Source organism: Micromonospora sp. NPDC005710 (assembly GCF_040630995.1).
In the GTDB taxonomy this organism is placed as follows: domain Bacteria; phylum Actinomycetota; class Actinomycetes; order Mycobacteriales; family Micromonosporaceae; genus Micromonospora.
Genome location: NZ_JBEXYP010000032.1, coordinates 1 through 50,895, shown reverse-complemented (window position 1 = coordinate 50,895; position 50,895 = coordinate 1). Strand labels below are relative to the sequence as shown.

General features: G+C 71.8%; 43 protein-coding genes, 1 tRNA gene and 2 pseudogenes. 20 read left to right on the top strand and 26 right to left on the bottom strand.

What is annotated here, in order from left to right; genetic code table 11:
* Nucleotides 1-450: 450 nt before the first annotated feature.
* The 3 genes from ABZ406_RS28975 to ABZ406_RS28965 all read right to left on the bottom strand — a co-directional run bounded on the left by ABZ406_RS28975 (nt 451) and on the right by ABZ406_RS28965 (nt 2,146).
* The gene (locus tag ABZ406_RS28975) at nt 451-1,455 is read right to left on the bottom strand and encodes a site-specific integrase (protein WP_357768344.1); all 1,005 of its coding nucleotides are present in this window, start codon (nt 1,453-1,455) and stop codon (nt 451-453) included.
* Nucleotides 1,456-1,466: 11 nt separating this feature from the next.
* On the bottom strand, nt 1,467-1,805 hold the full coding sequence (locus tag ABZ406_RS28970; RefSeq protein ID WP_238647385.1) for an AbrB/MazE/SpoVT family DNA-binding domain-containing protein: 339 nt from the start codon (nt 1,803-1,805) through the stop codon (nt 1,467-1,469).
* 254 nt (nt 1,806-2,059) lie between these two features.
* Nucleotides 2,060-2,146 (bottom strand) — tRNA-Leu (locus tag ABZ406_RS28965).
* Between the two features lie 247 nt (nt 2,147-2,393).
* Between ABZ406_RS28965 and ABZ406_RS28960 the strand changes: the two are divergent.
* The 6 genes and pseudogenes from ABZ406_RS28960 to ABZ406_RS28935 all read left to right on the top strand — a co-directional run.
* A pseudogene (locus ABZ406_RS28960) lies at nt 2,394-2,792 on the top strand (tetratricopeptide repeat protein); the annotation flags it as partial.
* Between the two features lie 1,435 nt (nt 2,793-4,227).
* Nucleotides 4,228-4,976, top strand: a pseudogene (locus ABZ406_RS28955) (fibronectin type III domain-containing protein); the annotation flags it as partial.
* 193 nt (nt 4,977-5,169) lie between these two features.
* A complete protein-coding gene (locus ABZ406_RS28950; protein WP_357768340.1) occupies nt 5,170-7,797 on the top strand; it encodes a fibronectin type III domain-containing protein in 2,628 nt (875 codons plus the stop codon).
* A 27-nt stretch (nt 7,798-7,824) separates the two neighbouring features.
* Nucleotides 7,825-8,820, top strand: a complete 996-nt coding sequence (locus tag ABZ406_RS28945) for a MoxR family ATPase (RefSeq protein ID WP_357768337.1) — start codon at nt 7,825-7,827, stop codon at nt 8,818-8,820.
* A gap of 14 nt (nt 8,821-8,834) precedes the next feature.
* The gene (locus tag ABZ406_RS28940; RefSeq protein WP_357768334.1) at nt 8,835-10,007 is read left to right on the top strand and encodes a DUF58 domain-containing protein; all 1,173 of its coding nucleotides are present in this window, start codon (nt 8,835-8,837) and stop codon (nt 10,005-10,007) included.
* The gene (locus ABZ406_RS28935) at nt 10,001-12,286 is read left to right on the top strand and encodes a transglutaminaseTgpA domain-containing protein (RefSeq protein ID WP_357768331.1); all 2,286 of its coding nucleotides are present in this window, start codon (nt 10,001-10,003) and stop codon (nt 12,284-12,286) included. Before ABZ406_RS28940 ends, ABZ406_RS28935 begins: the two co-directional genes overlap by 7 nt.
* Nucleotides 12,287-12,405: 119 nt before the next feature.
* Here ABZ406_RS28935 and ABZ406_RS28930 read toward each other — a convergent pair whose 3' ends face one another.
* On the bottom strand, nt 12,406-13,197 hold the full coding sequence (locus ABZ406_RS28930; RefSeq protein WP_357768327.1) for an SDR family oxidoreductase: 792 nt from the start codon (nt 13,195-13,197) through the stop codon (nt 12,406-12,408).
* The gene (locus tag ABZ406_RS28925; protein WP_357768353.1) at nt 13,194-14,177 is read right to left on the bottom strand and encodes an LLM class F420-dependent oxidoreductase; all 984 of its coding nucleotides are present in this window, start codon (nt 14,175-14,177) and stop codon (nt 13,194-13,196) included. Before ABZ406_RS28925 ends, ABZ406_RS28930 begins: the two co-directional genes overlap by 4 nt.
* A gap of 154 nt (nt 14,178-14,331) precedes the next feature.
* Here ABZ406_RS28925 and ABZ406_RS28920 point away from each other — a divergent pair, with 154 nt between their 5' ends.
* A complete protein-coding gene (locus ABZ406_RS28920) occupies nt 14,332-15,552 on the top strand; it encodes a low temperature requirement protein A (protein ID WP_357768324.1) in 1,221 nt (406 codons plus the stop codon).
* A gap of 39 nt (nt 15,553-15,591) precedes the next feature.
* A complete protein-coding gene (locus tag ABZ406_RS28915; protein ID WP_357768321.1) occupies nt 15,592-16,455 on the top strand; it encodes a DUF1028 domain-containing protein in 864 nt (287 codons plus the stop codon).
* A gap of 36 nt (nt 16,456-16,491) precedes the next feature.
* Here ABZ406_RS28915 and ABZ406_RS28910 read toward each other — a convergent pair whose 3' ends face one another.
* Entirely contained in the window at nt 16,492-17,379 is an 888-nt protein-coding gene (locus ABZ406_RS28910) for a phosphatase PAP2 family protein (protein ID WP_357768318.1), read from the bottom strand.
* Between the two features lie 83 nt (nt 17,380-17,462).
* Between ABZ406_RS28910 and ABZ406_RS28905 the strand changes: the two genes are divergently transcribed.
* Complete coding sequence (locus ABZ406_RS28905) at nt 17,463-18,218, top strand: DUF3159 domain-containing protein (protein ID WP_357768315.1); 756 nt, start codon at nt 17,463-17,465, stop codon at nt 18,216-18,218.
* Between the two features lie 329 nt (nt 18,219-18,547).
* Here the strand turns inward: ABZ406_RS28905 and ABZ406_RS28900 are convergent, their stop codons facing one another.
* A complete protein-coding gene (locus ABZ406_RS28900; RefSeq protein WP_357768312.1) occupies nt 18,548-21,454 on the bottom strand; it encodes a glycoside hydrolase family 48 protein in 2,907 nt (968 codons plus the stop codon).
* Nucleotides 21,455-22,295: 841 nt separating this feature from the next.
* Between ABZ406_RS28900 and ABZ406_RS28895 the strand changes: the two genes are divergently transcribed.
* The gene (locus tag ABZ406_RS28895; RefSeq protein ID WP_357768309.1) at nt 22,296-23,639 is read left to right on the top strand and encodes a GH1 family beta-glucosidase; all 1,344 of its coding nucleotides are present in this window, start codon (nt 22,296-22,298) and stop codon (nt 23,637-23,639) included.
* Nucleotides 23,640-23,719: 80 nt separating this feature from the next.
* On the opposite strand, the gene ABZ406_RS28890 is transcribed toward ABZ406_RS28895, so the two are convergent.
* The 3 genes from ABZ406_RS28890 to ABZ406_RS28880 all read right to left on the bottom strand — a co-directional run bounded on the left by ABZ406_RS28890 (nt 23,720) and on the right by ABZ406_RS28880 (nt 28,188).
* Entirely contained in the window at nt 23,720-24,133 is a 414-nt protein-coding gene (locus tag ABZ406_RS28890) for a roadblock/LC7 domain-containing protein (protein WP_196925059.1), read from the bottom strand.
* 5 nt (nt 24,134-24,138) lie between these two features.
* A complete protein-coding gene (locus ABZ406_RS28885; RefSeq protein ID WP_357768306.1) occupies nt 24,139-26,676 on the bottom strand; it encodes a nitrate- and nitrite sensing domain-containing protein in 2,538 nt (845 codons plus the stop codon).
* Nucleotides 26,677-26,775: 99 nt separating this feature from the next.
* The gene (locus ABZ406_RS28880) at nt 26,776-28,188 is read right to left on the bottom strand and encodes an FGGY family carbohydrate kinase (RefSeq protein ID WP_357768303.1); all 1,413 of its coding nucleotides are present in this window, start codon (nt 28,186-28,188) and stop codon (nt 26,776-26,778) included.
* Between the two features lie 205 nt (nt 28,189-28,393).
* On the opposite strand from ABZ406_RS28880, the gene ABZ406_RS28875 reads away from it, so the two are divergent.
* A complete protein-coding gene (locus tag ABZ406_RS28875; protein ID WP_357768300.1) occupies nt 28,394-30,316 on the top strand; it encodes an anthranilate synthase family protein in 1,923 nt (640 codons plus the stop codon).
* A gap of 87 nt (nt 30,317-30,403) precedes the next feature.
* Here the strand turns inward: ABZ406_RS28875 and wrbA are convergent, their stop codons facing one another.
* The 4 genes from wrbA to ABZ406_RS28855 form a co-directional block, all read right to left on the bottom strand.
* Nucleotides 30,404-31,021 carry an NAD(P)H:quinone oxidoreductase gene (gene wrbA / locus ABZ406_RS28870; RefSeq protein WP_357768297.1) on the bottom strand — a complete coding sequence of 206 codons (618 nt, stop codon included), beginning with the start codon at nt 31,019-31,021 and terminating at the stop codon, nt 30,404-30,406.
* Nucleotides 31,022-31,302: 281 nt separating this feature from the next.
* A complete protein-coding gene (locus ABZ406_RS28865) occupies nt 31,303-31,671 on the bottom strand; it encodes a DUF3037 domain-containing protein (protein ID WP_091404117.1) in 369 nt (122 codons plus the stop codon).
* Nucleotides 31,668-32,426, bottom strand: coding sequence for a HipA family kinase (locus ABZ406_RS28860; RefSeq protein ID WP_357768293.1), 759 nt, complete (start codon nt 32,424-32,426; stop codon nt 31,668-31,670). Before ABZ406_RS28860 ends, ABZ406_RS28865 begins: the two co-directional genes overlap by 4 nt.
* Nucleotides 32,427-32,468: 42 nt before the next feature.
* On the bottom strand, nt 32,469-32,861 hold the full coding sequence (locus ABZ406_RS28855) for a hypothetical protein (protein ID WP_357768290.1): 393 nt from the start codon (nt 32,859-32,861) through the stop codon (nt 32,469-32,471).
* Nucleotides 32,862-32,997: 136 nt separating this feature from the next.
* Between ABZ406_RS28855 and ABZ406_RS28850 the strand changes: the two genes are divergently transcribed.
* Nucleotides 32,998-34,107, top strand: coding sequence for a winged helix DNA-binding domain-containing protein (locus ABZ406_RS28850; RefSeq protein ID WP_357768287.1), 1,110 nt, complete (start codon nt 32,998-33,000; stop codon nt 34,105-34,107).
* Between the two features lie 13 nt (nt 34,108-34,120).
* On the opposite strand, the gene malQ is transcribed toward ABZ406_RS28850, so the two are convergent.
* The 6 genes from malQ to ABZ406_RS28820 all read right to left on the bottom strand — a co-directional run bounded on the left by malQ (nt 34,121) and on the right by ABZ406_RS28820 (nt 41,238).
* A complete protein-coding gene (gene malQ / locus ABZ406_RS28845; RefSeq protein ID WP_357768283.1) occupies nt 34,121-36,181 on the bottom strand; it encodes a 4-alpha-glucanotransferase in 2,061 nt (686 codons plus the stop codon).
* A gap of 240 nt (nt 36,182-36,421) precedes the next feature.
* A complete protein-coding gene (gene ugpC, locus ABZ406_RS28840; RefSeq protein WP_357768280.1) occupies nt 36,422-37,630 on the bottom strand; it encodes a sn-glycerol-3-phosphate ABC transporter ATP-binding protein UgpC in 1,209 nt (402 codons plus the stop codon).
* 9 nt (nt 37,631-37,639) lie between these two features.
* Nucleotides 37,640-38,476 carry a carbohydrate ABC transporter permease gene (locus ABZ406_RS28835; protein ID WP_357768277.1) on the bottom strand — a complete coding sequence of 279 codons (837 nt, stop codon included), beginning with the start codon at nt 38,474-38,476 and terminating at the stop codon, nt 37,640-37,642.
* Nucleotide 38,477: 1 nt separating this feature from the next.
* Complete coding sequence (locus tag ABZ406_RS28830) at nt 38,478-39,476, bottom strand: sugar ABC transporter permease (protein ID WP_357768274.1); 999 nt, start codon at nt 39,474-39,476, stop codon at nt 38,478-38,480.
* The gene (locus ABZ406_RS28825; RefSeq protein ID WP_357768271.1) at nt 39,473-40,759 is read right to left on the bottom strand and encodes an ABC transporter substrate-binding protein; all 1,287 of its coding nucleotides are present in this window, start codon (nt 40,757-40,759) and stop codon (nt 39,473-39,475) included. The genes ABZ406_RS28830 and ABZ406_RS28825 overlap by 4 nt, the downstream gene beginning before the upstream one ends.
* A gap of 224 nt (nt 40,760-40,983) precedes the next feature.
* Entirely contained in the window at nt 40,984-41,238 is a 255-nt protein-coding gene (locus tag ABZ406_RS28820) for a flavin reductase (protein WP_357768350.1), read from the bottom strand.
* 279 nt (nt 41,239-41,517) lie between these two features.
* Between ABZ406_RS28820 and ABZ406_RS28815 the strand changes: the two genes are divergently transcribed.
* The 5 genes from ABZ406_RS28815 to ABZ406_RS28795 all read left to right on the top strand — a co-directional run bounded on the left by ABZ406_RS28815 (nt 41,518) and on the right by ABZ406_RS28795 (nt 44,274).
* Entirely contained in the window at nt 41,518-42,318 is an 801-nt protein-coding gene (locus ABZ406_RS28815) for a helix-turn-helix transcriptional regulator (protein ID WP_357768268.1), read from the top strand.
* The gene (locus ABZ406_RS28810; RefSeq protein ID WP_357768347.1) at nt 42,312-42,494 is read left to right on the top strand and encodes a DUF397 domain-containing protein; all 183 of its coding nucleotides are present in this window, start codon (nt 42,312-42,314) and stop codon (nt 42,492-42,494) included. Before ABZ406_RS28815 ends, ABZ406_RS28810 begins: the two co-directional genes overlap by 7 nt.
* A gap of 138 nt (nt 42,495-42,632) precedes the next feature.
* Nucleotides 42,633-43,334 carry a VOC family protein gene (locus ABZ406_RS28805; RefSeq protein ID WP_357768265.1) on the top strand — a complete coding sequence of 234 codons (702 nt, stop codon included), beginning with the start codon at nt 42,633-42,635 and terminating at the stop codon, nt 43,332-43,334.
* 185 nt (nt 43,335-43,519) lie between these two features.
* Nucleotides 43,520-43,951: a hypothetical protein gene (locus ABZ406_RS28800; protein WP_357768262.1), complete on the top strand. Its 432-nt coding sequence runs from the start codon at nt 43,520-43,522 to the stop codon at nt 43,949-43,951.
* A gap of 47 nt (nt 43,952-43,998) precedes the next feature.
* Nucleotides 43,999-44,274, top strand: a complete 276-nt coding sequence (locus tag ABZ406_RS28795) for a hypothetical protein (RefSeq protein WP_357768259.1) — start codon at nt 43,999-44,001, stop codon at nt 44,272-44,274.
* A gap of 13 nt (nt 44,275-44,287) precedes the next feature.
* Here the strand turns inward: ABZ406_RS28795 and ABZ406_RS28790 are convergent, their stop codons facing one another.
* Together ABZ406_RS28790 and ABZ406_RS28785 are read right to left on the bottom strand one after the other, a co-directional pair.
* Nucleotides 44,288-45,067 (bottom strand): L,D-transpeptidase family protein, encoded by a 780-nt coding sequence (locus ABZ406_RS28790; protein ID WP_357768256.1) that lies wholly within the window; start codon nt 45,065-45,067, stop codon nt 44,288-44,290.
* A 403-nt stretch (nt 45,068-45,470) separates the two neighbouring features.
* Nucleotides 45,471-46,181 (bottom strand): HAD family hydrolase, encoded by a 711-nt coding sequence (locus ABZ406_RS28785; protein ID WP_357768253.1) that lies wholly within the window; start codon nt 46,179-46,181, stop codon nt 45,471-45,473.
* A 174-nt stretch (nt 46,182-46,355) separates the two neighbouring features.
* Here ABZ406_RS28785 and ABZ406_RS28780 point away from each other — a divergent pair, with 174 nt between their 5' ends.
* Nucleotides 46,356-46,994: a hypothetical protein gene (locus tag ABZ406_RS28780; RefSeq protein ID WP_357768250.1), complete on the top strand. Its 639-nt coding sequence runs from the start codon at nt 46,356-46,358 to the stop codon at nt 46,992-46,994.
* Between the two features lie 24 nt (nt 46,995-47,018).
* Here the strand turns inward: ABZ406_RS28780 and ABZ406_RS28775 are convergent, their stop codons facing one another.
* Together ABZ406_RS28775 and ABZ406_RS28770 are read right to left on the bottom strand one after the other, a co-directional pair.
* Nucleotides 47,019-47,597, bottom strand: a complete 579-nt coding sequence (locus ABZ406_RS28775; protein WP_357768247.1) for a TetR/AcrR family transcriptional regulator — start codon at nt 47,595-47,597, stop codon at nt 47,019-47,021.
* Nucleotides 47,598-47,677: 80 nt separating this feature from the next.
* On the bottom strand, nt 47,678-48,571 hold the full coding sequence (locus ABZ406_RS28770) for an RNA polymerase sigma-70 factor (protein ID WP_357768244.1): 894 nt from the start codon (nt 48,569-48,571) through the stop codon (nt 47,678-47,680).
* Between the two features lie 182 nt (nt 48,572-48,753).
* Between ABZ406_RS28770 and ABZ406_RS28765 the strand changes: the two genes are divergently transcribed.
* Nucleotides 48,754-49,137 (top strand): DoxX family protein, encoded by a 384-nt coding sequence (locus ABZ406_RS28765; RefSeq protein ID WP_357768241.1) that lies wholly within the window; start codon nt 48,754-48,756, stop codon nt 49,135-49,137.
* A 53-nt stretch (nt 49,138-49,190) separates the two neighbouring features.
* Complete coding sequence (locus tag ABZ406_RS28760) at nt 49,191-49,580, top strand: hypothetical protein (protein WP_357768238.1); 390 nt, start codon at nt 49,191-49,193, stop codon at nt 49,578-49,580.
* A gap of 174 nt (nt 49,581-49,754) precedes the next feature.
* Here ABZ406_RS28760 and ABZ406_RS28755 read toward each other — a convergent pair whose 3' ends face one another.
* Entirely contained in the window at nt 49,755-49,913 is a 159-nt protein-coding gene (locus tag ABZ406_RS28755; RefSeq protein WP_357768234.1) for a hypothetical protein, read from the bottom strand.
* 189 nt (nt 49,914-50,102) lie between these two features.
* Nucleotides 50,103-50,570 carry a hypothetical protein gene (locus ABZ406_RS28750; RefSeq protein WP_357768231.1) on the bottom strand — a complete coding sequence of 156 codons (468 nt, stop codon included), beginning with the start codon at nt 50,568-50,570 and terminating at the stop codon, nt 50,103-50,105.
* Nucleotides 50,571-50,895: the final 325 nt, after the last annotated feature.

The following is a 50,895-nucleotide window of genomic DNA, read 5'->3' as shown; positions in this document are numbered from 1 at the left end:
GCACGCATCCGCAGCGAACGCCAACACCGCTGGGGACAGCCGACCACGAAAGCCGCCTAACCAACCCCGCGAACGTTTGTGGTCACGGCACTAGCTGTCTACGAGTCAGTTCGACCGGTCGATGAGAGCAGCCAATCCTCGGGTTACTTCGACACAAGCAGGCACCGGCTTGGCCTGTGGTCATTCCTGCGTCGGCTGCTCAATCAGGCGTTCCCAGCGATCGGTGCCCTGCTCGTGCATCTCAGCGGCGACGAGCAGGCGAGGGCCGTCGAGACCAAGCGGGCCACGTCCGGCTGCCAGGGGAGATCCGTGCCCAAGTGCTACTACGAACGGTATGGATGCTCTCGGACGCTCGCCTTCGAGACGGACCGCTTGATCAGAACGGATACACCACGCATTAGAGGGGTGGGCCTGGGCGTAGCGACCAGGCCTACCCGTTGTCGTCCCCCATCAGGCCAGAGGATGGGGCTCCTTCGTCAGGGCTGCCAGAGCGGCGGCGACCTCCTGAAGACTCGCCCGGACGTACGTACTGGTGGTGCCAACATCGCTACCGCTGTCGGTGTGCCCGGCGTAGGCGCGAGCCACGGCGTAGCCGAAGTTCCGCTCGACCCATGTCAACGTCGTGTGCCGCAACCAATGCGTACTGATCTGCTGCACGTAGACCCACGGCAAGTGCTCGCCGATGCGCACCCACAGGTGGTCGTAGCGCCGGTAGGTGATCGGCTGCCCATTCCGGTAACGCAGCAGCTGTCCCGTCCCCGTCGCCTGACGTTCCTCGGCATGCTGCTGCAGATGCCTCATCAGCGTCGGTGACACCGGCTGCCACCGCACCGTGTCACCCTTCTCCCGCAGCAAGATGAGGCACTGGTCCGGGTCCAGGTCGACGGGCCGCAGCGCCAGCGCACCGCCCCGGCGGCACGCCGTCTCGGTGTGCAGCCGCAGCAGCAGGCTGTCCAGCGCCGGGTCATCGCCCGTGCTGGCAGCAACGGCGTTGATCTCCGCCAACCGCTTGTCGGCCACCGCTCGTCTGGTGCTGGGCAGGCGCCGCGGCTTGGCCACCTTGAGGGCGGGGTTGTCCGCCGCGGTGACGTACCCGTCGGCAACGGCCCGCTTGTATAGACACCGCAGCGCGGAAATCAAATGCTCCGCCGCGCTACGCCCGCCTCGCGCGTTGCGTCGGGCCACCACATGCGTCTTGGTGTACTCAGCGAGATGCTCAATCTCCGACGGAGTCGGCTCATCGAGCCGCCGCTGCCCCCACTGCTCCAGGACCCGCTTCCAGTACGAGCCGTACGCCCGCCGGGTACCGTCGCTAACCGCCGCCGCTACCACCGGCACGTACTCCGCGAACGTTGGTGCGGGCGGACGATCGGGGGCCGCTTCGACAAGGTCGGCCGGCGAGATCCCCATCCGCGCCAGCAACAGCCGCGCGGCATCCAGCTCAGCCCTGCCCACGGTCGTGTCACTCATGCCTGACCACCGCCCAGCAGAGCTGCATGAACCGCCACGACCATCGCGTCCAAGGCGGCAGGAGGGTGCACCACGAGCAGACCGTCAGCAGGGTTTGCCGCGAGCAGCACCCGGTCGCCGGCGGCGAGCCCGCACCAGTGTCGGACAGCCGCCGGCAAGTGGAGGTGGCCTTGGCCGGTGACGGTGAAGACGCCCTGCCGGTCCAGCCGGACGACAATGACACCGGAGGCCTCGCGGATGTGCAGCCGCGTGCCCGGCCCCCATCCGAGGGCCCGGATGACCGCACGGTCGGCGATCCGGCCACTGCTGTCGATGGCAGCCAGGCCGTACAACATCGTGCCGGTACGTGACGTGGGTAGCACCGGCAGGGGGAATGGCGGACGACGAGTGGCTCCACCACGCGGCCGGTGCGGGCTCTGCTCACGGTCCGACAGCCTCACGGGAGGGATGACGGGAGCCACGGAACGATCAGCCACGACAACCGCCCCCGATCGAGACAGGCTCGGTCGAGGGTGTCGCTGAGGTCAGATTTGCGTGGTCAAGCGCGCTTGACCACCAGTACGCGATACACAGCATGGATGCTGCAATTTGGTGTCCGAGGGGGGACTTGAACCCCCACACCCTATACGGGTACTAGCACCTCAAGCTAGCGCGTCTGCCATTCCGCCACCCGGACCTACACGTTGAGCCTACCTCGCCGGCCAGATGATCTTCCATCTGGTAATCGGCGCGGCGGGCCGCACGGGGAGTTACTGTACACGCCGCTCGTGGATCATGCACATCGCCTTCCGGCGCCTCTCCGCCGACGCTTCCGCCGCTGCTCAGGCCGCCTCGAACGGCCTCCCCGACACACTCGGGGTGTGTACGGGTAGCGTCCGGCGGCCCTCTCCCGGCAGCATTACCACGTGGTCCATCCCTCCCCCTTGGCAGCCGCCCAGCACCGAGCCCTCGCCCTGCGCGCCGCGGGCGACCTCAGCGCCGCCCGGCAACTGCTCGCGGAGGCCGTCGAATCCACTCCCCCGCCGTACGGTGACGACCATCCCGAGGTGCTGCACACCGCGCATCTGCTGGCGCGCCTGCACCGGGAGGGGGACGACCCGCTGGCTGCCCGCCGGGTGTTGGAGGAGGCGTTCGCGGCGGGCGAGCGGCGCTGGGAGCACTCCGACCCGCTGATGCTCGCGCTCGCCTTCGAATTGGCCGAGGTGGCGGAGGAGTTGGGCAACCGGCACGAGGCCCGCCGCAACTACACCCGCGTCGCCACCGCCGGGCCCGCCGCACTCGGGGAGAACCACCCGGCGGTACGCGCCGCCCGCGACTACCTGGGCCCACCCGCGTCGACGCCGGGCGGGCAGCACCCCGCGCCGGTCCCCGGTCCGGCCCCGGTGACCGAGCCGGGTGCCCGGTCGGCGCTCACCGGCCCGACCCTGTCGCTGGCCACCCTCGCCGCGATGCGGCCGTCCGCCGGTGGCCCGCCGCCGACCGTCTCACCCTGGGCACCGCCGCAACCGCCGGCCACACCCCCACCAAACCCCTCGGCGGTACGCACACCAGCCGCACCCACACCCTTCGGCACCGCCACCACGGCACCTGTTCCCGCCCCTCGGGCGGCGCCCGTTGGGCCGGCAGCTTCCTCGATTGCGCAGGCACCGGCCGGCCCGCCGACGGCAGCGCCTACGCCCGCAACGTTGCCGCGAGCCGACGCGACACGACCGGCGAATGCCATGTCACTCGGCTCACGCGCCAGCGGACAACCCCTCACGAAGGCGCAACCGCCGCTTCGGCGCCCCCACCAGCAACCGCCCGAGCCTGCGATGCCACCCCGCCAACGCACCGCCGAGCAACTACCCGGACCAACTCGGCCGAGCCTCGGCCCGCAACCGCCCGGGTCCTTGACGCCGCCCCGGCAACGCCTCGACGAGCAGCCGTCCCGGCCACCTGTCGGCCCGATGCCCCAGCCGAGCGCTGAGCACCCACCGACGACACCGGCCGGGCAGCCATCACCGCACCCTGAGCCGTCCGGCCCACCCGTGGCACCCCGCCAGCGGGTAGGCGACCAGATCCCACCGCCGGTGGTCGACGCGCCCCCCTCGGCGTCGGGCGTCCCGTCGGCGGCACCTCGCTGGGACAACCCCACGATCCAGGTACGGCAGATCGAGCCGCTACTCGCCGCGGAGGCCGCCCGAGCCGCTGCGCCACGAACAGCGCCGAGTGAATCGCACAACGTGTCCGGCGTCGAGGCGGCATCATCAGGAACGCCCTCCCCGATCGTCGACCACCACGCACCGGGGTACCCGATGAGCGGGCCGCCGGCCCAACCCGTCAGCGCACCGCTGGTGACGCCGCACCCGATCTCCGCGCCCCCCAGCGAGCCGTACCCGGTCTCCGGCCCGCCGGCCCAGCCGTACCCGATCTCCGCACCACCCGGCTACAGCCCACCCGTCTCCGGACCGCCCGCCCACGGCCAGCCCGTCTCGGCCCCGCCCGGCTACGGCCACCCTGTCTCCGCACTACCCGAGCACACCTACCCGGTGTCCGCACCGCCCGGTTTCGGGCCCCCCGTCTCCGGGCCGCCTGTCTCCGGGCCGCCTGTCTCCGGGCCGCCCTACGGACCACCTGTTTCCGCGCCTCCGGTGAGCGCGCCACCCGTGCCGCCGTGGGGGTTGACCACACCGCCCTGGAGCAGCAGCGAACCGTCACAGCCCCTGTCAACTCCCGGCGCCGACTCCCTCACCCACGTCACGACACCTCCGCCCAACCCGGCGGCCGTGACCGTCGGGCAGGCCACGCCCATCGGCCAGGCCACGCCCGTCGCGCAAACCACGACGGGCACCGGTGCGGGCGGTGATTCCGGGTTGGGCATCCTCGACACCCCGGTGGTGCCCACTCACCAGGCGCCGCCGGTCCCGCATTACCACCACCAGCCATCCCAGACGCCGTACTCCCAGGACCAGCATCAGACGCCGTACCCGGGTCAGCAGTACCAGCCGGTACCTGACGCGTACCGGCCGGCGTACGCCGATGGTGGTGGGTCGACGGGCCGCAACCGGGCGGCGGTGATCGGTGCGGTCGTGGCGGCCGGGGTGGCCGTCGTGGCGGTGGCGGGTCTGGGCGCGGTGGTGCTGACCCGCGACTCTCCGCCGCCGGCTGGGACCGCGCCGACGGCTGCGGTGCCGGCACCGTCGGCGACCGGGGCGGCGCCGGGCGACCTGACGTTGCGGGACGATTCGACGACGATCACGTTGACCTGGACGGACCCGACCGGTGGTGCGGTGCCGTTCATGGTCGCGGCCGGCCGGGCCGGGCAGGCGTTGGGTGTGATGGCCACCGTGGACCCGGGCCGGACCAGCTACACGGTCAACGGGCTGAACTCCAGAGTGGATCACTGTTTCACCGTGTTGGCTGTCTACTCCACTGACAGCTTTGCGACTTCCGGGCAGGTTTGCACCGCGCGGGAGCGCAGGGCCACGTCGAGCGGGGAGCCCTCGGGTCGGCAGTCGCCGCGCTGAATCGAGCGGGATCCGGGCGGCGCCGAGCCGACAGAGGGCTGAGCTGGACGTCCACAACGCACACGCTCGGTATCCACAGGGGTGACGGTGCGGGTTCCCCCGTCACCAGCAGCGCCATATGATGGCACCCGGCTCAGGGGAGTGGTCGCCGCGAGGCGCGCCACCTGCCACGACTCAGGGGAGGCGGCCGGCTGTGGCCAGCATCGACGACGCCGTACCGACCGAGGCCCCCGGCTCCCGGTCCCGGCTGCGCGGCGGGCTGGTGACCGTCGGCACGGTGGCCGCGCTGCTGGCCGCCATGGGGCTGACGGTCCTCGGGTTGGGCGCGGCGGACAACGCGGTGGCCAACTACGACGCGAGTTCCTGGCTGTGGAGCACGGCGCGCAGTGAGCTGGCCCGGGTCAACGGGGTCACCGCCCGGGTGGACACCCGCACCGAGATCCCCGGTGCCCGGCAGCACCCGATGCAGATCACCCAGACCGACCGGTTGCTGATCCTGCGGGACCTGCAGACCGGGCAGGTCAGCTCCCTGGATCTGGCCACCCTGCAGCTCAGCGCGACCACCCGGACCACCCCCGGCCTGGGCGTCAGTGTGGCCCTGCACGAGGACGCGGCGTTCGTCGTCGACGCCGTGCAGGGCATCGTCCGGCAGCTCGACCCGCGATCGTTGACCCCGGTGGGCGAGCCGGTGCGGTACCCGCCGGGCATCACCGGCGGCACCTTCGACGGTAAGGGTCGACTCTGGATCGCGGTGCCCAGTCAGGGCACCGTCTCGGCGATCACCGCGGCCAAGCTGCCGTCCGTGCCGGCGTCGGCCGCGCCTGCGGGTGCCGGGCTCAGCCCGCAGCGGGTCGAGTCGTACGACGTCGCCGAGGCCAGCCACGAGCTGGTGGTCTCAACCCTGGATGACGGGGTGGCGGTGCTCGACCGGACGGCCGGGAAGCTGGTGCGGGTGCAGCGCGGTGAGGTGCACCCGACGCCGTTGACGCTGTCCGGTCCGGCGGCGCTGCCGGCGCGCACCAGCGGCGCTCGGGTGCCGGTCACGGTGACCGCCGACCGGCGGGTGCTGCTGGTGGGTGACGGTGGGCAGGAGAGCGGGTTCACAGTGCCGGGTGAGGGGGATCGGCTCAGTCCGGCGGTGGCCTGGGCGGACCGGTTCTACTGCGCCGACGAGGCCACCGGCACCATCTACTCCTTCGACGCGGCGGGTCAGCTCGTGGAGACCATCAGTGGGCGGGCCAACGGGCCGCTGGAGCTGGAGGTCCGGGAGAATCACCTGTTCATCAACTCCCCGGACTCGGCGACCGCCCGCGTGGTGGACGACAAGCACCAGGTGCGCGAGGTCGACAAGTACGCCAACGACGTGCTCGGCGGTGACCCGCCGCCGGTGCCCCCGCCGCCGCCTCCGCCGAAGAAGCCCCGGGTGGGTAAGCCGAGCGCGCCGCGCAGCGTCACCGCCGCCGCCGGCAACGCCCAGGCGCGGGTGACCTGGCGGCCGGCCGCCGCCAACGGCGCCGAGATCATCAAGTACGTGGTGGAGGGCGCCGGCCAGCGTGTGCAGGTGGGCGCCAACCAGCGGGCGGTGGAGATCAAGGGTCTGACCAACGGCGAGACGTACCGGTTCGCGGTGCACGCCGTCAACGCCAAGGGGGACGGTCCGCCGCGCAACAGCAACCCGGTGACCCCGACGGCGGCGGTGCCCGACCCGCCGGCGAGCGTCACCGCGCGGGAACGGCCCGACGGCACGGTCCTCGTGAAGTGGCCGGCGGCGAACGGGCAGGGCAACACCATCGCCAGGTACGCGGTGACGGCCAGTTCGGCGGGGACGAACGCGCCGGCCGGCGAGTCGACCAGGACGGAGCTGGTGGTGCCCGCCGGTGAGCTGGAGTTCGGCACCCAGTACGCGTTCACGGTGGTGGCGGTCAACAGCAAGGGCGCCGGGTCGGCGGCGTCCCCGGTCAGCAACACCGTGGTGCCCTTCGCGGCGCCCGGTCGACCGTTCGACCTGCGCGCCGGCACCGTCGCCAACCAGCCAGGCGCGGTGACGGTGCAGTGGGCGCCGGCCGGGGCCAACGGTCGGCCGGTGACGAAGTACCTGGTGGACGTTGGTGGGCGGGTCAGCGAGGTGACCGACACCCGTACGACAGTCACCGGGCTGGGCAACGGTCAGAACGTCGCGGTGAAGGTGAAGGCGGTCAACGAGGCGGGGCCGGGCCCGGAGGCCACCGCCACCGCCCGGACGGTGGCCGAGCCACGGGTCACGGTGACCGGTTCGTCGTCGACGGCCACCGGGGCGACTGTCGCCTTCACTGTGGACGCCGGTAACGGCAAGGCCACCTGCACGCTGAGCACTGCCGGTGAGGCGGCGAAGGCTGGGGCGTGTTCCAGCATCACGATGACGGGCCTGACGCCGGGCACCGCGTACACGTTCACTGTGACGGCGAGCAACGCCGCCGGTAAGGGCACCGCGACGCGGGCTCAGAAGACGCTGCCGCTGTACGGGGTCGCGACCTGCCGCAACGGCGCGTCCGGGCCCGAGTCGACCTACTGTGACCGGGACCGCGAGGGCCGCAACGGCAACGAGATCTTCTCGGTCACCCGGCAGGACAACGACAAGCAGGTGGGTTGGGCGAAGCCCGGCACCCGACTGCAGGCGTACTGCAAGAAGTCGGGCGAGGAGGTCTACGCCTACATCTACAACAACGAGAAGCGCAGCACCTGGTGGGTGCAGGTCAACTACAAGGGTGGGAAGAACTACATCCCGTGGGCCTGGCTCAACCTGGAGGGCGGCGATGACATCAAGGTCCTGCCCACCTGCTGAACCACCAGGCGAGGAGCACCACCGACAGTGAACACGCACGAGCCGCTCACCCAGCCGGAGGTGCAGGGTTTCGCCGCCCTGGCCGCCCGGCTGGCCGAGAACGTCAACGCGGTGGTGCTCGGTAAGCCGCAGGTGGTACGGCTGGCGCTGACCGCGCTCTTCGCCCAGGGTCACGTGCTACTGGAGGACGTGCCCGGGGTCGGTAAGACGACCCTGGCGCGGGCCATCGCCGCCACCGTGAAGGGCGAGTGGCGGCGTATCCAGTTCACTCCCGACCTGCTCCCCTCGGACGTGTCCGGGGTGACGATCTTCAACCAGGCGACCCGGGACTTCGAGTTCCATCCGGGGCCGGTCTTCGCCAACATCGTCATCGCCGACGAGATCAACCGGGCGTCGCCGAAGACCCAGTCGGCGCTGCTGGAGGTGATGGAGGAACGCACCGTCACAGTGGACGGGGTCCGGCACCCGGTGCCGTCGCCGTTCCTGGTGGTGGCCACCCAGAACCCGGTGGAGATGGACGGCACCTACCGGCTGCCCGAGGCGCAGTTGGACCGTTTCCTGGTGAAGCTCTCCGTCGGGTACCCGGACGAGGCGGTCGAGGTCGAGGTGCTGCGCGGCGCGACAGTGCGCTCCCCCGAGGCGCTCGCCCCGGTGACCGACACCGCCACCGTCGGCGAGATGGTCCGGATGGCCCGCCGGGTGCACATCGCCGAGCCGCTCTACTCGTACGCGGTGCGGCTCGCCGCGGCCACCCGCACGCACCCGCAGGTGCGTGTCGGGGTCAGCCCTCGGGGTGTGATCGCGTTGACCAGGGCGGCGTGCGCGTACGCGCTCATCGACGGGCGGGGTTGGATCATGCCGGAGGATCTGAAGGCGCTCGCCGAGGCGGTCTTCGCCCACCGGCTGCTGCTCACCCCGGAGGCCCAGGTGCGCGGGATGACCGCCCCGGAGGTGCTGCGCCAGGCCGTCGCCTCGGTGCCGGTGCCGCTGCCGTCGGGGCAACCCGCTCCGGTGCAGGGCTGACCGGCAGCAGCGCGATGGGAATCACCGCCCGTGGGTTCGGGCTGCTCGTCGCCGCCGTGGTGCTGCTGGGGGCGGGTTTCCGGTTCGCGTACCCCGAGTTGACGCTGCTCGGCGCGGCGGCTGGCGCGGCCGTCGGCTACGCCGCGCTGGTCGCGGCGTGGCGACCCCGGCTGACGGTGACCCGCGTCGCCGACCCGGACCGGGTGGCACGCGGCGAGCCGGCGCGGATGACGGTGACGGTGCGCAACACCGGGCGGCTGCGCTCGGCGAACCTGCTGGCCGAGGACCGCTGCGGGGAACGGACCGTGCCGGTGCCGGTGCTGCGGCTGCGACCCGGCCGGGACACCGAGGTCCGCTACGACGTGCCGACCGACCGTCGTGGGGTGGTGCCGGTCGGTCCGCTGCGGGTGACCCGACGTGACCCGCTGGGGTTGGTGGCGCTGGCCCGCCCGTACGGTGCGGCGGTTCCGGTGTGGGTGCACCCCCGGGTCCACCCGCTGACGGCGGTGCCCCGGGGTTCGGGGCGCAGCCTCGACGGCCGGGTGGACGGGGTCCCGCACGGGTCGATCACGTTCGACTCGCTGCGGGAGTACGTGGTCGGCGACGAGTTGCGCCGGGTGCACTGGCGCACCAGCGCCCGGGTGGGTGAGCTGATGGTGCGGGAGAGCGTGGACACCAGCCTGCCGCGCCTGGTCGTCCTGCTGGACAACCGCGTCGCCGCGCACCCGCTGCGGGTCGGCGGGGTGGCCGAGTCGTTCGAGTCGGCCTGTGAGGCGGCGGCGTCGATAGTCACCGCCGCGCACCGCGCCGACCTGCCGGTGCTGTTGCTGGAGGTTGCCGCGAAGCCGACGGAGGCCACGACGCCCGACGGCGGCGCGGACGGCGCGCTCGGGCCGCTGGACCGGCTCGCCGCCGCCGACCTTTCCACCGATGGTGACGCGGTGCGGGCGGCCACGACCCGGCTGCGGCAGGACCGGCTGGGCGACACGCTGATCTTCCTGACCGGGCCAGGTGGCCGCGACGAGCTGGGGCACGTCGGGGCGCTGCGCGGGGCGTACCCGTCGGTGGTGGTCGGGGTGTTCGGCGCGGCCGAGCCGACGCCGCCGGGCACCGCCGGGCTCGTGGTCGTCGACGCGGCGGACGGCGCGCAGTTCGCCGCCGAGTGGGACGGGGTACGCCGGTGGTGACGGTCGCCGTGCGGGTGCTGCGGGCGGCGGTCCTGCCACTGGTGCTGATCGGGCTGACGGCGCTCGCCGGGGTGGTGCTCGGCCGGGTGTACGCCGGTGGTCTGCTGCTCTGGCTCGTCGTCGGCGCGGCGACGGGCTCGGTGCTGGTCAGCGTGGCCGCCCGACGGCTGCCGTCGTGGCTGGTGGCGCCGGTGTCGGTGGCCGCGATGGCCGGCTGGACACTGTGGTCACTGCGGCTGGCGGCGACCCGCGCGGAGGTGCCGGGCGGCCTGCTGGAGGTCACCGCCGACGCCGCCCGTAACGGCATCCCCCGGCTGCTCACCGCGATGATCCCGGTGGAACCCACCCCGGACACCGTGCTGGTGCCGGTCGTCGCCGCCTGGCTGGCCGGGCTCACCGGCGCGGAGGTGGCGCTGCGCACCGGCCGGGTGTTGCTGGGTTACCTGCCGGCGGCGGGGCTCTACGCCGCCGGCCTCTACGTGGTCGGTCCGAACGCCGAACCGGCGGTGGGGTCGACGCTCGTGTTCGTCGCGGTCGCGGCCCTCGGTCTGGCCACCCCCACCGGGCCGGCGGCGGGCGGCGGTGATCCGACCGCCGACCTGACCCCCCGGGTTCGCGCGGCGGTGCGGCTGCGGCTGGCCACCAGCGCGGCGCTCGGGGTGGTTCTGGTGGTCGGGTTCGTCGCGGCGCTCGGCCCGGTCGTCGCCGATCAGGTGCGCGGCCGACCGGTGGACCCACGCCGGTACGTGGAGCCACCGCAGGTGCAGACGCTCGACGAGAACCCGTTGATCCGGATCTCCGGGTGGGCGCTGCACCCGGAGCAGAAGCTCCTCGACGTGAGCACGGAACGCCCCACCGGGACCGACCCGGCCGCGGACACCGCGCGCAGTGTCCGGATCCGGTTGGCGGTGCTCAGCGACTACGACGGGGTGACGTGGCGGGTCGGCGCGACGTACCGCAACGCCGGGCGGATCCTCCCGACCGCGAATCCGTCCCGGGACAGCACGGTGCGGACGGTCCGCCAGCAGATCAGCGTGGCCGAGTTGAGCGGCCGGCTGCTGCCCGCCGTGGCGACGCCCCGGGAGGTCAGTGGGGCGCGGGTGGCGTACGACCCGGCGAGCGGGACGCTGATCCGGCCGGAGGGACTGACGCCGGGGCTGCGGTACGCGGTGACCTCCGCCGAGGAACGACCCGACTCCAACCTGTTGGCCACCGCGAACGTGCCCGCCGGCGACGAGGTGGCCCGGGTGCTGCGGGTCGCGGACGGGGTGCCCGACCCGATGCGCCGGCTGGCCACCCAACTCGCCGAGGAGAACGGCGCCCCGTACGCGCGGGCGTCGGCGATCGAGCAGTTCCTGGCCGAGCACTACCGGGTGGCGGCGGACGCGCCGAGCGGGCACGCGTACCCGAATCTGGGTTTCTTCCTGTTCGGGCCCCGCAACGGCGGCGGGCAGGAGGGCACCTCGGAGCAGTTCGCGGCGGCCTTCGCGGTCCTCGGCCGACTCTCCGGGTTGCCCACCCGGGTGGTGGTGGGCTTCCGGACCGGCGGGCAGGGGCCGGTGCTGGCCGGTGACGCGTACGCGTGGCCGGAGGTGCTCTTCGACGGGCTGGGCTGGGTGGCGTTCGACCCGCTGCCCCGCCCGGACGACGAGCCGCGACCGGTGGAGGAGGATTTCCGCCCGACACCGGAGGACCCGCCGCCGTCGGAGGCACCGGCACCGACCGCGGAGCCGAGCGCCTCACCGGAGCCGGCAGCCGCCGCCGACGCTCCGCCCGGCAACGACGGAATCTCCACGCCGGTGCTGGTCGCCGGCGGCAGCGGCGGCCTGCTGCTGGTGGTGGGGGCACTCCTGCTCACCCTGCTGGCGATGCGCCGCTCCCTCACCCGCGCCCGGCTGGTCCGGGGCGACCCCGGCCAGCGCATCGCCGGCGCCTGGCGGGAGGTCACCGACGCGCTCCGGCTGGCCGGCAGACCGGTCGGGGACGACCTGGCCGCCACCGAGGTCGCCGGGCACGCCCGCCAGACCCTTGCCGACGCCCGGGCGGGCACGACCGGCGACGACACGACCGCCGACGGGCCGGCGGTCGACGAGCTGGCGGCCCTGCTGAACCAGGTGGGCTTCGCCCCCGGCGCCGCGACCACCGAGCAGGCCGCTCACGCCGCCGAACTGGCGACCACCTATGTGGCCACCCTGCGATCCGCCCGCCCCTGGTGGCGCCGCGTCATCTGGTCCGTGCACCCCACTCCCCTGCGCCGCGCCCGCCGCTCCTCCCGATGACAGGGGCGACGGAGCCGGTCGGTCGACGGGGGAACCCATTGGCGCCCGCACCGGACAGCGGTGATCATCAGAGCGTGGACCAGCATTGGCCACCGGACGCGTGCCGCTGCGGTGACGGGTCAGGCGGTCAGCCGGCGGATGAGTTTGCGCATGCCGGCCTGCCAACCGTCCGGGTCCTCGGCGCGGCGGCGCGCGTAGTCGGCGACCTCGGGATGCGGCAGGATCAGGAAACGTTCCTCGGCCAGCCCGGCGACGGCCGCGTCGGCGACCTGGTCCGGGGTGAGCACCGCACCGGACGCGGCGACCACCCGGGCGCCGAGGTGACCATCGGCGAGCCCGTCGGCGAGCATCGGGGTGTCCACCCCCTGCGGGCAGAGCGCGCTGACCCGGATGCCCCGGTCCCGGTAGGTGATGGCCAGCCACTCGGCGAACCCCACCGAGGCGTGCTTCGTCGCCGTGTACGCGGCGTCGCCCACCGCGGTCAGCACACCCGCCGCCGAGCAGGTGTGCAGCAGGTGCCCGCCGCCCCGGGTGAGCATCCCGGGCAGCACCGCCCGGGCCGAGTAGACGTGGGCGAGCACGTTGACCCGCCACGCCCGGTCCCAACCGGCGTCGTCGACCTCGACTCCCCCGCCGGTTGTCACCCCGGCGTTGGCGCAGAACAGGTCGATCCGGCCGTAGCGCTGCTCGGTGTCGGCGACCAGCTCGCGTACCTGCTCCTCGTCGGTGACGTCGAGGGCGATGGCGTGCGCGACCGGGCCGATGCCCTCGGCCACCGCGTCGGCCGCCTCGGCGTCCAGGTCGGCGACCACCACGGCGGCGGCACCTTCGGCGGCGAACCGGCGCGCGAGCGCCGCGCCGATGCCGCCGGCCCCGCCGGTGACCACCACGATCCGGTCGGTGAGGTTCACGCGGACACCTCCGCGGCGGTGGTGCCCAACCGGGCGATGAGGTCGAGCAGCGTGCCCGTGCCGCCGGCGGTGACCTCGGGGGTGGGCAGCAGCGCCAGGATCGGCACGTCCACCCCGTTGTCGGCGTAGCGGCGCACCTCGGCGCGGCACCGCTCCGGTGAGCCGTGCAGCACCAGCGCGTCGACCACCTCGTCGGGCACCGCCGCGCTGGCGCCGCGCCGGTCACCGGCGGCCCAGGCAGCCCACATCGGCGCGAGCGTCTCGTCGCGGCCGAGCCAACGGTGGAAATCGGCGTACGCTCCGACGGTCAGGTAGCTGGTGATGAGCCGGCGGCCCAGCGCCCGCGCGTACGTGGCGTCCTCGGTGGGGCAGACGAAGATCCGGGCGGCGACGTCGAAGTCGGCGCGCCGCTCGCCCAGCTCGGCGAGGGCACGGGGCACGTCGTCGGCGCTGAGCCAGTTGAGGATGACCCCGTCGGCTTCCGCGCCGGCCAGCCGGAGCATTCCCGGGCGCAGCGCGGCGAGCATGATCGGCGGTGGCACCGCCGGCGGTCGCTCCAGCGTGAACCGGCGGATGGTGAACGTGTCGTAGGCCTCGTCGACGGTTTCCCCGTTCAGCGCGGCGCGCAGGAAACGCAGCACGTCGCGGGTGCGGCGGAACGGCTCGTCGAACGACACCGCGTTCCAGTCCCGGACGAGGACGGGAGAGGACGCGCCGATGCCGAGCGAGAACCGGCCCGGCGCGGCCTCGGCCAGTGCCGCCGCGCTCATCGCCAGCAACCCGGGGCCCCTGGTGAAGACCGGCGTGATCGCGGTGCCCAGTCGCAGCCCGGGCTGCCAGGCCGCAGCGAGCGCCAGCGGGGTGAACGCGTCGGTCCCGGCGACCTCGGACGACCAGACGTCGGTGAACCCGGCCCGGTCGAGGGCCGCGTAGGCCGCGTCGTGGTGCGCCAGCGCGATCCCGCCCAACGGCACCGTCATGCCCCATCGATTCGTCACTGACCGATCGTGCCCGTTGACGCGGGTCCGAGCAAGATCCCCGGACTGGGCAGAATCGCCGGTTTCGGGCCGTACGCCGCAGCGGGAGGTGTTACGACTTCGTGGTGGACCGGACCGACGGCGCAGGCCGCTGACCATGGGTTCCAGGGCGGCGGGACACCTGGAGCCGGTTCCCGCGGCGTCCCCGCCGGGCCGGGCCACCTTCCTGGAACTCTTCTTCGACCTGGTTTTCGTCTTCGCGCTCACCCGGATCTCGGCGCGCGCGTTCGAGGACCTGACCCAGGACCCAGGTCCGGAGCACGCCTGGGGGAATGTCACCGGCAGCGGCAAGACGCTGCTGTTGCTCCTCGCCCTCTGGGCGGTGTGGCAGGGCACCGCGTGGACGACCAGCCGGTACGACCCGTACCGGGTGCCGTTGCAGACCGTGGTGATCACCGCGTTGGTGTGCAGCATGCTGATGGGGGTCGCGATCCCCCGGGCGTTCAGCGAGACCGCGCTGCTGTTCGCGGTGCCGTACGTGATCGCGCAGGTGACCCGGCCGGTGATCCTCTCGATCGCGCTGGGGGCACACCGGTACCGCCGGTTGAAGGTGCGGATGGCGGTGATCTTCGCCGCCAGCGGGGTTCTCTGGATCAGCGGTGCGCTGCTGGGAGGGAACGCGCAGGTGCTGCTCTGGGCGGCGGCGCTGCTCGTCGAGTACCTGGCCGCCCGCTGCGGCTGGCCGGTGCCCGGCCTGGGCCGTTCGAGGATCTCCAAGTGGGAGATCGCCGGCGAGCACCTGGCCGAGCGGTACCAGCAGTTCTTCCTCGTCGCGTTGGGCGAGACGATCCTGGTGGCGGGTTTCGCGTACAGCACGGTGCCGTACGAGATGTCGCACGCGTGGGCGTTCGCGTTCGCGCTGGCCACCTCGATCATGCTGTGGCGCATCTATGTGCAGCGGGCCGGGCGGATCCTGGGCGAGGCGGTGATGAAGGCCAGACACCCCGCCAGCATCGGCCGTTCGGCGGCCGACACCCACCTGCTGATGGTGATCGGTCTCGCCGCCACCGCCATCGGATACGAGCTGATCATCGAGCACCCGCTGGAGCGGATCCCGGGCCCGTGGCTGGCCATGGTGCTCGGAGGTCCGGCCCTGTTCCTGGCCGGCCGCGCCCGCCTGGAGTACGAGGTGTTCGCGCGGGTCTCCCCGTCCCGGTGGATCGCACTCGCGGTGCTCGTGGCGTCGTCGGTGCCGCTGCTGCACCTGCCCGGTCTGGTCGCGACGGCGGTCGGGGTGGTGGTGTTGGCGGCGGTCGCGGTGGCCGACGGCCGCCGGGCCCACGGCGCCCCACCGGAGCCCGCCGCGCCACCGTTCTGAGCCTCGCAGCGCGCCGGCGCGGGCGGCTACTCTCGCCCGGTGACCTTCTCGCTCGTCGCCCGCTCCGCCGACGGCCGCCTGCACGGCGTGGCCGTCGCCAGCAAGTTCCTCGCCGCCGGGGCGCTGGTGCCGGCCGCCGCCGCCGAGGTGGGTGCGGTGGCCACCCAGGCCCACGTCAACCTCGCCTACCGCCCGCAGGGCCTCACCCTGCTGCGCACCGGGGTGGCCGCCGCCGACGTGGTGGCCGGGCTGGTCGCCGCCGACCCCGAGCGGGAGCACCGCCAGGTCGGCGTCGTGGGCCGGACCGGCGCGGGTGCCACCTGGACGGGGTCGGCCTGCCATCAGTGGGCCGGCGGGCGGACCGGCGACGGGTGGGCCGCCCAGGGCAACGTGCTCACCGGCCCGGAGGTCGTCGACGCCCTCGGCGCGGCCTGGCAGGCCGGCACGGCGCTGCCGTTCGCCGAGCGGCTGGTCGCCGCGCTGCGCGCCGGCGACGAGGCCGGGGGCGACCGGCGTGGGCGGCAGAGCGCCGGCCTGCTGGTGGTCGAGCGCGGCGGCGGGTACGGCGGCACCAGCGACGTGGTGGTGGACCTTCGCGTGGACGACCACCCGGACCCGGTCAGCGAGCTGGGTCGCCTGCTCGCGGTGCACACCATGCTGTTCGGCCGGCCCGACCCGGCCACCCTGCTCGATCTGAGCGGCGCGGTCGCCGCCGAGGTGGCAGCGCTGCTCGTCGCGCTGGGCCATCCGGTGCACGAGAACGGCACGGAAGCGGCGTTGGTGTCCTGGGCCGGGTTGGAGAACCTGGAGGAGCGGCTGGTGCCGGGGCGGATCGACCCGGTGGTGCTGACGCACCTGCGCGGGGTCGCCCCGCACGTCCCCGCGCCCCGCTCCGCGAGCTGACCTCGACCGTCCACCCTGCGCGGGGCGGCGGTCGGCTCAGCCCTTGACCCGGGGCACCAGCCGGTGCACGACGGTGAGCGTCAACGCCATCACCACCGCCATCGTGCCGGCGATCCCGGCGGCGCTGCCCGCGTACCCGACGAACAGGGGACGCCGGGCCAGCTCCTCCGGCCCGGTGTCGCGCAGGTCGAGCAACCAGGACAGGGAGAGCCCGCAGGCAACCAGGGCGAGCACACCGCCGAGCCCGAGCACCAGCACCGCGATCCGGTGCGCGTCGCCCGGGGCGATCTCGGCCTGCTCCCGCTGGGTGACCAGCAGCAGCAGCCCGGCCAACGCCGACCACACCCCCACCACGAGGTACGCGGCGACGGCGTCACTGGGCCGGTGCCAGCCGGCGGAGAGGGTGGCGACCCCGGCGGCGGCGGCGTAACCGGCACCGATGAAGGCGCCGGCGGCCCGCACCTTGCGCGGCAGCACGAGCATCAGCGCGACAGCCACCGAGGCGGCCACCGTGGCGTGCCCGCTGGGCAGGCTGTTGCCCACCGCGGCGCGTTCCGGGTCGAGACCGTAGTCGGGCCGGTTCAGCCCGTACTTCAGGAGTTGGGTGGTGACGTTCGCTCCGGCGATCAGCAGGGTCGCGGTGATCGCCAGGGCGATCCGCCCCCGGATCAGCGCGATGAACCCGATCGTCGCGGTGGCGGCCAGCAGCGACACCACCGACATCGCGTTGAGGATCCGGTCGACCGGACCGTCGATGGTGTCCTGGCCGATCCGGTTGCCGGTGAGGGCGACAGTGTCCACCCACTGACCGACCTCGGAGTGCACGGCCACCCGCCACACGGCGAGGAAGGCAGCCGCCTGAACGAGGGCCAGTACGACCAACCAGACCGCGGTCCAACCCCGTGCCGTCGCGCGCATCCGCACACCGTAGCGGCAGGTGTCGGCGCTCCGATCGGTGGCCCGCCGTCAATCGCCGGTTAGGTTGTGCCGGAGGCGAGGAGGCGGTGATGGGCGGAACACCGGAGCGTGACAGTGGCCCGGCCGAGCCCGGTCCGGAGCAGCGCGGGGGCGACGACCCGGGTGCGCGGGCACCGGCGCCGGCCGGCACCGACACCGGGCCGGGAGAGCCGGCGCGGGCCGAGTCGCTCACCGATCTGCTCGGCGGGCGACGCGGCGCCATCGACGCCACCCTGCCGCCGCTGGCGTTCGCGGTGGGCTGGCTGGTGGGCGGCGAGTCGTTGTGGGGTGGGGTCGGCGCGGCGCTGGCGGTGGGTGCGGTGGTGGCCGGCGTACGACTGCGTCGGGGTGACCGGCCGCGGTCGGTGCTGATCGGACTGTTGGCCGTCTGCGTCGCGGCGTTGATCGCGGTACGCACCGGCCGGGCGGAGAACTTCTTTCTGATCCAGGTGCTGTCCAACGCCGCGAGCGCTCTGGCGTGGACGGTCAGCATCGTGGTGCGCTGGCCACTGCTCGGCGTGCTGGTCGGCGCGGTGCTGGGCCAACGCTCGCGGTGGCGGCGCGACAGGGCGCTGCTGCGTGGGTACAGCCGGGCCAGTTGGGTGTGGACGGCGACCTACCTGCTGCGGCTCGCCGTGTTCGTGCCGTTCTACCTGGGCGGGCAGGTGCTCGCGCTGGTGGTGGCCCGGGTGGCGCTGACCTGGCCACTGGTCGCCGCGGCACTGGCCCTGAGCTGGGTGGTGCTGCGGCGCTCGCTGCCACCCGGACACCCGGGGTTGCGTCACCCGGTCGCGCCGCCCCGCTGACCAGGCCCGACCGAGGGGCGGACGGAACGCCGGTCTCGGGGCAAATAAGTGGAGAGGCCGCCACGGGGGGAGCGGCCTCTCCGGTGACGTACGTTACTCCGTCACAGACCTCGTTGTGATCCCGCGACGGCCCGAATTTCTGGGCTTTTTCGCGGCTGGCTCCAGTCCGGGCGGTGGGGTGGGCCGGCCGATCCGCTGCGTCGGCCAGATGGCCGGCCCACCCCGGCCTGACCGTGGGTGTCAGGCCGTCCGCCAGCCCCGGTCCGTCGTTTCTCGGACCCGGGCCGGACCCCGGGGTGGGCGGTCCACGCCACCCACCCCGGGTCGTCTCAGCCGTTCGGGAACAGGCTGCCGTAGTCGGCGTACGCCATGGCGATGTCAGCCTGCGCCCAGAACCGGTGGTAGTTGAAGGCCGGCTCCGGGCCACCGTCCAGGTACGCCTGCACCTTGGGCCAGTCCGGGTCGTTCTTGTAGAAGGACCGGATGTCGAGGAAGCTCTTGCCGGCGGCGATGGTGTCGCCGTTCGGCATCTTCCCGGTCCAGCCCGGCGGGACGTAGAGGCCCTGCCCGGTGGAGGCGTTGTAGACGTCGTCGAAGCGCCGGTAGTCGCCACGCTTCTCGGTGGTGGAGACACCCTTGGCGTCGCTGGCGGCCGACAGCGCGTCGAGCAGCCCCTTGGCGGTGGTCTTCGCCGACACGTTGCCCGACTTGGCCGCGTACGCGATCAGGGTCCGGGCGTAGGCGGCGGCGACGCCGACGTCCTGGCCCTTCACGGTGACCTCGACGTGCAGGTTGGTGTTGGGCTGCGGGTTGGACGGGTTCCACGTGGTCGGCTGACCGGTCCACGCCATGTCCGACGGGATCGACCAGTTGGTGCCGACAGTGGTGTTGGCGATCGCCCACGGCACCCACTTGTCCAGCAGCGCCTTGGCCTTCGCGTTGCCGGTCTGCAGGTACAGCTCGGCGATGCGCTGCATCGACCAGGCCTGCATGCCGAACCACTGGTTCGACGGCGGGTCGTTGTAGACCGGGTCGACGTCGTAGAACATGCCGTAGAAGGTGCTGGTGCCCGACGGCGGTTGGGCGTAGCTGCCGTCCCAGCTGTTGGTGGCGCCACCGGCGATGCCGCCCTCGGCGGACTGCAGCCAGGTGTAGAACTCCAGCTGGCGCTCGAAGCTCTTGGTCCAGTCGGCGACCGCCGTCGACGACTGCGGCTTGAGCTCCGGGGTGTTGGTCAGCGCCCAGGCCGCGAACGGGTTCTGGTAGCCGAAGTGGTTGTGGCTGGAGCCGATCCGCCAGGACCAGTTCTGGCTGGTGTCGTACGCGCCGCCCCAGGCGTAGTACCAGGACAGCAGGTAGTGCGCCGAGTCCTTGCCGCTGCCGGCGGGGCAGGTGCTCGCCCCGACGCAGTTGCCGATCTTCTTGAAGTACTTGTCGAACATCGCGTACCGCAGGTAGTCGCCCATCTTGGCGGCCTTGGTGATGGTGGCGGCGACGTCGGCCTGCTTGTTCTGGGCCTTGGCCCAGGTCAGCGCCCAGTACGCGGCCTGCACGGCGCGGGCGTCGGCGTCCGGGGCGTTGGTGTACTTCCACTGCTTGGCGGGGGCGCCGGTGTCCTTGACGAACAGGTCGAGGTATCCGTACTGACCGCCGTGCTTGAAGGTGTCGCAGGACGGCTGCGGAACGGTCTCCCAGACCGACTCCTGGGTGCCGCGCTGGAAGGTGTTGATGTACGCCGGCTTGGTGGTGCCGTCACCGCAGCGGCCGAAGCCGTAGGTGTTGTCGACATCCATCAGCCAGTGCATGCCGTAGATGTCGCCGGTGCCGTAGGTGGACTGGAGCTCCGCGCGGAGCGGGTCCTGACCGACGGAGATGTTCGGGTTCAGCGCCGACGGGTACTGGCTGGGCAGGTTGTACTCCGCGGCGTACTGCGGCGTCCCCGCGGACCCGGCCGTGGGCTGGTCTGAATGATTCGGAATTATATATTTTTCCATCACGGTCCAGGCGTTGTTGAACGGGGCCCAGTTCTGGGTGACCCGCCCGTAGTTCGCCTCCAGCCAGAGCCAGAAGCTGAACGCCTCCGAGGTGGTCTCGTGACCGTGGTCGGGCGCCTCGACGATGAGGGTCTCGACCGAGTGGTACGGCACGCCCTCGGGGCTGAAGTAGCCCGAGTTCTTGATCTTGCCGTACTGCTCGAGGAACTTCGCGATGTAGGTGTTGTCGCCGCCGGGGGTGTCGTTGTCGATCTCGGTGGCGGTGACCGCCAGCGAGGCGAGACCCGTGGCGGAGGCGGTGATGGTGGCGGCACCACCGGCGGTGTCGGTGTCCTCTGCCGCGGCGACGGTGACGGTGACCCCGGTGTTCCAGTTGCTCGAGGTCAGCGTGGCGGTGGTCGGCGAGACCGTGATGTCGGAGTCGCCGGTGCGGGTCAGGGTGACCGGCACACTGGCCGTCGGCGCGGCGCTGAGCTTCAGGGTGAAGGTGGCGGTGCCACCCTCGGCGACGCTCACCGCGGACGGGGTGGCCACCAGCGTCGGGCCGGTGGCGGCGCCGACGGTGAACGCCTTCTCGTCGACCCCGATGCCGTTGGCGTTGTCGTACGCCTTGGCCTGCACCGTGTAGCTGCCGGCCGGCAGGTCCTCCTGGGTGTACGCGTACGGGGCGGAGGTGTCGGTGTTGATCAGCAGGCCGTTGCGGTAGAACTCGACCTTGCTGATCGTTCCGTCCGGGTCGCTGGCGGTGGCGGTCAGCGGCACGTCGGCGGGCGCGGTGAACGGCCCGCTGGGCAGGCCGAGCGAGACCGTCGGCGGCTGGTTGGCCGGGGTGCCGTTGCAGGGGGTGCCGTTCAGGGTGAACGAGGTGGGCTTCGGGTTGCTGCCCGTGTGGGCGCCGTTGAAGCCGATGGTGGTGGAGGCCCCGGTGCCGAGGTTGCCGTTGTACGACTCGTTCGTCGCGGTGACCTCGCTGCCGGTCTGGCTGAACCGGGCCGACCAGCCCTGGGTGACCCGTTGACCGCTGTTCGGGAAGGTCCACTTGAGCGTCCAGTTGCTCACCGGGTCGCCCAGGTTCTTGATGGTGACGTTCGCGGTGAAGCCGGTGTTCCAGTCGTTGGTCGCGTAGACCACGTCGCAGGCGGGTGCGGCCTGGGCGGCGCCGGCAGGCAGTGTCACCCCGCCGATGGCGAGCAGCGCGGCGGCGGCGAGCGCCACGCGGCGGCGTATTGCCAGTTGTCTCATGTGCGCGGTGTCTCCTCGGACCAGGCCGGGACGGTCCCCGGCGAGGCGCCTGCCCGCGTGGGTGGTGGTCCGCGGGGATGTCGAGGCGCCGGGAAGGTGGCTTCCCCGGGCCCGGCCGGGGTGGGGCGGTGCGGCCTGCGCGGGAGGGGGTCCCGCCGGCTGATCGGGTGACCGTGACCGGAGCTGGCGCTGCCGGTCTGCCCTCGGTGGACCCGCACTCACGCGATGTGGCTCGTGTCGCGTCGAATCGACAGTCTGCCATGGAAGCGCTCCCACAACAAGCGCACGGAGCGCTGGATCAGATCCTTGTTTCGATCTCGTTTTGGGGCTTTCACAAAGGCGTGACGGGCGTTACAGTCGCAACATCGGTCGATGGGAGCGCTTCCATCGACAAGGTTCCAACAAGAAGATCGCTGGGAACGTCTCTGACGAGCCCAGGGAACCAGACCGAGGGCCGACGACGGGCCAGCCCGGACGCCGTCGTCAGCCATCGTCCCGCCACAGGGAGGGAGGTGGAACCAGAGCCACTCGCGTGGCCCGGCTCCCGCGCGACACGCACGGCAGGACCCAAATTCCGCCCGTGTGTGTGCAGTTACGGTGGGGACGGGGGTTGCCCTCCCCCGTCCCCACACTAAACCCCCGTACACGATAGGAAAAGAGGCCGACGGGACAGGCGCGCCGCGCCGCCCGGACGGCCTCGTTCGCTGCCCGGGGCCACATCCGCCACCACCCGCCAGCGCCGGCCGTTCTGACGGCCGGCTGACCGGGCGGCAGCGTCTGCCCTATCATGGGAGCGCTCCCGAATCCTTCGGCGGTGGCCCCGTATCCATGAGGAGAATCCATGTCGATACCTGTTGGGCCCGCCGGCCCGCTGCGCTTCCCGGACAACTTCGGCTGGGGCGCGGCCACCTCCGCCTACCAGATCGAAGGCGCCGCCAAGGAGGACGGGCGCGGCGAGTCGGTCTGGGACACCTTCAGCCGCGTCCCGGGGCGCACCCGCAACGGCGACACCGGCGACGTGGCCATCGACCACTACCACCGCTACACCGAGGACCTCGACCTCATGCGCGACCTCGGGTTGCGCAGCTACCGCTTCTCCATCTCCTGGCCCCGCATCCAACCCGACGGCACCGGCGCACCCAACCAACGCGGCCTCGACTTCTACCGCCGCCTGCTCGACGGCCTGCACGAGCGCGGAATCAGCCCGATGGCCACCCTGTTCCACTGGGACCTCCCGCAGGCACTGCAGGACGCCGGCGGCTGGGAGTCACGCGACACCGCGCACCGCTTCGCCGACTACGCCGACGTGGTCTTCCGCGCCCTCGGCGACCGGGTGCCGGCCTGGCTCACCATCAACGAGCCCAAGACCGTGGTGCAGAACGGCTACCTCACCGGCCACCACGCCCCCGGCCGGCAGGACCCGGACGCCGCCTACCTCGTCGCCCACCACCTGCAACTCGCCCACGGCTTGGCCGTCGGCGCGCTGCGGGCCACCGGCAGCGACAGTCGGATCGGCCCCGCGCTCAACCTGCACCCCTGCTACCCCGCCGACGACTCCCCGCAGGCCGCCGCCGCCGCCCACCTCTACGACGGCTACGAGAACCGCCTCTACCTCGACTCCCTGTTCAAGGGCAGCTACCCGGAGGACCTGCTGGCCGACCTCGGCCCGCAGAGCCGGATGGTCACCGGCATCCGCGACGGCGACCTGAAGATCATCTCCGCGCCTGTCGACCTGCTCGCCGTGCAGTACTACACCCCGATCTACGTCACCGCCGACGGCGGCACCACGCACCGCTGGGCGACCTCCGAGGCCGAGTGGCAGCAGATCTACCCCGAGGGGATGTACGACCTGCTGACCCGGGTCACCCGCGAATACGGCCCGATCCCGCTCACCATCACCGAGAACGGGCTGCCCACACCCGACACCCTGGGCGCGGACGACACCGTCCAGGACGACGGTCGGATCACCTTCCTGCGGGACCACCTCACCGCCGCGCACCGGGCCATCGCCGACGGGGTGCCGCTGGAGAGCTTCCACGTCTGGTCACTGCTCGACAACTTCGAGTGGGACCAGGGGTACGAACAGCGCTGGGGCCTCGTCTACGTGGACTACGCCACCCAGCGACGGGTGCTCAAGAACTCCGCCGCCTGGTACCGCTCCGTCATCGCCGACGGCGGCTTCTGAAGGCGCCGCCACCCGGACGGCCGGGCCCGGACGGCTCGGCTCGGGTGAGCCGGTGACCGTCCGGGCCTCGGCCGGCTCACTCAGCGGGGCAGCGCCTGCTGCAACTCCGCCCGCAGGGCCGGGGTGAGCATCTCCCCCGCCTGCTTGGCCAGCCGGGCCATCTCGTAGCCCACCACACCGATGTCCGCGTCACCCGCGGCCAACGTGGCCAGGATCGACCCGTCGCGGATCTGCATCACCAGGAAGTAGCCGCGGCCCATCTCGACCACCGTCTGCTTGACGACATCGCCGTCGAACATCGACGCCGCGCCAGCGGTGATGCTCATCAGCCCGGACGTCACCGCGGCGAGCTTGTCCGCGTTGTCACGCGGCAGGTGATCGGAGATCGCCACCAGCAGCCCGTCGGAGGAGACCACCACCGCGTGCGCCACACCCGGCACCCGCTCCGCGAACGCGCTCACCAGCCAGCTCAGGTCACGCGCCTCCTGGCTCAACGTCGTCACTGTCGTCGTCCCCCTTCGTCGTGCCCCCCGGACGGTGGCACGGGTATCTCGGTGGTGTCCTCAGCCTCGGCGCGCCGCACCCCGCTGTAAAGCCGCGAGAGCATGCCGCCGACCGCCTCCGGGTCCGGGTCGGTGCGGGTCGGTGCCGTCATTGGTTGCGCGGAACGGGTGACAGCGCTCAACTGCGCCATCGGCACCCGTACCGGCAGTCCCCTCTCGTTGGTGCCGCCGGTCACCGGGATGCTCGGCGGCGCCGCCGCAGCGGGCACCGCCGGCACCGGCGGGCCCTGCCGCGAATACCAACCCCCGCCCGCCCCGCGAGCAGCGGCCGGGGTCAACACGTCCTCGGCGCGCACCGGCCCCGGGCGGCCCTGACGCGGCACACCGACGCCCGGCGGGCGGCCGGCCACCGGCAGGTCCCGCACCACGCCGAGCGGCACCGCGGCACCGGCCTGCCGGACACCGCCGGACGGCGCCGCCACCCCCCGCGCCGCGCTCGCCGCCAGCATCCGCGCCGACGGCGGCGCGTCCAGCTCCACGTTGCCCGCCGGCGCCAACAACTCCGTGGGCAGCGCCAGCCGGGCAACCAGACCGTCCTCGCCGCCCTCCAACCGCACCCGCACGCGCAACCGGGCCGCCAGGTGGCTGACCACGAAGAGCCCCATCCGCTCCACCGCGGCGACGTCCGCGGCCGGAGGGCTGGCCAGCACCTCGTTCGCCTGCACCAGGGCGGCCGGGCTCATGCCCAGACCACTGTCGACGATCTCGATCAGCGGTGCCCCCGCCTCGACCCGGGCGGTGACCACCACGACCGTGTCCGGACGGGAGAACGCCGTGGCGTTCTCCAGCAACTCGGCCAGCAGGTGCACCAACTCGCCGACGGCGTGCCCGACGACGTACACGTCGGCCACCGCCTCGATCCGCACCCGCTGGTACTGCTCGATCTCGGCGGCGGCGGCCAGCAGTACCGCCCCGAGGCCGACCGGCCGGTTCCACCGGCGGGTCGAGTCGGTGCCGGCCAGCACCAGCAGACTCTCGTCGTTACGGCGCATACGGGCGGCCAGGTGATCCAGCTTGAACAGGTTCTCCAGCTGGTCCGGGTCGCTCTCCTCGCGCTCCAGGTCGTCCAGCAGCTCCAGCTGACGCTCCACCAGCACCTGGCTGCGGCGGGCCAGGTTGACGAACATCGCGTTGACGTTGCGCCGCATCGACGCCTGCTCGACGGCGACAGTGACCGCGCTGCGGTGCACCGCCACGAACGCCTCGGCCAGCTCGCCGATCTCGTCGAGCGACCGGACCACCGCCGGTGCGACGTCGATGCGGGGTACCCCACCGGTGACGGTCTTCAGGCGGTCCAGGGCGTCCGGCAGCTCGACCTGGGCGATCCGCAGCGCCTGGCTGCGCAGCATCCGCATCGACCGGGCCACCGACCGACCGATGAGCAGCGAGATCAGCAGGGCGACCAGCAGGACCGTGACGACCCCGCCGACGACCAGCAGCGTCGTCCGCAGCTGATCGTCACTGGCCTCCTCGGCCTGCCGTATCGCGTCGTCGAGCACACCCGCCTCGAGCTGACGCAGCAGCTCCTGGCGCTGCTGACTGGCCGACCACCACTGCTCCGACGGCAGCACCTGCGGTGACGCCCCACCGGAGGACAGGCTGCGCTCCTCCAACCCGGTGGCGACCAGGAACATCGGCGACACCGACGTCTCGTCGTAGCGTTGGATCTGCGCACTCGTCGCGGCCACCCGGAACGCCCCGAGCGCGGTGAGTTGCTGACCGCGCAGGTCGGCAAGGACCACCCGGTCCTCGGTGCCGTACGCACCGGCGCGGGAGGCGGCGTAGAGCTGGGCCCGCACCCGGGAGGACAGTTCCTTGACCCGGGCCAACTGGACATAACGCAACACCGCGTCGTTCAACGCCGGCTGGTTCTGACCAGGGGTCGGCTCGGCGAGCAGGTCGAGCAAGGCCCCGACGGCCCGGTGGTAGTTGCCCAGGATGGTCTCACTGCTGAGCACCGCCGGCGGAATCGCCGAACGGATGTCGACCACCTGGTCGTACGCCTCCAACGCCTCGGAGAAGGCGACCCGCCAGGACGCGTCCGCGTCCGCCAGCGGCTCGGCGGCCCGGCTCAGTTCCACGATGGCCCTGTCGGTGGCCGCCTGCAACGGCTTGAGGTCGTTCGCCGTGGCCTGCCGGTCGCCACCCTTGCGCAGCTCACCCAGCTCCCCCGCAGAACGGTCGCGCTCCTGCTGAAGCTGGTGCACCGCCGCGGTGATCTGCCGGCCGATGCCGACCTGACTGGAGAAGTCGTTCAACGCGGTCGTCCGCCCCACGAGCGTGCTGGTCTGCACGCCGGCGAGCAGGAGGAACGCCATCGACGGCACCAGCAGCACCGTGGCGAGCTTCGTGCTCATCCGCCAGTCGCGCAGCCGGAACGGCGACCGCCGTCGATGCGGAACGACCCGGACGTCGAAGCGGCGTCGGCGATGGTTCGACACCGCGCCGTTCGCCGGGTCGGGACCTGCCGCCACCCTGCCTCCTCCGTCCTACCGCGTCCAACCCGGTCGGGGGAGCGCAGTCCATCCAACCAGGCTCGGTACCGCTGTCAACGGCCCGGGCGAGGCGGAGGTTCAGGAAGGATACTGCGGGTGGGAACCTCCTGCCGTGGTCGGTAAAACCAGCTCATCCGTCCGGCCGATGTCGGCGAGCTCCATCGCGTCACCGAAGCGCCCCAGCGCCACCAACGCGGCACCCGTCGCGCCGATCTCCGGGTTGCGCTGATGCGACACCGGCCGCGGGGCGAGCGCGGTGGCGAACGCCTGCCGCCACCACACCGAGGCGGCCACCGCACCACCGCCCAACACCACGCCGACCGGCTTGTCGATTGTGGACTCCAACACCCCGAGATCCTCGGCGACCAGCTCACACAGCCCCTGCATCAGCCCGGCCAGGATGTCCACCGATGTGGTGCTGAAGCTGAGGCCACGCACCTCACCGCTGCCCGCCGGCGCCAACCCGGGCGCCCGGTCCCCACCGAAGCGCGGGTTCGCCGGCCGGCCGCCGCCCGCCGGCACCAACGCCAACGCCGCGTCCAGCTCAGCACCCCGGGGCAACCGCAGCTCCCGGTCCGCCCAGGCGAAGAGGTTGCCACCGTTGGCGTACGCGGCCCCGGTCACCACGTGGTCGTGGTCGACCCGGTAACGCCACAACCGTTCGGGCAGGCGGGGCATCGGCTCGCCGGCCGGGATCCGCTGCATCAGCCGTACGGCAGCGGAGGTGCCCACCGTGACGGCGGCCCGGCTCGGGTCGACGCAGCCCGAGCCGACGTTCGACGCCCCGCCGTCGCCCACCGGCGGTGTCCAGCGGGCCTGCGCCAACTGCGGCCACCGACGAGCCAGGTCGACCCGGAGCCGGCCGTGCCAGTCCAACCCGCCCAGGTGTGGAAGATCCGTCTGCCGCGCCTCGGCGAGCGTCAGCGCCTCCTCGTCCCAGCGCAGGGTGCGCAGGTCCAGCAGCCCCGTCCCGGAGGCCTGGGACACCGACATCGGCGCGTCGTCGAGCAACTCGCCCAGCACGTACTCGGGCAGGCCCACGAACCTGGCGATCGGGGTGCCGGACTGCTCCCGCAACCAGGGCAACCGCATCGACCAGTACGAACGGTGCCACCAGCAGCCGGTGCGCTGGTGGAAGCCGTCCGGGTCCGCCGGTCCGGCGGTACGCCCCACCGGCGCGGGCCGGGTGTCCAGCCAGGTGACCACCGGGCCCAACGGGGCCCCGTCGCGGTCCAGCGGAAGCACCGAGTGCCACTGCGCGGAGACCGCCACCAGGCCGACGTCCTGGAGGTGCCCCGAGCCGGCCAGCTCGTCCAGGCACTCGACGAGGCTCGCCAGATAGTCCCGACCGGACAGCGTGCCGGTGCCGTCGTCGCCGATGGCGAGGTCGACCTTGCGACGGGCCAGGGCGCCGGGCAGCGGCTGGGTGTCCGCGTCCAGCACCAGCCCGCGTACCGAGGAGGTGCCCAGATCGAGCGCGAGAATGTTCATCGACGGTCAAGTTACCCCGTGCCAGCCGGCCGACGGGCGCGTAGGGTGGATCACGTGCTCGCGCATCTGACCAGTTGGTGGCCCGCCGATCCGGCGGCCATCCCCCGCGCGTAGCTCCCACCACGCGGCCGCCATCGAGGCGGTCGCCGGATCTCCCGGCCGGAGGGCCGCCTCGCTGGCGGCACCGAGCCCTACGGAGACTCCGATGACACACCTGACCGACCTGCTCGCCGCCGTCACCCGCGGCGTCGACCCCGGCCCGTTCGCGCTGCTGCGCCGCGAGGGCGCGGAGCACCTGGACCTGTTCACCGGCCCGGTCGACACCGTCGAGGCGCTCGGCGACCTTCCGCTGCCGCCCGGTCCGCCCGGAGCGCGGACGCTGGCAGTGGTGCCGTACCGGCAGATCACCGAACGTGGCTTCGCGTGTGTCGACGACGGTGCCCCGCTGGAGTTCCTCCAGATCCGCGAGCACCAGCGGATCGCGCTCGCCGACGCCCTCGCCGCGCTGCCCGACGCGCCGATCCACACCAGCGACGCCGGTTTCGACGTCAGCGACGAGGAGTACGCGCGGACCGTCGAGCGGGTGCTGGCCGAGGAGATCGGCCGGGGTGAGGGCGCGAACTTCGTCATCCACCGTGCCCTGCACGCCACGGTGCAGGGCCCGCCGCTGGGTGCCGCGCTGGCCGCGCTGCGCCGGCTGCTGATCGCCGAGCGCGGCGCGTACTGGACGTTCGTGGTGCACACCGGCACCCGGACGCTCGTCGGCGCCAGCCCGGAGCGGCACGTCAGCGTCGACGACGGGCTGGTGATGATGAACCCGATCAGCGGCACCTTCCGCTACCCCGGTGGCGTCGCGGACCGGGCGGCACTGCTGCGTTTCCTCGCCGACCCGAAGGAGATCGAAGAGCTGTACATGGTGCTCGACGAGGAGCTGAAGATGATGGCCACCGTCGCCGAGCACGGTGGGCAGGTGATCGGACCGCACCTGAAGGAGATGTCGCACCTGGCGCACACCGAGTACCTGCTCGCCGGGCGGGGCACCCGCGACGTACGGGAGGTGCTGCGCGAGACGATGTTCGCCCCCACCGTGACGGGCAGCCCGATCGAGAACGCCTGCCGGGTGATCGCCCGGCACGAGCGCCGGGGCCGGGGCTACTACGGGGGCGTGCTGGCGCTGCTCGGCCACGACGTGTCCGGCCGGCAGACCCTCGACGCGCCGATCCTGATCCGGACCGCCGAGATCTCCCCCGCCGGGCGACTGCGGGTGCCGGTCGGCGCGACCCTGGTGCGGCACTCGACGACGGCCGGCGAGGTGGCCGAGACGCACGCCAAGGCCGCCGGGGTGCTGGCCGCGCTCGGCCTGGGGCCGGCGGCGACCGTCGGCGACCGCGGGCCGGTCGCGCGGCTGGCCGACGACCCGGCGGTACGCGACGCGCTGGCCGCGCGCAACGCCCCGCTGGCGCGGTTCTGGTTGGATCAGCGGTCACCTGACGCACCCGGACTTCCCGGGCTGGTCGGCCGCCGGGTGTTGATCGTGGACGCCGAGGACACCTTCACCGGGATGCTGGCCCACCAGTTGGGCGCGTTGGGTCTCGCGGTGACCACCCGACCGTGGCACGCGAGCAGCCCGGTCGACGACTACGACCTGGTGGTGGCCGGTCCCGGGCCCGGCGACCCGGGGAGCGCGGACGAGCCGAAGATGGTGGCGCTGCGCACGCTGCTGACCGGGCTGCTGACCACCGGACGTCCCACCCTCGCGGTCTGCCTCGGCCACCAGGTGCTGGCCGGGCTGCTCGGGCTGACCCTGGACCGCCGGGACGCGCCCTATCAGGGGTTGCAGCGGGAGGTGCCGGTGTTCGGCAGCACCCGCCGGGTCGGGTTCTACTCGACGTTCACCGCCCGCGCCGATGCCGACCGGCTGACCACCGCGTACGGGCCGGTGGAACTGGCCCGGGACCCGGGTGACGGCGCCGTGCACGCCCTGCGGGGGCGCGGCTTCGCCGGAGTGCAGTTCCACGCGGAGTCGGTGCTCAGCCCGGACGGGCTCGCCGTGCTCAGCGAGTTGCTCACCGAGTTACTGCCCGCGCCGCGCCCGGACGAGCTGTCCGTGACCCGCACCGGCGCATAGTCGCCCCGGGCCGCGGGTAGGGCTGGGGCGACCGGTGGCGCGGACGGGCCGAGAGCCCCCGCCCGCGCCACCGGTCGCCCGCACCGGTCAGCCGGCCAGGCCCGCCTTCAGCGCGGTGCCCAGCAGCACGGCCCGTCGGGCGGTGAGGGCGCAGGCCCCGAGCGCCACGGCGTCCGGGGCGATCTCCCCGTTGTTGCTGGTGTGCGAGGCGCCGTACGGGTTGCCGGCGATGAACTGGCTGGTGTCGGTGTAACCGGGGGTGACCACCACACCGCCCCAGTGGTAGAAGACGTTGAACAGCGAGGTAAGCGTGGTCTCCTGCCCCCCGTGCGAGGTGCCCGTCGAGGTGAAGGCGGAGTAGACCTTGTTCACGAGCGCGCCCTGGGACCAGAGCGGGCCAGTGGTGTCGATGAACTGCTTCAGCTGGGCGGCGATCATGCCGTACCGGGTCGGCGCACCGAAGATCGCCACGTCGGCCCAGGCCAGGTCGTCGATCATCGCCTCGGGCACGTCCTGGGTCTCCAACTGGTGCGCCTGCCAACCGGAGTTCGAGCGGATCGCCTCATCCGGAGCCAGCTCGTGCACCTTGCGCAGGCGCACGTCGGCGCCGGCGTCCCCGGCGGCCTCACACACGGCCTGCGCCATCTGGTACGTGGTGCCAGTGGCGCTGTAGTAGATCACCGCTACCTTGGTCTGGGCAGCCATCAGAGTGTCCCCTTCTCGTCTCGGATCAGCTCCCGCGACTACCCGCTGCGGGCACGCTCTAACGACAGCCCAGGCGCTCTCGGATACCGGTCCGCCGGCTCAAGTTTTCCGCAACTTCCCGGTCGTTCCGGCCCGACGCCGTGCGCGGACGACGATCCTGATGCCATCGGTGCCGGCGGGACCAGGCCGCCGCCCCGCACCGGGCACCTGAACGGGGGATCGCGCTCCGCCGGCAACGGCGCTGGCGTAGCGCGATCAGGGGACGACCGCCCCGCCTGGGCTCAGCGGACCAGGGTCGCCATCAGCCGGTCCAGCTCGGCCGCCGGGTCGACGGTGAGACCGGTGTGCACCGGCCCCGTCTGGATCATCGTGCTGCGTGGTGCGGCCAGCCAGTGGAAGCGCTCACCGAGCCGCATCCGGGTCGCCGGCCCGTCACCGGAGCAGGTCCGGTCCCAGGAGTCGAGCACCGCGGCCACCGCCGGCAGGTCGACGTCGGGTGCCAACGCGCGGACCCGATCGGCGTCCAGGTGCGTCCGCGCGGCCAGGAAGTCGCGCTGCTGGCAGTAGAGCAACACCCCGACGTTGATCTGCTCGCCGCGCTCGATGCGGGGCACGAGCCGGATCAGCGCGTACTCGAAGGGTTGCCTCATGCCCCGCTCCCCGATGGCAGCCAGTCGGCCGTGCGGGCGACCCGGCGGGACAGGTGATCCAGGTACGCGCCGCGCGCCGCGTCGGCCGTCTCGAAGTCGGCGGCGGTCAACCACTCCCCCGGCACCAGGGCCAGCACCTCGGTGAGCAGCTCCGGGGTGACCTGGAGGGCCAGCTCGGCGTCGGCCTCGGCCAGCCGCGTCGCGTACGGCGCCAGCACGTGGTCCTCCGCGCGGTAGGCCCGGTGCACGGCGGCCTCGGCACGCGGCCAGTTGTGGTGGAAGTACAGCGAGGCGCCGTGGTCGATCAGCCACAGCTCCCGGTGCCAGACGAGCAGGTTCGGGTTACGCCAACTCCGGTCGACGTTCTCCACGAACGCGTCGAACCAGAGCACCCGGGAGGCCAGTGCCGCGTCGACGGGGTGCGCCACCGGGTCGAAGCCCAACGCCCCGGGCAGGAAGTCCATCCCGAGGTTGGCGCCGCCGCTGCTGCGCAGCAGCTCCTGCACCTCCTGGTCGGGTTCGGCCCGCCCGATCACCGGGTCGACGTCGAGGACGACCAGCGGTGGCACCCGCAACCCCAACCGGCGGGCCAACTCGCCGCAGATCACCTCGGCGATCAACGCCTTGGGCCCCTGCCCGGCGCCGCGGAACTTCGCCACGTAGGTGCCCAGGTCGTCGGCCTCCACCACGCCGGGCAGCGACCCACCCTCGCGCAGCGGGGTGACGTAACGGATCGCGGTGACCTGGCGGAGCACGCCGCCCACCCTACTGGGACTTCCGCCAGTGCCCGCCGCCGGTCAGTCGAGCTTGTCGCGCAGCTTGTCGACCTGGGTCTGCAGGCGGTCCACCGCGTTGTCGTTGTTGACGAACGTGGTGATCCCCGCGGCCAGACCGAGCCCGATCAGCACCGCCAGGATGCTGAGCACCAGGCCGCCGATCGACACGCCCCGGCCGGTGACCCCGGGTCGGCGGGCCATCTTGAGGCCGACGATGCCGAGGATGATCCCGATGATGCCGAGGATCAGCCCCAACCAGGCGAGGATCGCCGTCAACACGCTGAACAGACCGGCCACTCCGAACACCAGGGCGAACGTCGCCGCGGCGCTCGTCTTCGCGCGGGTGTCCCCCCGATGGCTGCGGGATCCGGCCGGTACGCCGGCGCCCCGCGCCGGCTCGCTTGCGGCAGTCATGAGTTTCCCCTCCGTACGCGCGGCGCGCGCACTTCCGACGGCCGCTTTCCCCCGACGACCGCCATTACGCCCTCCCACCAGCAGGAATGTCGGTGGTAGGCCCTAGGCTGGCCGCCCGGCATGAAAGGAGCGCCCGATGCCTGTCGACCTCAGCGCCGCCGACGCGCTGGCGCTGCGGATGACCAGCCTGCTGCTGCGTCCGCATCCGAGCATCAGACCCGGCACCGTCGCCGACGTGGTCGAGTGGTTCGGTGCGATGCAGGCACAGGACCTGGCCAGTGGGCTGTGGTCGCTGGGTGCCCGGCTGCCCGGGTGGACGCTCGCCGACGTGCAGGCGGCGATGGAGCGGCGCGAGGCGCTGCGCACCTGGCCGATGCGGGGCACCGTGCACCTCGTCCGGCCCGCCGACGCCCACTGGATGCTGGAGCTGACCGGCGTACGGTCGCTTGCCGGCGTGGCGAGCCGGCGGGCGCAGCTCGGCCTCACCGAGGCCGACGCGGACCGGGCGGTGGACGTCCTCGGCGGCGCGCTGGCCGGCGGCGGGCGGCTCACCCGCGCGCAGTGCCTGGCCACGCTCCGCGCGGCGGGCCTGGGCACCGACGGGCAGCGTGGTTACCACCTGTTGTGGTATGCGAGCGTGCGCGGCGTGATCTGCGTGGCGCCGAACGTCGGCACCGACCAGACCTTCGTCCTGCTCGACGAGTGGGCACCCGAGTCCCACCGGTGGGAGCGCGACGAGGCGCTCGCCCTGCTGGCCCTCCGCTACGTTCGCGGGCACGGCCCGGTCACCGACCGCGAGTTCGCCGGCTGGAGCGGTCTCACCCTCACCGACGCCCGACGTGGCCTGACCGCCACCGGCGACGCGCTGAGCACGGTACGAGTCGACGGCACCCCGATGTACGTCGACGCGGCAGTGGCCGACGCGCCCCGCACTGCGCCGGACGACGTGCTGGCACTGCCCGGCTTCGACGAGTACCTGCTCGGTTTCCGGGACCGCACGTTGATGCTCGACCCCGCCCACCTGGCGGCCGTGGTGCCGGGCAACAACGGCATCTTCCAGTCCACAGTGGTCCGCGCCGGTCGGGTGGTGGGCGTGTGGAAACGCAAGATCGGCCGCACCGCCGTGACCGTGACGATCCGGCCGCTCACGACGCTCGACGTCGCGGCCCGGGCCCGGGCGGAGCAGGCACTCGGGCGCTACGCCGACTTCCTCGGGCTGCCGGCCCGCTTCGACTGGCTGACCTGACCCCCGGGCGGCGTCACTCCTCGTCGGCGGCCGGGGTCCGGCCGGCCGGTCGTGGGCGGGCGGCGCTGAGCAGGTCGACGATGCGGGCCACCCGCGGGTCCGCGCGAATCTGCGCCACGCTCGCCGGCAGCGGCAGCCGCCAGTTCGGATACTCGTCGACAGTGCCCGGCATGTTGGGTTGGCGCACCTCGCCGAGCACGTCGTAGAGGGAGACGCCGAGCAGCCGGGTCGGGCTGGCCGCGAGGGCGGCGTGCATCGCCACCACCACCTCACCGTCGTCAGGTGCCGCTGCCGCATCGGGCACCACCTGATCGGTATCCGTCCTTTGCTCTGCACCCGCGGATGCGACAGTCACGGCCGGTAGCTGCGGCGTCGGCGCGGGCAGCAGCTTCTCGGTGCGCAACATGCCGAGCAGCCGTTCCCGATCGGCGGCGGCGCGGGCCCGCTCCACCGCCACGTCGGTGTCGAGCAGTTTCAACTCGTCGCGCACCCGCACGTGCTCGCCGGTCAGGAAGCCCGGAGCGGTGGGCAGGTCATGAGTGGAGATCGTGGCGAGAGCGTTGCGCGGCCACCGGGCCGGTGGAACAAAGTCACCGGCGTCGTCACGCGCGAACCACAGCACTGTCGAACCGAGCATGTTGCGCCCCCGCAACCCTCGGGTCACCGCCGGTTGGACCGTACCAAGATCCTCACCGACCACCACCGCACCTGCCCGGTGCGCTTCCAGGGCGAGGATGCCGAGCATGGCCTCCGCGTCGTACCGCACGTAGGTGCCCTCGGCCGCCCCGCCGCCCGGCGGCACCCACCACAGCCGCCACAGACCGGCGACGTGGTCGACCCGCAGGCCACCCGCGTGCCGCAGCCCGCGGCGCAGCATGTCCCGGTAGGCGGCGTACCCGGTGGCGGCGAGCCGGTCCGGGCGCCACGCGGCGAGCCCCCAGTCCTGGCCGAGCTGGTTGAAGTCGTCCGGCGGCGCACCGACGCGCACCCCCTGGGCCAGCACGTCGGCGAGCTGCCACCCGTCCGCACCGCCCGGGTCGATGCCGACGGCCAGGTCGTGCACGACGCCCACCGGCATCCCCGCCGAACGGGCCGCCGCCGTGACGGCGTCGAGCTGCTCGTCGCAGAGGTGTTGCAGCCAGGCGTGGAAGGCCACCCGGTCGGCGAGCTGCCGACGCTGCTTCGCGACCGCCGGGGCGTCCGGGTGGTGCAGCTCCGCCGGCCAGGCACGCCAGTCGTTGCCGTACCGCTCGGCCAACGCGCACCAGGTGGCGAAACTGGTGAGCGCCGGGTCCGCGGCAAAATCCACCGGCTGGGCGTACGGGTGCAGCAACTCCAGCGCGCGCCGCTTGGCGGCCCACACCTCGTCGTAGTTGATCAGGAAACCCAGGTCGGGACGCAGCGCGTCGACCACCGCACGGGTCGCCGGGTCCGCCGCCCGGTACGCGGCGGTGTCGCTCACCCGCAGGTACAGCGGGTTGACGAAGCGTCGACTGGCGGGCGAATACGGTGAGGTGGCCACCGGATGCGCCGGCCCGACCGCGTGCAGCGGGTTGAGCAGCACCAGACCGGCCCCGGTGTCCCCGGCCCACCCGGTGAACTCGGCAAGGTCACCGAGGTCGCCCATCCCCCAGGAACGTTCCGAGCTGAGCGCGTAGAGCTGGAGCATCCACCCCCACGTCCGCGGCGGCACGGGCAGCCGGCGCGGCACCACCACCAGCGTCACGTCCCGCTCGGCGCAGGCCAGCCGGTGCCAACCCAGCGGCAGGTCCGCTGGCAGCTCACCGTCCACGGCGCGACGACCACCGTCCTCCAGGGTCACCACCCCCGGGCCGGGCAGCGCCCGGCTGCGCCCCTGCACCAGCACGACGGTCTCCGGCAGGGCGCTCCGGTCGACAGCACGGGCGGCGGCGAGCGCGTCGGCGATGGCCGTCGGGCTGGTGGCGTCCACCCCGAGCAGCCCCAGCACACCGACCACGGTTTCCGGTGCGACCTCGACGCGGCGCTGCCGCCAGTCCTCGTACCAGGTGGAAACACCGTGTGCGTTGGCCAGCGCGGCCAATCGTCGGTTCATCCGTCCCCCGCTTCCCACGCGACCTTCGACCACCCTGCCACGCCCAACCCCACCCCGCAGCGCCCAACCCCAACCCGCACCCCGCACCCCGTGCCCTCGCCCCGCGCCCCTCGCCCCTCGCCCCTCGCCCCTCGCCCCGCCGATCTTGCAGTTTGTGTGCCGACATAAGGGGCAATCCACCTGTTTCGACAACCGAAACTGCAAGATCGACGCGAGCTAAGCGCGAGGCCGGGCCGGGCTTTAGTCGGCTAGTGCTCCGGCGGCTCGGCCTTCGTGCAGGGTCAGGTTGCGGCCGGTGGCTGGGTCGAACAGGTGGATCTTCTCCAGGTTGAACCAGACCCGGCGGGACTGGCCCTCGGCGACCGGGGACTCCGCGGACAGGCGGGTGACCAGGTTGCCGCCCGCGCCGGCGAAGTCGGCGGCACCGGCGTCGGCGGCCAGCTCCTCCAATTCGGCGGCGCTTGCCTTCTCCCCCTCGACGGTGAAGTAGACGTACTTGTCCGAGCCCATCGACTCGACGATGTCCACCGGTGCCTCGAATTCCATGCCCCGCCGACGGGTGTCGTCGTCGATCAGTTCGGCGTCCTCGAAGTGCTCGGGGCGGATGCCGAGGATCAGCTCGCGGGGCGCGTCGGCCGACTCCAGTTCGCGGCGTACCCGGTCACCGATCGGCACCTTTCCCAGGGCGGTGTGCAACTCGCCGTCCTGCACGGCGGCGTGCAGGAAATTCATCGACGGTGAGCCGATGAAGCCGGCCACGAAGAGGTTCTTCGGGTGGTCGTACAGCTCCTGGGGTGGCCCGATCTGCTGCACCGCGCCCCCGCGCATGATCACCACACGGTCGCCGAGGGTCATCGCCTCGGTCTGGTCGTGGGTGACGTAAACGGTGGTGGTGCCGAGCTGCTTCTGGAGGCGGGACACGACGGTGCGCATCTGCACCCGCAGCTTGGCGTCGAGGTTGGACAACGGCTCGTCCATCAGGAACGCCTTCGGCTGGCGGACGATCGCCCGTCCCATCGCCACCCGCTGACGCTGGCCACCGGAGAGGTTGGCCGGCTTGCGGTCCAGCAGTGAGGTCAGCTCCAGCACCTTCGCCGCCTCGTCGACCTTGCGGTCGATGGTCTCCTTGTCGAGCTTCGCCAGCCGCAACGGGAACGCCATGTTCTCCCGCACCGTCATGTTCGGGTACAGCGCGTACGACTGGAACACCATCGCGATGTCCCGGTCCCGGGGGGCCTTGTCGTTGACCCGCTGCCCGGCGATGCGTAGCTCACCGGAGCTGATGTCCTCCAGCCCGGCGATCATGTTGAGGGTGGTGGACTTTCCGCAGCCGGAGGGCCCGACCAGGATCACGAACTCGCCGTCGGCGATTTCCAGGTCGACGTCCTGCACGGCGACGGTCCCGTCCGGGAAGCTCTTGCTCACCTTGTCCAGCACGATGTCAGCCATGACTACCACCTATCCCTTGACTGCGCCGGAGGTCAGACCGGACACGATGCGACGCTGGAAGAAGAGGACGAACAGAATGATCGGCACGGTGATCACCACGGCGGCGGCGCAGATCGCCCCGGTGGGGTCCTCGAACTGCGACGCGCCGGTGAAGAACGACAACGCGGCCGGCACCGTGCGGGACCGCTCGGTCGAGGTCAGCGAGATGGCGAACAGGAAGTCGTTCCAGCAGAAGATGAAGACCAGGATCGCCGTGGTGAACAGTCCGGGCGCGGCCAGTGGCGCGATGACCCGCCGGAACGCCTGCCCCTGGGTGGCGCCGTCCATCTTGGCGGCCTTCTCCAGATCCCAGGGGATCTGCTTGAAGAACGCCGACAGCGTGTAGATCGCCAGCGGCAGCGCGAAGGTGATGTACGGCAGGATCAGCCCGAGCCAGGTGTCGAAGATCCTGAGCTGTCGTTCGATCTCGAACAGCGGCGACACCAGTGACACCTGGGGGAACATCGCGATCAGCAGTGAGACGCCGACCAGCAGCTTCTTGCCGGGGAAGTCCAGCCGGCTGATGGCGTACGCGGCCATCGCCCCGAGCACCACCGCGACGAGGGTGGCGATCAGCGCGATGCCGATCGAGTTGACCAGCGCCCGGACGAACTGGTCGGTGTCGAAGATGGTCCGGTAGTTGTCGAGCGTCCACTCCCGGGGGATGAAGTTCCCGTCGGTGAGGGTGGCCGGCGTCTTGAACGACAGCGACGCGATCCACAGCACCGGGACCAGCGCGAAGACGACCACGAGGACGTCGAGCAGACCCCAGCGCAGTTTTGCCCTGGTGGTGGTTTCGACAGCCATGTCAGCGCCTCTCGGAGTCGTCGCTGCCGGGGGCAGCGGTGCCGAACAGCTTCACGAAGACGAAGGCGATGATCGCCACGGTGATGAAGATCAGCACCGACATCGTCGAGCCGATGCCGAGGTTGAGACCCCGGATCAGGTTGTTGTAGGCGAGCATCGACACGGATGAGGTCTCGTTGCCGCCGGCGGTCAACACGAAGATGTTGTCGAAGACCCGGAACGCGTCGAGGGTGCGGAACAGCAACGCGACGAGGATCGCCGGCTTCATCACCGGCAGCATCACCTTCGTGAACTTCTGCCAGGCGGTGGCGCCGTCGGTGGAGGCCGCCTTGAGCAGGTCCTCCGGCACGAGTGCCAGCCCGGCCATCAGCAGCAACGCCATGAACGGGGTGGTCTTCCAGATCTCCGCCAGCATGATGATCGCCAGGGAGCTGGCCCGTTCGGTGAGCGGCGCGCCGTCGCTGAACAGGTCGGCCAGGTAGCCGGTGCCGGGCGTCCAGGCGTACCGCCACGAGAACGCGGCGACCACCGTGACGATGCCGTAGGGGATCAGTGCGGAGGTCCGGACCAGGCCGCGGCCGATGATGGTGCGGTGCATGATGATCGCCAGGCCCATGCCGAGCACCAGCTCGATCGCCACGGTGACCACCGTGATCAGCGCGGTCACCCCGAACGCGGTCCACCAGAACTCGTTGGTGAGCACTGTGACGTAGTTCTCCAGGCCGATGAACTCACGCTGGTCGGGAAAGCGCAGGTCGAAGCGCTGCAACGACAACCACACCGAATAGATGATCGGGTACGCGGTCACCGCGATCATGACCAGCGCGGCCGGCGCGCAGAGCAGCAGCCCGAGCCGGCGTTCGGCCTTCTTGTTCGCGCTCAACGGGGGCTTGCGACGGCCGCCGCGCTGGGTGGGCACCGCCGGGCGCTGGACGTCGGTCTGCTCGGGCGTCTCGGTGGTGGCGGGCCGGGTCACGGTCGGCTCACTCCTCGCGCTCATGGAAGGACCCCCTTGGACTGGAGGGCGTCGGCGATGGCGCCACGCAGCTCGTCGGCGGTCTGCTGTGGACGGATGTCCGACGGCGGCGACAAGATCGCCGACATCACAGTGGAGATGCTCTGGTAGGCGGGGGTCAGCGGACGCGTCGCCGGCTCCTTCAGCTCCTCCAGGATGGTGTCCTTCATCGGGTACGCCTCGGTCATCTCGGGGTCGTCGAAGACCGCCTCGATGGTGGGCGGCACCCCGTCGTTGATGGCGGAGAACTTCTGGTGCTCGGCGCTGCGGATGCACCGGGCGGCCTCGAAGGTCTGCTCCGGGTGCTTGGAGTAGGAGCTGACCGCCAGGTTGACCCCACCGATGGTGACCTTGCTGGGGGTGCCCTCGTCGAGGCCCGGGATCCGCGCCCAGCCGACCTGCTTGGCCAGCTCCGGGTTCGCCTCTTGAAGGGCCGGGTAGACGAACGGCCAGTTCACCTGGAACGCGCCCGAGCCGGACTGGAACTCCAACCGGACCGGGTCCTCGGTGGCGTTGCTGAACGACGGCGACGTCACGCCCGACGTGGCGAACTTCTTCAGCTGCTCCAGCGCCCGGACCGTACCGTCGTCCATCACGGCCTTCTTGCCGTCGTCGCTGAGGATCTTTCCACCGGCGCTCTCGGCCAGGGTGTTGTAGAGGACGACCAGACCTTCGTACTGGGCGCCCATGGTGAGCACCTGGTACGGCTTGCCCTGGTCCTTGAGCTGTTGGGCCGCGCTGATCATCTGGTCCCAGGTGGTCGGCGGCTGCGGCACCAGGTCCTTGCGGTACCAGAGCAACTGGACGTTCGTGTTCTTCGGTGCCGCGTACAGCTTGTCCTCGTACCGGGCGGTGTCCAACGGCCCGGCGAGGGTGCCCTGCTCGACCTCGGCCTTGTCCTGGCCGGTCCACTCTCGAATCCAGTCGGCGCTGGCGAACTCCTGGGTCCAGGTGACGTCCAGCCCGAGCAGGTCCATTCCGCTGTCCTCGGCGGCCAACCGGCGCACCATCTGCACCCGCTGGTCGTCTGCCTGCCGGGGCAGCACCCGGTAGGCGATCTCGTACCGCCCCTGGGCCTGCGCGTTGCAGTCGTCGACGACTTTCTGCAGGTTCTGCTCGGGCGGGTAGTACATGTTGATCGTCGGTGGGCCGCCAGCGTCGTCAGCGCCGCACGCGGCCAGCGGTGCGACGAGTGCCAGCGCGGCAGCGGCCACGCCCAGCCGTGCAACCGGCCGGCGTCGGTGTCGAGCCGTTTCGGGGTCCGTCATCGCACTCCCCCTCTCCTCGGCGAAAGGCCGGGGAGGGCATCCGTGCCCCGGCGCACGGCGAGCCGATTCCGAGTCGGCAAGCTGCGGAAACACCGGCTCGGACACTCTGTACGGCTACTCTGCCCCACCCGTTGAGCCACGAAACCTGGCTGTTACATCGAGCGTGCGCACAGCCACTGGCCGCGGGTGCCCTGCGCGTCGACCAGCGGCACGGCGGCCGGCCGTCAGCCCCGGGCTCGGGCCCAGGAAAGGAAGCGTTCGGTCATCCGGGTCGGCGGGTGGTCCGGGTGGAGTTGGGTGAGCTGGTTCGTCGCCTCGTGCATCAGGGTGCCGAGGTAGATCAGCAGCGAAGTGCGGCTGGCCCGGTACTCCGTCAGCAGGGCGAGCTTGGCCGGCTGACAGGGCCATTCGCTGCCACAGTTGCGGCACCGCCACAGCGGGCGCATGGCGACGTGCGGGACGGGCGGCCGGACCACCATCACCGCCACCGCACCGCTGGCTGCCGGTCCGTCGGGGTGGGCACATCGACCTCCTCGGGGGCGGGGTGGGGGCCGCTCCCGCAAGGGGGGAACGGGAGCGACCCCGGGGGCAGGGCCCACCGCCGCCATTGCGGCCACCGGCAGACCCGCCACTGGTGACAGTCTGGTGATGACACGACTACCGTCGATACGTGCTCGCGCCATCCGTGCAGCTCAGCGGTCCAGGTGAGCACAGCCGAGGGACACGCCGAGCCAGACTGAGCGAAGGTTGGGGAATCGATGGGGACCGTCACCGACTACGTGCTTGACGAACTGCGCCTGTTCCGGACGGAGGTCGGGCTCAGCCAGGACGACTTCGGCAGGGGCATCGGCTATTCGGGTTCGCACGTCAGTTCCGTGGAGACCGGTGGGCGTCCGCCCACAAAGGAGTACATGCGGGCTGTCGACACCCACCACCGGACCGGTGGGCGGTTCCTGCGCATGTTGGACGGGTTGGCCCGGCTCGACGCCGAGCCGGCCTGGCTGCGCGAGTGGATCGAGTTCGAGCGGGAGGCCACCACGCTGCGCTGGTTCGAGTTGGCGTACGTGCCGGGCCTGCTCCAGACCGAGCGGTACGCGCGCGCCACACTGGCCGGTGGCCGGTTCGACGCCGAGGACGTGGACCGGATCGTCGCCTCCCGGCTGGAGCGGCAGGCGATCCTGCACCGCCCGCACCCGCCGCAGCTCATCGCGGTGCTGGACGAGGCGGTGTTGCGCCGGCCGGTGCTCAATCAGCCGGGCCTCATGGTCGAGCAGTGCGAACACCTCGCCCAGTTGACGGCGGCGGAGCATATCCAGGTGCACATCGTCCCGACGGATGCTGGAATGTACCTGGGGCTGGCTGGTCAGTTCATCATCGCCGAGATGCCCGACGGTGAGCGGGTGGCGCACGCCGACAACCAGCTCACCGCACAGTTCGTCGATGCTTCGACCGACGTCGCTAAGCTGGCGAAGACATGGGAGATCGTGCGGAACGAGGCGCTCCCCCGCCGGCAGTCAAGCGACCTGATCAAGGAAGTGGCCAAGTCATGGGCATGCTGACCCCCCAGTGGCGCAAGTCGACCCGGTCCGGCGGCAACGGCGGGTCCTGCGTCGAGGTCGCCGACAACCTGCCGAGCGTGGTGCTGGTGCGCGACACCAAGGACCGCGACGGCGGCACCCTGCACATCGCCCCCACGGCCTGGAAGACCTTCATCGCGTACGCCAAGCAGCACTGACCCGGAGAAGCCCGCGCGCCGCGCCGATCTTGCAGTTCCTGTTGTCGATATGCGGGGAATGCCGCCTGTGTCGGGACAGTAAGTGCAAGATCGCGGCCAGGCCCAGCGCCCGCCCTCGGGAGCAGGCATGCTGGCACGATGATCGCGCGCTTCAAGGACCTCTGCCTGGACGCCCACGACCCGCTCGCCCTCGGCGCCTTCTGGGCCCGGATGCTCGACGGGGACGTGGCCGACGCCGGCGATGGCGACACCCGCGTCGACCCGCGCTCCGCACGCTCCCACGCCGAGTCGATCTGGGTGAACAGGGTGCCCGAACCGCGGGTCGTCAAGACCCGCGTACACCTCGATCTGCGGTTGGCCGACGCGGACCCGGCGGCGCTGCTCGCGGACGGCGCCCGACTGGTGCGCGAACCGACCGGCGACGACACCTGGTGGGTGCTTGTCGACCCGGAGGGCAACGAGTTCTGCGCGTTCGCGGCTCGCGAGGGCACCCGGCCAGGTCCGTTCGAGCTGGTCGTCGACTCGGCCGACCCGGTCGCGCAGGCAACCTGGTGGGCCGGGGTGGTCGGCGGCACCGTCGAGGACGAGTCGACCCACGCGGGAGTCACCGGCGCGGCCGGGTTCCCCTGGGACTACTGGGTCTTCGCCGGCGTGCCCGAGCCCAAGACGGTCAAGAACCGAATGCACTGGGACGTCGACCTGATCGACCCGGAGCCGACCGCGCTGCTCGACGCCGGCGCGACACTGCTGCACGAGTCGAACGCCCAGAGCCGATGGTGGGTGCTCGCCGACCCGGAGGGCAACGAGTTCTGCGCCTTCGCACCACGCACCACCGGGTGAACGACCGACTACCGAGCGCGGGCGTCGTCAGCTAGCGTTTTCCTAGCGCCGTAGCTGGCGCGTTCGCCACCGCCGTCGACACGCCTCCGGCCGACCCACGCCTGCCCGATCGGTTGGTAATCGCGGGAACCACCCACCGCCCCTCCCCCGGTTCGGCAGGATCGTCCCAACGAGGAGGTGCCGTCGTGCAGGACACCCGCGCTCTCGCCCTGACATTCGAGGTGAGCGGCCTGCCACCGGTCAAGACCGAAGCGTTGTCCATCTTCGCCGCCGGGCACCGGCAGGCGACGAGGGTCCGCACCCTGCTCCAGGCCGCCCTCGTCGCGGCCCAGCGCACCGGCTGGACACCGTTGCCCGGGCCGGTCGAGGTGGACCTGGTGTTGCGCTGCCCGCCCGGGCACCGTACGTCCGACGCCAGCACCCTGCTCGGCGGCATCTGCGCGGTGTTGCAGGACAAGAAGCGGGTGTCGACCATCGGCCTCGCCCACCTCGGCGTCCTGGTGGACGTCGCTCTGTACGACGACGACCGGCAGATCCGCCGGTTGTCGTACCACGAGGAACCGGCGGAGGACTTCTCGTACCAGGTGCGGGTCGCCGCCGTACCGACCGGGGTTTGACCGACGTCCGCGGTGGGGTATCGCGGACGCCGACGAAGGGAGCACCGATGACGGAGCCACATGTCACGCTCGACCCCCGCGGGCTCGACCCCGTGCAGCAGAAGCTGCGCGGCCCGCTGGAGGAGCAGCTGACCTCGGCGCTTCAGGCCGCCACCGACCGGGTCCGCGCCGGCTACGCCGGCGAACCGGTCGAACAGGTCTGCCAACAACTGTTGGAGGAGACCCGCTCCGGGTTGCATCCCGACATCGCCGCCGGCTTCAACCCGGACATGGACGAGTTCTGCAAGGTGGCGGTGGCGATCGTCCGACGCGAGGCCGGCTGAGCCGCAACCCCTCTCAATACCTGCTGAGCTGGGCGTACGGGCTGAGCACGATCCGCGGTGACAGCGCCGGGTCCAGCCAGTTGAGCACGTTGACCAGGTGATCGTGGGCGAGCGAGACACAGCCGGCGGTGGCGTTGCCGGCGCTGGTGCTGAACTGGTGCAGGAAGATCCCACTGCCCGCGTTCGGCACCGGCTTCGGGACGTTCGGCGTCATGTTGTAGGTGATCACCGCGAAGTGCGTGTACGCGGGGACCTCCTTCCACAACGCCTCGCTGGCCCCGCCCGGGTTCGTCGTACTGTGCTCGAACGTGTTGTAGCGCGACGACGACGGGTTCTCGTTCCACCAGTCACCGCTGACCAGCCGGTGGTAGGGGTACCGCACACCCGGGTTGGCGGAGATGCCGTACATGGTGCTGCCGATCGAGTAGACGCCCGTCGGCGTGGTCGGCACACCCTCCACGTGGTTGTCGCTGAAGCCCTTCGAGCCGATCCGGGCGGGCAACTTCGCCGCGGCCGGCTGCCAGCCGTTGCGCACCCGCACGTACGCCTCGAGCGTCGCGTACGTGGTGGTGTAGCTGGTGGCGCCGACAATGATCACCTGCTTCGTCTCCGCCGGCAGCGTCCGCAACTCGGTGGCCCGGTTGTGACGCGGCACCCGAGGGCCGGGAACCGGGGCGATGCCCCAGGCCGGTTGCGGCCGCACTGTCGCACCGAGTGCGGGAGCGGCCGGTGCGAGCACGGCCGGTGCGGCCAGACCCGCCGCCGCGCCGAGCAGGAGAGATCTACGCTTCATGCCGCCATCCTGACAGTCGACCCGGCACACGGTCTGCCCCACTCGCCACCGTTTTCGCCGGCCGGGTCAGGACCGGGTCCGCAACTACCCGGCCCTGACCCCTCGGCCGCCCGACAGGGAAGCGGACAGCTCCGCCACCCCACCGCGGGGGCGTGACACGACGCCACCCGCCAGAACGGGGCCGGCCGGCCACTCCGTCAGCACTCAGCTCCACGGTGCTCACCCGCCGAACGCCGACGCGCCCGACACACCCCGAGGGGCAGCGAGCGCCGGACCAGGCTAGGCGGGCTCCGACCGGCCGGACAAGCCACGACGGTCGGCCCGCGGCAGGACTGCTCCCACTGTGAAAAACAGGCATCTCGGCGTAACGCGACCATGATCGCCGACGCTGTTCGGCTTCCGGTCAGAAGTGCCGCAGCAGGTCCCGGAACGCGGCGAGCCGCAACACCCTGTCGTCGGTCGGGTCCAGCTCGTCGTTCTCCAGCACCCACGTGTTCGCGTTCGGAATGAACACCGCGTTCAACCCGGCCGCCCGCGCCGGCAGGATGTCGGACTTCGGGGAGTTGCCGATCATCCACGCGTCGGCCGGCGCGAAGCCGTGCTCCCGCGTGAGCCACCGGTACGTGTCGACGTTCTTCTCGGCGACGATGTGCGCGGCCCCGAAGTGGTGCAGCAGGCCACAGGCGTCCAGCTTGCGCTGCTGCTCCTCAGTGTCGCCCTTGGTCAGCAGCAGCAACTCGTGCCGGCCCGCCAACTCGTCGAGCGCGTCGGCGACCCCGGGCATCAGCTCCACCTGGTGCTCGACCAGGGCCACCGCCAGCCGGTCGATCTCCTGGCGTTCGGCGTCGGTGGCCGGCCGTTCGCGCAGCCGCTCCAGGCACTCCGCGAGGCTGCGTAGGAAGACCTTGCTGCCGTACCCGTGCGCCACCGCGTTGGCCCGCTCGATGTCGTCGAGGACGGCCCGCAGCTCGGCCCGGTCCAGTGTGGGATGGTCCAGCCAGCCCAGGAAGTCGTCGATGACCCGCTCGAAGACGACGTTGTTCTCCCACAACGTGTCGTCCGCATCAAAGATCAACACTTGTGCCCGCTTCCGGGCCGCCACTCCGACAGTCATGCCGTCCCCTCCCCGTGCCACCGCCTCGAAGGCTGAGAGACAGGATAGGTGGAAGATCCATTTGAGATCTTCCCGGTTTTCGTGAACCGTTCCGGCGCGGCCGTCGTCATGCGCAGGCGACACCGATGATGATTTCCGCCCGACAGGTTCGGGACGGCTCCTGAGGAGTACGGCATGCTCACCATGAAGTGGATCACCGGCGCGGCCTTGCTGGCCTGCACCAGCGCGCTCGTGGGGTGCCAGGGCGGTGCCGACCGGGCGCCGGGCACCGCGGCGGGCACGCCGACGCCGACCGGCACCGTGACGAGCGCGCCGACGGCAGCGGCTCCGGCCTCCTCGGCGGCGGCGGCGACCGACCCGCTGCTGTCCGGCAAGCGCGAGGTCACGATCACCCGGGTACGGGGAAACGGGGAGGCGCTGGAACTCAGCGGGCGGCTCGAGGAAGGCGGCGACACCGGCGGTCGCACCCTGTTCGTGCCCACGCCCATCGGCGGCGACCGGTACGTGATCAAGGCGTTCGGCGTGAAGGACGACCACCCCGCCAACGACGACCCCTCCTGCTGGCAGGTCAACGGCCTGGACATCGAACCCGAACTGACGATCGGCGGCGTCGTCTGCGACCAGGACGACCCGATCCAGCGGTTCACCATCATCGCCAAGGGCAACGGCACGTACGCGATCGGCAGCGAAACCCGGTTCCTCCAGCACCTCCCCGGCAACGGCCTGATCCTCAAGGAGTTGGGCAACGCGAAGCTGAACACCACGTTCCGGTTCACCGACAAGGGTCCCGCCGACCGCGAGCCCATCAACTGACCGTGCGCGTCGGCGGGAGCGTGGTCACGGCCACCGCAGCAGCCGTTGCGCGATCAACGCTTCGCGATCCTCCTGCCCCTCGGGTCGGAGCCGGCCACCGCGGGTGAGCATCACCACGCCGTGCAGCAGACTCCACCCCACCTCGGCGAGAGTGTCCGGATCGCGGCCCTCGGCCAACGGCGTCAGCGCCGCCCGCAACTCGGCGAAGACCGCCCGCGGGGCGGCCGGCACACCATCCACGCCGAGGGCCAGGTCGGGGGTCAGCGCGAGCATCGCGTCATAGACCTCAGGATTGGTGTACGCGAAGTCGAGGTACGCGGTCGCGACCGCCGGCCAGACCCCCTCGGAGCTGCCGGCGGTCTCCGCGTGCGCCTCGGCGAGATCGGCGGCCAGATCGGCGAAGGCGCACACCGCGACGGCGGCGATGAGCGCCTCCAGATCGGCGAACTGCCGATAGATGTCACCCATGTCGATCTCGGTGCGTTCGGCGAGCCGTCGGGTGGTCACACCCGCCCAGCCCTCCGTCTCGGCCAACTCCCGCGCGACAGTGACGATGAGGTCACGCCGGTCCTGTTCAGTGGCCTTCTCGGCAGGTCCGGGCACGCCCACGAGCGTAAGGGCGCACACCTCCCGTAGCGGCCAGGTGACGGATTGGTGACTGTTCTGGCGCGCGGCGGGCCGCGTCAACGGCGCAGGGTGGTCTCACGCTGCATGTGCGACAACTTGACGGGGTTACGCACGGCGTAGACCCCGCTGATCAGACCGTCGTCGATCCGCAACGCGAGGACCGTGTCGACCGCGCCGTCCATCCGCAGAACCAGCGCCGGGTGGCCGTTGACCTGGGTGGGGTGCAGCGACATGGTCGCGGTCCTGGCGTGTGGGCTGCACAGCAGACGGGCCACCTTGTCGGCCCCGACGACAGGCCGCAACACGGCCTGCTTGATCCCGCCGCCGTCGCCGAGGAGCACGACATCCGGCGCGAGGACGTCGAGCAGGCCCTGCACGTCACCGGTCTCGACCGCCAGCCGGAACGCCGTGAGCGCACGCCGGGTCTCGGCCGGCGAGACCATCCCGCGGGGCCGGCGCGCGGCAACGTGCGCCCGTGCACGGTGGGCGATCTGACGGACCGCTGCCGGACTCTTGTCGACCGCCTCGGCGATCTCGTCGTAACCGAGGTCGAAGACCTCACGCAGGACGAACACCGCCCGCTCGGTCGGCGCGAGCGTCTCCAGCACCAGCAGCATCGCCATCGAGACGCTCTCGGCGAGCTCCACATCGTCGGCGACATCGGGTGCGGTCAACAACGGCTCGGGCAACCAGGAGCCGACGTAGGACTCCCTGCGCCGGCCGACCGCCCGCAGCCGGTTGAGCGACTGGCGGGCGGTGATCCGCACCAGGTACGCACGCTGGTCCCGCACCGTCGAGAGGTCCGCGTCCGCCCACCGCAGCCAGGTCTCCTGGAGTACGTCCTCCGCGTCGGCGGCCGAGCCGAGCATCTCGTACGCGACGGTGAAGAGCAGGTTTCGGTGGGTGACGAACGCGTCGACGGCCCGGTCCCCCCGATTGTCCGCATCCATGATCCCGCTCCCCGCATCCATGCGTTCCCCAGTCTCGCCGAGCTCGACCGCGTCGCCCACCAGACACCGGCCGCCGGTCTTCTGTGACGCCGGGTGCCAGTGCTCCCGGTCACCAGACGAGTTGTCACAGCGCACCGTCCGGCGGTGTCTGGTGGGCGACCCCGACACGGAATGGACAACTCATGAACCTGGCTCTGTGGATCGCAGCCGGAGTGCTGGCCGCAGTCGCCCTGACCGGCGGCATCACCAAGACATTCGTACCCAAGGAGAAGTTGGCCGCCGCCCACGGCGGCGGGTGGACCGCCGACGCCAGCGTGGGCTTCGTCAAGACCCTCGGCGTCCTCGAACTCCTGGCCGCTGTCGGTCTCATCCTGCCCGCCGTGCTGGACATCGCACCGGTGCTGGTGCCGGTGACGGCCATCTGCTGGGTCCTGCTGATGGTCGGCGCGATGATCACCCACCTGCGTCTCGGTGAGGGGACGTTCGTCGCGCTGAATCTGGTCTACCTCGCGCTTGCCGCGTTCGTCGCCTGGGGCCGCCTCGGACCGGAGCCGTTCACCGGCTGACCTGCGCCCACGCCCGCCCGGCTGGGCGGCGGTGCCCCCGCTACCATCGCGCGATGACATCGCGGACCGCGCTGAGGAGACGCACCGGACGCACCCTCGTGGCCGTGTCCGTCACGCTGGGCCTGCTGTCATGCCTGTGGGGCGTGTCGTTCCTCTGGTTGCAGCTGTCCAAGACCGAGGGAGCTGTGCCGCCGACGTCGCGAATGCCGCAGGTGCCCTCCGGGGCGACTGTCGCCGACGAGGGCACCGAGTGCGCCTCCGGTGGATGCTGGCGAACGATCACCCTGGTGCCGGCGGCAGGCCAGTCCCCGGAAGACCTGGCACGCGCGATGGGTCTCTCCGAGGAACTGCGCCTGCCGCCGACCCTGTTCGACCCGGCGTCGGTCTCCGTGGGCGCCGACCCCCGAGAGGGCACGCTGATCGTCCACGTCGGCTATCAGTGAGCCTTCCGCGCGTCAGCGTTTCACCTGTCCCAGCACGAACGCCGCCGCAGCCCTGGGCCGCGGGCCGGTCGACACGCTGCCCGCGTGCGCTCCTGAGGCGCGCGCCGGTCAGGCCCGCGTGCGCTCCTGAGGCGCGCGCCGGTCAGGCCCGCGTGATCATGCTGACCAGCCCGGTCAGGCCCGCGTGATCATGCTGACCAGCCCGGTCAGGCCCCGCGTGATCGTGCTGACCAGCCCGGTCAGGCCCCGCGTGATCGTGCTCGATCCAGGATCGAGTGGCCTCGCGAGGTCAACGACACCACTACAACCTGGTTCGAGCGCGATCATGGACACGGAACCGCAGCTCGTATACACCCGCAAGATCCACGCACTTTCCCTGATGTTGCTGCCTCCGGCGACCCCGAGACAGCAACATCAGGGAAGTTGCGCGGATCTTGCGGGTGGGCGGGGGCGGGCTCGGTTGGCGGGGGGCGGGCTCGGTTGGCGGGCTGGCGGTCGACTGTCGGTGCGACCCGTTCGGGCTCACTGATCAGACAATGCCTTGATGCCGTGGGCCTTGAGCAGCTCGGGCACGGGGTCGCCGGAGCGTCGACGGCCCGGACGCCAGATGCGCCCCACATTGACAGACGCGTTGGGCCCCGGCACGTCGTAGGGACCACCTCGGGGGTTGACCGCCAGGGTGGCCCCCCACATCCCCAGGTCCACCCAGCCCATGCGCTCGATCTCGTCCCAGGCGTAGGAACGCCGCAAGCCTGAACGATCGCGGACCAGCAGCCCCAGGTCGTCAGCGAACACCGCATTTCGCAGGCGCAGGACGGCGACGATGATCGATCCGACACCGAGCACCAGGGCGGTCCCGCTGAACAGGTCGAAGAACACCGAGACAACGATCATCGCCAGCAGGATCGCCCCCGGTATCGCGATGCCGGGCCAGACCCGCGACTGACCGAGGACATGCAACTCGCCCACCGGCTTCACCGACTCCCCCATGGCCGATCACGATAGTGAACGGCATGCACATTCGCGCTCCGCGCGAACAGCCCACGCCCGAAGCCCGCCGCCCGCCGCCCGCCGCCCGCCGCCCGCCGCCCGCAAGATCGTGCTCGATCCTGGATCTAGTGGCCTCCGGGCGCCAGCGACACCACTACAACGTGGATCGAGCGCGATCATGCGGCCGAAGCCACCGGGCGGGCGCAGGCACGGGCAGGCGCGGGCGCAGGCGTTGCCACCGCTCGCCGCGCCGAGCGGCCCGATGGACGCGAGCATCGCGATGTTGCACGCGGTGAAGGTGCCGGCGAGCCCCGACACGAATGCG

Bases quoted from the DNA above. Each gene is read 5' to 3' on its own strand.
- ABZ406_RS28830 (WP_357768274.1), bottom strand. From the start codon at position 39,476: ATGAGCGCGAGGAGTGAGCCGACCGTGACCCGGCCCGCCACCACCGAG.
- ABZ406_RS28825 (WP_357768271.1), bottom strand. From the start codon at position 40,759: ATGACGGACCCCGAAACGGCTCGACACCGACGCCGGCCGGTTGCACGG.
- ABZ406_RS28820 (WP_357768350.1), bottom strand. From the start codon at position 41,238: ATGGTGGTCCGGCCGCCCGTCCCGCACGTCGCCATGCGCCCGCTGTGG.
- ABZ406_RS28790 (WP_357768256.1), bottom strand. From the start codon at position 45,067: ATGAAGCGTAGATCTCTCCTGCTCGGCGCGGCGGCGGGTCTGGCCGCA.
- malQ (WP_357768283.1), bottom strand. From the start codon at position 36,181: ATGAACCGACGATTGGCCGCGCTGGCCAACGCACACGGTGTTTCCACC.
- ABZ406_RS28810 (WP_357768347.1), top strand. From the start codon at position 42,312: ATGCTGACCCCCCAGTGGCGCAAGTCGACCCGGTCCGGCGGCAACGGC.
- ABZ406_RS28970 (WP_238647385.1), bottom strand. From the start codon at position 1,805: ATGTTGTACGGCCTGGCTGCCATCGACAGCAGTGGCCGGATCGCCGAC.
- ABZ406_RS28805 (WP_357768265.1), top strand. From the start codon at position 42,633: ATGATCGCGCGCTTCAAGGACCTCTGCCTGGACGCCCACGACCCGCTC.
- ABZ406_RS28905 (WP_357768315.1), top strand. From the start codon at position 17,463: ATGGGCGGAACACCGGAGCGTGACAGTGGCCCGGCCGAGCCCGGTCCG.
- ABZ406_RS28815 (WP_357768268.1), top strand. From the start codon at position 41,518: ATGGGGACCGTCACCGACTACGTGCTTGACGAACTGCGCCTGTTCCGG.
- ABZ406_RS28785 (WP_357768253.1), bottom strand. From the start codon at position 46,181: ATGACTGTCGGAGTGGCGGCCCGGAAGCGGGCACAAGTGTTGATCTTT.
- ABZ406_RS28940 (WP_357768334.1), top strand. From the start codon at position 8,835: ATGGGAATCACCGCCCGTGGGTTCGGGCTGCTCGTCGCCGCCGTGGTG.
- ABZ406_RS28920 (WP_357768324.1), top strand. From the start codon at position 14,332: ATGGGTTCCAGGGCGGCGGGACACCTGGAGCCGGTTCCCGCGGCGTCC.
- ABZ406_RS28880 (WP_357768303.1), bottom strand. From the start codon at position 28,188: ATGAACATTCTCGCGCTCGATCTGGGCACCTCCTCGGTACGCGGGCTG.
- ABZ406_RS28835 (WP_357768277.1), bottom strand. From the start codon at position 38,476: ATGGCTGTCGAAACCACCACCAGGGCAAAACTGCGCTGGGGTCTGCTC.
- ABZ406_RS28750 (WP_357768231.1), bottom strand. From the start codon at position 50,570: ATGGGGGAGTCGGTGAAGCCGGTGGGCGAGTTGCATGTCCTCGGTCAG.
- ABZ406_RS28765 (WP_357768241.1), top strand. From the start codon at position 48,754: ATGAACCTGGCTCTGTGGATCGCAGCCGGAGTGCTGGCCGCAGTCGCC.
- ABZ406_RS28795 (WP_357768259.1), top strand. From the start codon at position 43,999: ATGACGGAGCCACATGTCACGCTCGACCCCCGCGGGCTCGACCCCGTG.
- ABZ406_RS28780 (WP_357768250.1), top strand. From the start codon at position 46,356: ATGCTCACCATGAAGTGGATCACCGGCGCGGCCTTGCTGGCCTGCACC.
- ABZ406_RS28875 (WP_357768300.1), top strand. From the start codon at position 28,394: ATGACACACCTGACCGACCTGCTCGCCGCCGTCACCCGCGGCGTCGAC.
- ABZ406_RS28770 (WP_357768244.1), bottom strand. From the start codon at position 48,571: ATGGATGCGGACAATCGGGGGGACCGGGCCGTCGACGCGTTCGTCACC.
- ABZ406_RS28760 (WP_357768238.1), top strand. From the start codon at position 49,191: ATGACATCGCGGACCGCGCTGAGGAGACGCACCGGACGCACCCTCGTG.
- ABZ406_RS28925 (WP_357768353.1), bottom strand. From the start codon at position 14,177: ATGACGGTGCCGTTGGGCGGGATCGCGCTGGCGCACCACGACGCGGCC.
- ABZ406_RS28900 (WP_357768312.1), bottom strand. From the start codon at position 21,454: ATGAGACAACTGGCAATACGCCGCCGCGTGGCGCTCGCCGCCGCCGCG.
- ABZ406_RS28895 (WP_357768309.1), top strand. From the start codon at position 22,296: ATGTCGATACCTGTTGGGCCCGCCGGCCCGCTGCGCTTCCCGGACAAC.
- ugpC (WP_357768280.1), bottom strand. From the start codon at position 37,630: ATGGCTGACATCGTGCTGGACAAGGTGAGCAAGAGCTTCCCGGACGGG.
- ABZ406_RS28850 (WP_357768287.1), top strand. From the start codon at position 32,998: ATGCCTGTCGACCTCAGCGCCGCCGACGCGCTGGCGCTGCGGATGACC.
- ABZ406_RS28855 (WP_357768290.1), bottom strand. From the start codon at position 32,861: ATGACTGCCGCAAGCGAGCCGGCGCGGGGCGCCGGCGTACCGGCCGGA.
- ABZ406_RS28865 (WP_091404117.1), bottom strand. From the start codon at position 31,671: ATGAGGCAACCCTTCGAGTACGCGCTGATCCGGCTCGTGCCCCGCATC.
- wrbA (WP_357768297.1), bottom strand. From the start codon at position 31,021: ATGGCTGCCCAGACCAAGGTAGCGGTGATCTACTACAGCGCCACTGGC.